Origin of the sequence: Streptomyces cavernicola, assembly GCF_029968035.1 — a bacterium.
GTDB classification, from domain to species: domain Bacteria; phylum Actinomycetota; class Actinomycetes; order Streptomycetales; family Streptomycetaceae; genus Streptomyces; species Streptomyces cavernicola.
Genome location: NZ_JASCIQ010000035.1, coordinates 1 through 57,671 on the forward strand (window position 1 = coordinate 1; position 57,671 = coordinate 57,671).

A 57,671-nucleotide genomic window follows, 5' to 3' on the forward strand; every position below is an offset into this window, starting at 1 on the left:
CTTAAGGAGCCACGGCTAGTCGGTCTCGAGCCATCGTCTCGAACTCCTTCAGTGCCGCCCTACCGTGGGCGTCCGTCTGGGGCGGAGTAGCTGCGTCGCGTGATCACCAGGTTGCGCCATCGCCGACGGGTTTGTTCCTCACCGTCTATCCAGCGTGGCCTGGTGGAGCGGGCGGGCAACGGTAGACCGCCCATGAAGTGGGCAATGTCGACGTAGTAGGCGTAATCGTCCCGGTTGGTCAGGGTGCGGAGGCGGTCGATCGCGCCTTCGAGTTCCTCGCGGTAGTCGAGCACTGAGTAGTGGAAGCACAGGGCAAGTTGGAGTTTGGCCTGGATGTATGAGATGCCGGAGCGCTCGATCTCAGCAAGCAGTACGGATGCCTGGCCCGGAACGTCGGAGTTGCCGGCGGCACGGACCAGGTTGGCAACGCGGGCCGTGAGCTCGTTGGAGCGCAGTCTCAGAGGTTCCAGCAGCCGCTGGGCCAGGTCGAGTTCATCACTTGCCCGGTCCGGGCCGGCGAACGCGGCGGCGAAGGAAAGATGGACCTGGGCCATAGCTCTCTCGCCGACGGCGGCGTGTTGCTCGGCTTCGGTCCGATCGGCCCGGTAGGCGGCAACAGCTCGGTCAATGTCGGCGTGCACCCACCACACGTCGCCCAGGACCCGCTGGTGCCGTCCCGGCCAGCCGAGCCTTCGTGCGACCTCTACTGCTGTCGGGAAGTCGCCGGAGAGGCGGTGGAGGTGCGCGAGCCCACGTGTAGCGGCGAGGGCCAGACGGCCACCCCTGTCCGCCACTTGCTGCATGCCCCGGCGGGACTCTGCAATCCGGCCCAGGTCGCGCTGAGCCTTGGCCAGGTAGTAGGTGGCCATGTCGGCGAGCTCAGTGGTGAGCAGTCCCTCGGCCAGCACGGTCTCGAGGCGTGCTGCGGTGCGTTCGCGGTGCTCGTGCTGGCGACGGGTGACTGCGCTGAGGGTCTCCACCAGCGCATCCGCGGGTGTCAGCCCGCCCTGTGGCGGTGGGTTGGGGGCCGGTGGCAGGGTCAATGGCTCCCAGATCGAATCGGCCGTGTATTGGAAGGCTGCGTCGGTCAGCCAACCGAGGGCGAGACCGAAGTCTCGTGCGAGGGTTAGCCCTTGCTCGAGGCAGGCGACCAGAACCGTGCGGTCACGCTGCGGGTCGCGGCGCCAGTGTGCTTCAAGAGCGCTGAAAGCCCGCTGGGCGGCACGGTGCCAGTCCTGTTCGCTCCAGCGGTCGTCGCTTGTCTCCTCGCTCGTGCGGATGGCAGAGCGGATGAGGGTGTGCAGGTGGAAGGGCCACACGCCCGAGGCGGACTCGCGTATAAAGGGCCGTTCGGCCAAGCGCAGGGCGGGCGCATCATGATCCAGACCGGCCACCTCGGTGGCCAGTGGAACGGAGAAGGCGTTGAGCAGGCTTATCCCGCGCAGGACGTGACGCTCCTCGGCACTCAGGTCGCTGAGTGTGCGGGAGATCAGGGCGGGAAAGTCGTGGTCGAAGTCGGCAGACTGCGGCCGCCGTCCCTTGCGCCGCAGTTCCAGATACCGCATGACCGCCAGGTCCAGGTACAGGGGCAGCCCATGGGAGTGCTCGGCGATGGTGCGGCGCACGGATTCGTCGATGAGCGGCTCTTCGCGTTGCATCAGGCGGCGGGAGAGGTAGTCCTCACAATCTTCGGGGGAGAAGTCTCCGATCAGGATCTGATGTTCGTGAACCTGCGACGCGCGGTGGGTGTGCTCAGTTGCAAGGCCCGGCCAGGCCTGCGGGCCGACCCAGTCGAGCTGGCCTTCCAGGCTCGGCTGTGCCCACTGGAGCCGGTTGCGTCCGGTGACTACGAAGAACGCGTTGGGCATGAGCCACACGACACGCTGCAGAAGCCTTTCGAAGTCCCGATGGCCACGGTCTCCGGTGTCCTCGAAGGTGTCGAGCAAAATCACCGGGAGGATGGTCTTGTCTGCGGGCAGGCGGGACAAGTCCCAGGCCAGCAGATGCGGATAGAAGCTGAGGGCGTCCAGGTCGGGCTCCGCCTCCAGCAAGTCGGCCAGTCGAGAGCAGCCAGCCAGCGAACGCACTGCCTGCCGCCTCTCACGCAGCGCCGTGATCAGCGCCTGGGCGCCATGGCCAAGTAGTCCGCCGACGGTTCCAGGCAGCATCAGGGCTTGGGCGGTGTCGCTGAGTGCGGACTGGATTTGCTGCGGAAGGGCAGCGGCGGCACCGAAGCGGTGCAGCAGCCCGCCGCGGCGTACGTACTCCTCGAGTGGCTCGCCTGGGTGATTACGGTCCCAGTAGCGCCGCAAGGCCAGGTCGAAGGCGGGCATCGGCCGACCGAGCGCGGCTATGGCGAGCCGGATGCTGAGAATTACGCTTTCGAAATCCGACCCCGCACTGCGGGCGAGATCGACCCGCACGGGCAGCAACTGCTGCCGGGGTAGGTAGGCCTGCGCCCACTGGGGCGGGCGGTGCGCACTGTTCGTGAGGGATGCCTCGATCTTGCGGGAGAGCGTGGTCTTGCCAATACCGCCGACACCGTGGAAGACGAGGATGTTCCGGCGCGGGCTTTCCACGTCCTCCACGTCGAAGTTCACGCTGCCCACACGCTGTAAGTGTTCGGTGAGACCGGAAGTCACTGCCCGCCACTGCATCTGCCGGTTTGTGAACGCCTCGTCCGCGGTGACGCTGCGGTCGTTCGAGCTGAACAGCATGCGCAAATCCCGGCCTGGCACTGCCCCTCCAGTGATCAACTACACCTCAGATAGGTGTACTTGATGCTCCTCCGCCTCGCATAGCCATTGACGGAAGCGTGTCGCAAACCCACGCCATCTTGCGTTCCTCCCAGACACGGTTGGCCATCGCCAGGGAAGGTCACTCTCCCTCAAGGCCCGTCTGCACCAGCGGGTTCCCGCGACGCCGCGAGACGAAGATGCCGCGCCCCGGTGGCATCGGCCGCGGGCGGACGTTGCCGAGGATGTCGCCCTCGGCCGGGTCGCCGGAGAGCACTACGCCCTGGGCGCCGAGCTCCTTGATGCGCTGCATGAAGGGTTCGTACGAGGAGCGGCCGGTGCCTGCCGTGTTCCGGGCGATGATGAAGCGGACGCCGACGTCGCGTGCGAAGGGCAGGTATTCGGTGAGGGGTGCGAGAGGGTTGCCGGCCGAGTTCGAGACGAGGTCGTAGTCGTCGACGACCACGTACACCGTCGGTCCCTGCCACCAACTGCGGTCTCGCAGTTCTTGGGCGGTGATGTCCGGTGAGGGCGTGCGGCGTTGCATGAGGCCTGCCAGTGCCTCGACGTGGTGGTCCATGGCGTTGGACATAGGGATGTACTCGGCCAGGTGTGAGGGTGGGGCGGCGTCGAGCAGGGAGCGGCGGTTGTCGATCACGAACATCTTGCAGTTGTCGCCGTCGTAGCGCTGGGTGAGCTGCTTGATGAGCAGGCGCAGCAGGTTGGACTTGCCGGACTCGCTCTCGCCGAAGACGAGGAAGAACGGGTCCTGTTCGAGATTGAGGAAGACCGGTTCCAGGTTGTTCTCGTCGAGTGCGAAGGCGATGCCGCGCTGCGGCTCCGCATGCCCGGCCGGCAGGTGGGCGAGGGGCAGTTGGCGCGGAAGCAGGCGGACGGCGGGCGCTCCGGGTGCGGGCCAGTGCCGGGCGATCTCCTTGCTCATGGAGGCGGTTGCCTCGGACAGGTCTGTGTCGGAGTGGATGCCGTCGATGCGGGGGACGGTGCCCATGAAGTGCAGGCCTTCGGGAATGATGCCGCGGCCCGGTACGCCGGCCGGGACGTTCGCGGCGGCCTTGCGGTCCAGTTCGGAGTCCATGGTGTCGCCGAGCCGGAGCTCCAGGCGGTTCATGAGGAGGTCCTTGAGGTTGGCGCGTACCTCCATGGCGCGTGAGGCGGTGAGTACGAGGTGGATGCCGTAGCCGAGTCCGCGTGCCGCGATGTCGAGGACGGCGGATTCCAGGGCCTCGTATTCCGTACGGAAGTTGCCCCATCCGTCGATCAGCAGGAAGACGTCGCCCCAGGGCTGGTCTGTCATCGAGATCTCGCCGCGTGACCGCATGCGGCGGTAGGTCGCGATGGAGTCGATGCCTGCGCTGCGGAAGTACTCCTCGCGGCGGGTGAGGACGCCGTGGACCTCGGCGACGGTGCGGCGCACCCGCTCGGGGTCGAGGCGTGATGCGACGCCGCCGACGTGTGGCAGGCCGGAGATTGAGGCCATGCCGCCACCACCGAAGTCCAGCCCGTAGAGCTGCACTTCCTGCGGGGTGTGGGTGAGCGCGAAGGCGGAGGCGATGGTGCGCAGGAGGGTGGATTTGCCGGACTGTGGGCCGCCGATGATCTGCATGTGACCCGCGGCGCCGGAGAAGTCGCGGTAGAGGGTTTCGCGGCGCTGTTCGTAGGGCTTGTCGACGACGCCGAGCGGGACCACAAGCCGTCCTGCCCCCTCGTAGCCGGGCTGTGTCAGGCCGCGGTTCTGGACTGAGGCTAGGCCGGGCAGGAGTGCATCGAGAGGCGGCGGGTTGTCGAGCGGGGGCAGCCACACTTGGTGCGCTGCCGGGCCCTGGCCCTCGAGCTGGCGCACGATGACGTCGAGGACGGTGTCGGCCAGTGGGTCCTGCACTGCGGTCGCCCGCGGATCTGTGGCGAGTGTCCGGGGGTCTGGCTGCATGTAGTGCACCGGTACGGGGGCCGCTGTGAACGGCACCGGGCGGCGGTCCACCGGCAGTTGGCCATCGGCGGCGACCGGACGGTCCGGGCCCGTGTGGTGCGGTCCGGAGACGTAGGCGGCTTTGAAGCGGACCATTTCGTCGGTGCCGTACTTGAGGTAGCCGGAGCCGGGGACGTTCGGCAGGTGGTACGCGTCCGGGACTCCCAGGGCCGCTCGCGACTCGGCCTCGGAGAACGTGCGCAGGCCTACGCGGTAGGACAGGTAGGTTTCCAGGCCGCGCAGTCGGCCTTCCTCCAGGCGCTGGGAGGCGAGCAGCAGGTGGACGCCCAGTGAGCGGCCGATGCGGCCGATCTGGACGAACATCTCGATGAAGTCGGGTTTGGCGGTGAGGAGTTCGCTGAACTCGTCGATGACGATGACGAGAGACGGGATGGGGTCCAGGGGGGCGCCGGCGGCGCGGGACTTCTCGTAGTCGTGGACGTTGGCGAAGTTGCCTGCGCGGCGGAGTAGTTCCTGGCGGCGGTTGAGTTCGCCGCGGATGGAGTCGCCCATGCGGTCGACGAGGGTGAGGTCGTCGGCGAGGTTGGTGATGACTGCGGCGACGTGCGGCAGATCGGCCATGCCGGCGAAGGTGGCGCCGCCCTTGAAGTCCGCAAGGACGAAGTTGAGCGTCTCCGAGGAGTGGGTCACGGCGAGGCCGAGGACGAGGGTGCGCAGCAGCTCTGACTTGCCGGAGCCGGTGGCGCCCACGCACAGGCCGTGCGGGCCCATGCCTTCCTGGGCGGCTTCCTTGAGGTCGAGGAGAACTGGCGTGCCGTCTTCGCCTATGCCGATGGGGACGCGCAGGCGGTCGGCTCGGGATCGGGGTCGCCAGGTGTGGCCGACGTCCACGGCAGCGGCGTCGTCCAGGTTGAGTAGGTCGGTGAATTCCAGGTTGGCGAGCAGTGGTTCGTCGGAGTCGCCGCCTGAGGCCATGTAGAGCGGGGCGAGCTGGAGGGCGAGCGCTTCCGCCGCCTCGTAGCTGAGCAAGTCCGGCGTTCCCTCGTACACGAGGCCGTGCCCGGACTCCAGGCGCAGCGTGCCCGGATGCACGTCGACGGAGAGTCCCCCTCGGGCTCCGGTCAGCCGGCCGGGCACGAGTTCGACGACGGTGACGCCCTGCAGTCCCTCGGCCGTGGCGAGAGCGGACATCGGTGACAGACCCTGGCCGTCGAGCACGACGACGATGTGCGGCTGGTCCAGGAGGGGTTGACCGCCTGGCTGGAAGCGGGGCCGTCCTTCGAGCCGGTCGGCTAGGAGGCTTTCGACCTGGGAAGCATCGGAGGTGATCAGTCTGCTGCGGCCCGCGCCATCGGTACCCTCGCCTTGGACGTGAGGCAACCACTTGGCCCACTCCCAGTGCGGGGCGGTGTCAGCTGCGGTGGCGATGCCGACGACGAGGTCGTCGGGCGAATGCAGTGACGCCAGGGAAGCGACCAAGGAGCGGGCCGACGCCCGGACGGAGCTCTCGTCGCCGCTGACGGTCACGTGGTAGAAGGCGCGCAGGGAGACGGCCAGGGGCATGCCGTCCATGTCGCTGTGTGCGGCGAGGAATTGGCGCATGGCCCCGGCAGTGAGGGGTTCGAGCTCGTCGACGGGTGCGGTCTCGGGGGCGATCAGCGCGGTGGCGAGCTGCTGGCTGCCGAGTCCGATCCGGACCTGGGCGAAGTCTCCGTCGCTGATGCGGCGCTCCCAGGTGCGGCTGCCATCGGCGACTAGTGCCCACAGTTGTTCAGGCGCAGGGTGCAGGTAGAACTGGCTGTCCCGCTGCAGGCGCGCCGTCTTGGCTACCGAACGTCTGGTTTTTGCAAGGTACTTCAGGTAGTCGCGCCGCATGTCGGCCAGTTCGCCTTGGGTTCCTCGGCGATAGCGGACGAGCATGGCGATGCCCATGGCGATCGTCGACGCGATCATCACCATGCCCATGATCTTCATGATCGGGTTGTTGCCCATGAAGAAGAAGACGACGGACCCGCCCATGCCCATCATCGGCAGCAGCTGCATGAGCATGCCCTCTTGCTGCCCGCGCGGCAGTTCGGGCGGCGGTTGCAACTGCACTGGCTCTGTGGGCACTTCGGGCGGCAGGGCGCGCGGCGGCCGCTTGACGACGATCTGGCTCACAGCTCACCCATCCCCTCGTTGGCTGGAATTAGCCCCCTGCACCCCCGTGGCGCTGGCTCCAACCGCTGGGAGATCCTACTGGCGTGCACTGTTACCGCGGGCGATAGGGTGACGCACGCGCATACGCAGCCGCGAAGAACCAAGTAGTTTCAGGGTCATTCGCGGTCAATGGGGACAAGGGTGGGACCGTACCCCAGAGAACGGCATGGAGGGGGAACAGCAGGTGAGTTCGACGGTTCAAGCGGCGGGCGGAAGAGTGCCTGGCGCCCGGGGGCCTGCTGGCCGGGGAACCGGTTTCCGTCGCATCATTGTGGCGGCTCCGGACAGCCGCGTTGATGTGGCCTTGCCCGACGACATTCCGCTCGCTCATCTCTATCCGGAGCTACTCCGTCTGTCCGGGCAGAGTCCGGCATCGGGTGGTCCGGTTGGGTATCACCTCGTGCGTCGGGACGGCAGCGTTCTGGACGAGGCGCGGTCACTGGCCGCCCAGCGGATCGTAGACGGCGAATTTCTCTCCCTGCGGCCCTTCTCTGATTCGCTGCCGCCGGCCGTCTTCGACGACGTCAGTCACGCCACGGCCAGTGCCGTCACGCGCGACCGCACCTTGTGGAACGACGACTTGATGCGCGGCGCCGGGCTCTTCGGCACCTCGGTGCTGCTCTGTCTGCTCGCCTTCGTGGCATGGACGTCGGACCTGAAGCACGACATGCACGGCCTGCCGGGCATCCTGACCGCGGTCTCGGGTCTGGTGCTGCTCGCGCTCGCCGTCGTACGCGCCCGCGTGTACGGGGACCGGGGAGCGTCGCTCGCGCTCGGCATCGGCGCCCTGGCGAACCTGGGAGTGGCCGGTACAGGACTGCTGCCCCTCACGGCAGGAGAGGGCATTGGCAAGCTGCAGTTCCTGCTCGCCTGCGCGGCGGTGCTGGTCGCCTCGATGGTCCTCGTGATCGTGACACCGAGCGGTGACGGTCCGTTCGTGGCCTTCGTGTTCGCTTCCGCCGTCGGCCTGGTGGTGACGTTCGTGGCGATCCTCACCGACCTGAAGCCGATCGAGACCGCTGCGATCTGCTCCCCGCTCGCTGTGGGCGCGCTCGCGTTCCTGCCCGGCCTCTCCACCCGCTTCGCCCGCTTGCCGATCGGTTTCGACCCGCCGCGCTCCGCCGCCAATCTCGACTTCGAGGACGAGGACGAGCAGGTGGCCGACATCGACGCCGAGCGCGTTGCCGCTCAGGCGCGGCGCGGCCACGAGTTGCTGGTCGGCCTGGTCGGTGGCTGCGCCCTGGTCGCGGTGGGGGCGGCAGCGGTGCTCGGCTTCTCGGACGACGTCTGGGCCCAGCTCCTCGCGTTCGCCACGGGCGTGGCCATGCTGACGCGGGCTCATCTGTTCCGGCATACAGCGCAGGTCGGCTGTGCCCTCGCGGCCGGGCTCGCCTGCCTGGTGCTGCTCGGGCTCGGTCTGAGCCTCAACCCTCCGGTGGAGATGGTTCTGGAAGCGCTTCGGGGCGACGGCACGGCGCTGGAGGTCCGCCTGGTGTGGCTGTCGGTGGCGGTGGCGGTGGTCACCTTGGTGATCGCGGCGGTGGCGTTGATCGTGCCGCAGAAGGGTGTCACGCCGTTCTGGGGCCGGTTCCTGGAGATCGGCGAGAGCTTCGTTCTCCTGACGCTGCTTCCGCTGTGTCTGGCGGTGTTCGGCGCCTATCACCAGATGCGTTCGCTCTCGTCATGAGGCGCCGTTGAGGGGCCGTGCGACACCGGCGGGAAGTCCAGCACGCCGACGCGTACTGATCACATACAGAACCGTCGGGCACTAACAGGATTGGCAGGGCAAGCGGACAGTCCCGCACAGCGGGAAGACTGCGGCCCTGGTGGGGGAAAGAGGCACCGAACAGATGGCATCACGGCGGGACGAACTGAACGCCTACACCTTCGCGAAACGGCGGCTGATCGGCCAGTTCCTCCAGCCGAGCGCGAGCGGCACGGAGGAGGCATGGCCGCGCCCGCTGCGCGCTGTCGTACCGGGACTGATCATCGCGGTGGTCATCCTCGCTGCGTTCGGCGCCTGGGGCATGTTCAAACCGGCAGCGCCCATGAACTGGGACAAGCCAGGTGAGCACGTCATCATCTCCAGCAAGTCGACCACCCGCTACGTGGTACTGAAGACCGACGGCAAGGTCCAGTTGCACCCCGTGCTCAACATGTCGTCCGCGAAGCTCCTCCTCACCCCGGACAAAGGCAAGATCATCAACGTCGACGAGTCGACGCTCGACAGCGGGAAGATCCCGCACGGCCCGACCCTCGGCATCCCCTACGCCCCCGACCGCCTGCCCGACGCCAAGGAAGCCGGCGCGAAGAAACGCTGGGCGGTCTGCGAGCGTCCCGGAGAGGGCGGCCGCGCGATCGAGAAGGCGGCGTTCATCCTCGCCCAGCGGGACATGCAGCGCACCGAAGGACCTGAACGCCTCACCGGCGGCGAGCTGTTGTACGTCCAAGGCCCGGACCGCACCCGGTATGTGGTCGATGCCAAGGGCACGGCATATCCAGTCGAGGACGACGAGCCGCTGCTGCGCGTCATGGTCGGCGACCGCGTCACACCACAGCGGGTTTCCTCCGCCTGGCTGGACACCCTGCACCGGGGCGACAACATCACCTTCCCCCGGCTGACGGGCACGCCTGAAGCCGACGCCAACGCTCCGGGCCAGCTGGATGCGGAGGCGAACCGGGTCGGCATGGTCCTGGAGGCGACCTCCGGCTCACGCACACAGAAGTACGTCGTCCTGCCGGGCCGGGTCGCCCCGGTCTCCGACTTCACCGCGAAGCTGGTCCTCAACAGCGCGCAAGTGTCCGGCCTCGGCCAGGCGGGCCGCGCCAAGCCCGTCAGCGCCGCCGCCTTCACACCCGGCCAACCGTTCGGCGCGGACAAGACCTGGCCACAGCAGGAGCCGAACCGGGTCAACTCCGCGAGCAACAAGGAGAGCAACCGGAACACCGTGTGCAACGTGCTGCGCGACGTCGACGACAGCGGAGCCGACCAGGGCACCACCACACTGAGCACCTGGGCAGGCACCGCCTTCCCGGCGAACCTGCCCACCGGCTCCAGCAGCGCATACGTCACTCCGGGCTCTGGCCAGCTCTTCCGCCAATTTCAAGGCTCGACGACCACCTCGGGCTTCACCTTCCTCGTCACGGACACCGGCCTGCGGTACGCCATGCAGTCCAACGGCGACAGCGCGACCGACGGCGCGGGAATCGGCGAATCGGGCTCGACCAAGGAGCGCAAGGAGCAGCGGGAGGCGCGGCTGGCGGAAGCCCAGCAGGCGCAGAATCGGCTGGGCTACGAGAACGTGACCCCCGCACCCGTCCCTGCGGCGTGGTCCGCCTTCCTGGCCACCGGCCCGCGCCTGTCGTCCGGTGCGGCTCTGACACCGCAGGGAGCGTGAGGGGTGCGAATCACGCGCAGGGTCCTCGCCGTGGCGGCGGCCTCACTCGTCGCCCTCGCGGTGCCCGCCGCAACCACCCCCGCCGCCGCGGACGAGGCCCCAGATCAGTGCACGTTCCCCGACAAGCCCTACAAGGGGCAGCCTTGGTCCCTGCAACGTGTCCTCCTCGATGAGCTGTGGAAACACGCGACTGGCAAGGGCGTACGCGTAGCGGTCATCGACACCGGCGTCGACGTCAAGAATCGTCAGCTGACGCAGGCCGTGGACACGGAGAGCGGCCGCAATCTCCTCCCGAAGAACCTCAAGGACGAGAACGGCAACAAGATCGAGCGCGGAAAAGAGAACGGAACTACGGATTCAGTCGGCCACGGAACGAAAGTCGCCGGAATCATCGCGGCCCGCCCCATGAAAGGCACGGGCTTCGTCGGCCTCGCCCCCGAGGCGACCATCATTCCGATCCAACAGAACGACGCGGAAGGCCACGGCACAGCCGAAACCCTCGCCGATGCGATCCGCTACGCCACCGGCCCCGCGCGAGCAGACGTCATCAGCATCTCCCAGGACACCGCGAACGCCGTAGAACCCACAGCCGAGTTGAAACAGGCCGTGGACGAAGCCCTCGCGAAGAAGGTCGTCGTCGTGGCCTCGGCCGGAAACGACGGCCTCGGAGGACACGTCAAAAAGACCTACCCGGCGTCGTACGAAGAAGTCCTCGCCGTCGCCTCGTCCGACCGCAACAACGAACGCGCAGCCTTCTCCCAATCAGGAGAGTTCGTCGACGTCGCCGCACCAGGCGTGGACATGATCTCCACCGTTCCCGGCGGCGGCCACTGCTCCGACAACGGCACCAGCTTCTCCGCCCCATACGTCACCGGAGTCGTCGCCCTCCTCAAGGAGAAGCGCCCCACCTGGACCCCGCGGCAGATCAACGCCCAGATCATGCAGACCGCCGAGCGCCCCACCACAGGCCACGACCGCCTGGTCGGATGGGGCGTCGTCGACCCGGTACGCGCCCTCAGCGAGGCCGACAAGCCGATCGAGCAGCCGGTTCCCGGCAACGACACCGCAGGGCAGGCAAATCCTCCATCAGCAATTCCCCTTCCACTTGGAGAAACCGCCCAGGCAAGGGCGACTCGACTCGGCACCTATGTGGTAGTCGGCAGTTCCGTTCTGGTGGCGGTCATCGCGGGCGGCGCGGTAGCCGTACGTGACGCTCGGCGGCGCGCAAGAGGGGAACAGGGGGCGACGAGTTGACCTCAAGCGAGCCGGGAGACAATCCGCCCACACCTGGACGCGCTCGGCTGAACTCGACGGAACGGAACTTCTCAAGTGTCGAGCGGCCGTGAACTATGTTGCTACTGAGGCGAGTTGGCCGAGAAAGAAGACGCGGCTGTCAGACCCTTTGACTAGGGTGGTAAACATGCGAACAGTGCTGTTCGCGCGTAGTGCAACAGGGTTTCGCCAGGTGGAAAACACCGCGGTGGCGAGGCTTACGGGGATCGGGGGAAGGACAATCAGCGTGGCTGAAGCAAGCGGCGGGAGCGGCGGAGGCGGAGACCTCAGGCTCGGAGTCGGTGCACTGGAGAAGTTCCAGAAGCGCGTGGACACCATCCTGTCGGAACTGGAGGGCGGCGCGGCCGGCAGCACAAAAATGGCGGCCCAGCGCATCGCTCGCAGCTCCCTGAGCGGAGCGAACGCCCCATTCGCGGAGGCAGACGGCCTCTACCGCCAGTACAGCCGGGTACACGAAGAGCTCGTCTCGCTGTCCAAGTCTCTCGGCGAGCAGATCACCCTGCTGCGGATCGCTGTGCGGGGCACGGAGGTCGGGTTCGAGAACCTTGAGGAAGAGCATCGGGCTCGGTTTCATGCGATTCAGGCTCGTCTCCTTGAGGAGCGTAAGGCAGCCCTTAAGGAGGCGGCAGACGCGCCCGAGCGCGCGGAGGACCCGTCGAAGTCGGCGTTCGGCCTTGGAGACAGCGAATGAGAGAGCACGGCAACCCACAGCCGGACCCGACGCCTGAGCAGCAGCAGGAGACGACCGCGGACGGACTGCGTCGACAGCTCGACGTGGTCAACGCCATGGAGGGGGCGAGCACGCTCCCGAAGACGCTCGGGTTCAGCGGTAGCTCGGGAAACTTCTTCGGCAGGACCAACTTCGAGAGCCGCGACCTCAACTCGATGCTCGACCTCCTGGACGCGGCCAACCCATCGGACTTGGAGCACGTCAGCGACGCCCTGGCCAAGGCGCGGGACTCACTCAACGAGGCAGCGCGGGCGTTGGACGACGACATCAAGAAGGCCGATTGGGAAGGCGAGTCCGGCAGAGAGTTCCGTCGGTACGGAAGCGAACTGACCAAGCACGCCTGGGAAGTCGCATCGTTTTCGAACGTGGCAGCGACACAAATGTCGGTGGCCGGAACCGGACTCGCTTCGGTCCGCAGCTCCGCCCCGAAGCAGCGCGACGACCGCCTCGTCCCCAAGCGGCCCGAGGACTTCGAGTCCGTGGAACAGACGGAAACCAACGCCGAGTACGTCAAGGCCATGGAGGTCGAACGCAACCGGCAGGAGACCATCAACCAGATGGGCCGACTGGCCTCGTTCTACGCAGTCTCCGAGGAGAGCCTGGCTTCCCAGAAGCCGCCCACGCCTCCCAAGCCCGTGAGGGCAGCAGTACCGAAACCCTCCGGCTCCGCAGGGGCCACTCCGGGATCATCGGGTGCTGCAAGCGCGACCACGGCTGCATCAGCAGGACAGATCACCCCGGGAGACGGACGCCCCGGCGAGGCGTCCACCGGCGCCTCACAGGCCATTGGCCAAGGTGCCTCTCCGTCCAGCCCTACCCCGGGGTCTTCGGTGCAGATCGACAGCGTGACCGCGCCTGCGCCTCCTGCTCCCAGCCCCGGCCCTGTCCCACCTCCTACGGCAACGGGTCCGACAAGCCCGTCACCTGGACCACTTGTACCCCCTCCGAGCCTCGGCGCTCCCCCGCCTCACACCACACAGCGCCCGACGGGCCCCGGCACCGGCCCGTCGAAGACCGGCTCCCCCGGCGGCCAGCCCCTCGGCAAGGCGGGCTCTCCCAGCACCACCGCCACTCGTGCCGGGCGCCCCGGCACAGGCCAGAACACTCCGGCCGCCGGACGCCCCGGGCCTGTCGCACGTTCCACCACGCAGACCGGGCATCCCGCAGTCACAGGGCGGCCGACCACCGTCGGCCAACCCGTCCACGGCCGTGGTCCAGCCGCGACCGGTAGACCGGGCTCCGGCCCGGCCGCCCAGGCACCCATCACCGGGCGGCCCAGCACCGCACAGCCTGCCACCGGACGCGGCGGCGGGACCTCGGGAACTCCGTCCGGCCGTTCGGGCGGGATCGTCGGCGGCACACCGCAACGGACCGGAACGGGTGCAGCCCACGGCTCATCACCGGCTCCACGCAGCAGTGTCATCGGGTCCCAACCCACAGCACCAGGCCGTGGGCCCACCGGTCGTGCGGGCCAGTCAGGGGTATTCGGTTCCCAGCCCTCTGCCGGCGACCGTCGCCCCACCGGCAGGGGCACACCGGCCCCGAACGGAGTCGTGGGCACTCCGTCCAACGCCTCTGCGGGAGGTCAGCCGGGCCGGCGAGGTTTCACGTCCGGCGGCGCCGGCCTTGCCGGGGGCCGGACGAGGCCGCAGCGCCCGGAGCAGGAGCAGGATCACCGTGGTGAGCGTCCGGACTACCTGACCGAGGACGAGGAAACGTGGCAGCCCCAGCGGCGGAACACCACACCGCCGGTGATCGACTAGGTACGGGGAAGGTCCGGAAGCCAGCATGACCGCAACACTCAGCCTCGCCCGCCGGGGTCTGCTCGCAGTGAGCTCCGCAGTCGGAGCATTGGCCCTCACGCTCTCCGGCGCGGCGGCACCCGCAGCCGCCGCCGACGACGTGCAGTCCAAGCAGTGGTACCTGGATGCCCTGTACGCCGAGAAGATCTGGAAGAAGACCACCGGGAAGGGCATCAAGGTCGCCGTCATCGACTCCGGCGTCAATCCCGACACTCCTTCCCTCAAGGGCCAGGTCCTCAAGGGAGTCGACGCCACCGTCGAAAAGGGCGGCAGCACCGACGACACGAACGGCCAGGGCACCACCACGGCCGAGCTGATCGCCGGAACCGGCAAGGGCGGCGGTATCAAGGGCATGGCCCCCGGAGCCAAGATCATCCCGTTCAAGGTCCCGCTGCTCAAGTACGACGAACTTCCACCAGGGACCTGGATCGAACGCGATCCCCTGTACCACGCCATCCGCGCAGCAGCCGACAGCGACGCCCAGATCATCGTTATCAACCTCCGAAACCAACATGCCATCGGCAACAGCCTCTATGGGCAAAGCGCAGCCGAGTACGCGGCCAGCAAAGGCAAGCTCCTGATCGCAGGCACCGGAGACAACGCCAAGGAGGGCAACAAGCCCCTATATCCGGCGGCCAACTTGGAGGTAGCCGGGATTGCTTCCGCCGATCGCGAGGCCAAGACAGCGGACTTCTCTCAGAATGGCGAAGACGTTGACCTGTCCGCCCCAGGCGTCGACATCCCACGATGGTGCGATGCCAGCTTCAAGCGCTATTGCGAGGGTGGGGGCGCCAGCGCAGCTGCCGCTATCGCTTCGGGCTCGGCCGCCCTCATCTGGTCCGCCCACCCCGACTGGACGGCCAACCAAGTTCTCCGCGTCCTCTTTGACACTGCGGGCAGGACTTGGAAGAAGAACACTCCCACCAGGTACGCCGGCTACGGCATGGTCCGGCCAGCGGTCAACATCCTTCGCGGGAAGGGAACACCGGGAGACCCGAAAGTAACGCCGATCCTCAAGCCGGGCCTCTCAGAATCGCCGTCACCTGCCCCTTCATCCTCGCCGACCGGCAAGGCTGAAAAGTCGAACAACGACGCCGCAGTGGAGGCAGGAAGAGAGGCCGACGACAACAGCCCGTTCGGTCTCATCGTGGGCATCGCCGCAGCCGTAGCAGCCCTGGCCGCAGGAGCTTTCGCCCTGGCCCGCAAACGCCGGAACGCCTGAGTCCAGCACAACAACACCAGGCCGCGGCCCTGTACCCGGCGCACCACATACGCCGGCCTCCAACAAAGACACCGAGAAGGGAAGGCACTTCATGGCAGTGCAGAAGGTCAATGACGAAGTACTGCGGGGATTTGAGCAGGAGCTCAACGACCGCTTCGGTTCCGTCAAGACACAGCTGCAGCAGCTGCAGGCCGTGATCGACGGCGTCGAAGGCAAGTGGAAGGGCATGGGCGCCGTTTCCTTCGACCGCAAGCAGCGGGAGATCAACGAACGCATGGCCCACATCGGCAATCTCCTTGTCCGCTTCCAACAGGCCGTCGACGACAACCGCCGCATCGCGGGGAGCACCGAGCAGGAAGTCTTCCAGGCCCTCAAGGGCATCGACGTCGGCTCCGGTTCGAGCTCCGGCTCCAGTGGCTCTTCGAGCTTCAACAACATGTAGTGACCGGCGCACCCACCAGTTGCAACAGCAGCAAGCAGACTCAGAAAACGGGAGGAACCATGGCCGTAGACGACGGCACGATGCTCGTCACGTACGCCGAACTCGAGCGTGCCGCGCAGCAGATCAGCAGCCAGGCGAAGCGCCTCGACGGTGACCTGCAGGCCCTTCAGACCAGAATGAAGGACATCTCCGCCTTCTTCGAGGGCGAGGCCAAGACCGCCGCCGACGGTCTGCACCGCGAGTGGGACACAAAGTCTCGCGAGATCCACCAGGCCCTCAACGCCATCGCCAACGCGGTCCGCGAGGCGAGCGCCGCGTACAGCGCCGCCGACCGCAAGGCAGCAGCTAACTACTGATACGACAAGAGCACTTGCCAGGCTGACGGGGTGGGCACGCACGGGAGGTGCCCACCCCGGGTCGTTTTGAGACACGTCGCTCACATCTGTCCCGCGCCTTTAGGTCGGGCGGCACAGCGAGGCCAAGGAGCGACCGGCAGTCGGCTCACACGGGGAGGAACCTGGATATGGCTTGGGACGAGTGGGAGCAGCTCAAATCTGATGCTGCCGAGAAGCGCTCAACGCAGATGCAGCTCAATCAGGGGCACCCGAGCACCGGCGTCCAGCAGGGCGATCTCAAGGCCAACCAGAAGGAGTTGGCATCAGTTGGAGACAGCGCGTTCAGACTGTTCGAGACTCTAGGACGACAGGGCCGTGACGCCTGGTCCAGTAGCCAGTCGGCTGCCAAAGACCTAACGGCTCAGGGCTTCGCTCTCGGAGGCGGACTCCATCATGTCCAGGATCGGTGGGAGAAGCAGCTCCAGACCCTACTGGATGCCTGTGCGCACATCTCCAATCACATGGACATCACCAATAAGTCTCACCAGGGAGCAGAGTACTTTATCGCTTCCACGTTCAGCAGCATTTCCGTTTTGGACAAGGGGTTCGACGGGAGGAACCAGAGCTAATGGACTTCGAAACCCTGCTCCACGGAAACTTCTCATCCCTAGTTACAGCCATCGATGACTGGTCCTCGATGGTCAAGAATCTCAAGATTATGGAACGGAATGCGCAGGACGATCTGAAAGAGAAGGCCGAAAAGGCTAACTGGGCCGGCGTGAACGCCAACGTCTCTCGTGATTTCATCCGCAAGACGGCTGGGGAGTTCAGGGACGCACGCATCCAAGCAAGCACTATTTACAACATCCTCAAAGACACCCGAGATGAACTCGTCCGGTATCAGGACGAACTTAAAGAAGCAATCGAGCAGGGCCGTCAGCGGAACATTGCCGTGTCAACCAGGTCTGGAGACGGCGGGTTCACCGTAACCTTGCGACCGAATCCCGATAGCCGAGGGCACGGGTCTGAATCCGCGTCGCAGCTCGCCGTGGACAACCTCAGAGACGATATTCAACGTATTCTCAACAAGGCACACAAGAGCGACACCAGTGCCGCACGGGTTTTGAGCAAGATTGCCGATCAGGCCAAGTACGGCTTCTCCGGAGCCGCCTACAGGGATCGCGACACCGCGGCCAACGCACTCAAGAAGGCAAGCGACTTGGCGAAACTCGCCAAGAATCCTGAGGAAATGTCCTTGAAGGAGATTTCCGCCTTTAACCGCGATATGAAAAAATACCGGAGCGATCCGCTCTTCTCCGAGCACTTCGCCACGACGCTCGGAGCCAATAACACCCTGCAGTTCTGGACCGAAATCACGGCAGCACATTCCGGAACTCAAGACCGATCCGACGTCGCGATGCTCAAGGACCTACAAAGGAACATGAGCATGACGCTAGCCGCAGCGACACACTCTGACAGTGCCGCGATGCAGCAATGGGAGCGGGGAATTATCCGTGAAGGTAACACCAGCTTCCGAGCGGACCCAACGACTACACCCGTGGGCGTGTCTGGCTTTCAAGTCATGAGCAGTCTCATGGGTCACGGAAAGTATGACAGTGGTTTCCTCGGAAACTACGGCGAGGAGCTTCTGAAGAAGGACAAGAGCCACTCTCTCGGGGCAACCCAGACCAAGGAGATATGGGGAGACGGCGACGGCGCCGACCTGGTCTTCGGGAAGGGAAACGGGATTGACCCCTTGATCGGCTTCATGGATGGCCTGTCACACAACCCTGAAGCCTCGGAGCAGATCTTCAGCAAAAGATCCGACCTGGACCACATCCTCGAGAGCACCAAGAATACAGGGCGGGGCGACTCTGTCGGGCATGCACTAGAGGCAGCCGTGATGGGCATTCCATACGGAGAAGAAGCCCAAGGCGGGCTAATGCCCCACAGCAAGACTCAAACCGAGATCGTGAAGAACGTCATGCACGCCGTGGCGGACCCAGCGGGTGGCGCCGACCTGGTCGGCAAAGGTATCGGCGACAGTTTCGGACACATTGCGGCCGCCTACATGCCGGAGATCAACCGCGTGATCGCAGGCCCAGGAATGGAATCCGTTTTCCCAGTGAACAGTTCGGTATCGGAAATGCTGGACCGAACCGATACCTACCGGTTTCTCTATGCTCTCGCTCGAGATGATGACGCAGCAGCAGGCGTTATTTACGGGCGGGACATTTACACGAACAGCACGATAGAAGCGCATCTCGCCACTGAGGGAGCCAACGGGCGCCAAACAACAGAGAAGGCCATTGAAGGGGTAGCATATAATGCGGGAGTAATCGACAGCGTTCTCAGCAGGTCTCGAGCGGATGCAGAAATTCAGCCGATAGTCGATGGGCGGAACGACTTCAATGAATCATTGAAGACGCAGGGCGACTTCCTCAAGAGTATAGCGTCAACCGGAATTGCAGTCGGAGCTGCCTCCTTGGAAGGCGCTGGCGACCTCAGCCGCAAGTTCATGCTCGGTGCCGGCGGCGCCTTCCTGGCAGGGGCTGCATCTTTGGGGATTGACCGAATTCTCGAGAGTCGAGAAATGGACGACGCTACGGACCACGTCCTTTACCGTACAGGGAAGGACATTAGCGTCGATGAAGACGATACGAAGCGCAGCATTCTCGAGGCGGCCGAGTACAGCCGAGAGCAGCACGACAGCGAAATCCCGAAGAGGGACTTGGACGTTCTCATTGCCCAACAGGCAACCAAAGGATGGGTGGATGGCGATAGCAGGCTTGACGACAACATGAAGCGCCCAAACTGATCGCAAAATAATCTCAACGAGGATTACCGTGACGCGGAACAAGATAAATAAGAGGCTCCTAGCAGGATGTCTAGTCGGTGCAGCTGTATTTGGCGGAGCCTTCTTCGCGTATCAGGAATTGCTCTTGAGCGGGATCGAAGATCTGCCAGGGAAGCCCTGTAAGGGCGCAGTTGAAAGGTCTACTGCGTCAGACATTTTGCCTAGCGCTCGCGAGGTGGAAGAAAGTTCGCGGCAAAGAATTGAGGATGGGACGTACTACTTCCATTGCAACCTGACGACGAGCAGTGGGTCGATCCTGTCCGCAACAGTCAATACACGTGACGTAACCACAACCTCGTGGGAAAAATACTACAGGAATCAGCAAGACGGGGAGCCATCCAGGATTTCGAAGAACAACATCGCAGCTCTGTCATGGCCTAGAGAAACAATCACTTACATGCCGTGCACGCCGATTGGCGCAAAGAAGAGTGAGGCCAGTCAAGGCTACTCCCTCGTAGTTGAGGTGATGATCGTAGGAGAGGCAAAGGAACCCGGTACTATACTTCGCCATAACCTGAACGAATTCGCTTTCCAAGCAGCTAACTATGCTAAGCGCACGGCCCAGTGCCAACTCTGATCCTCTTTAGTTGAACTTTGAGCATGGATGCTGCCTGAATCACAACACGCCACCGAGCCCAGATAGGGGTCCCGATAGAGGTTGGATCCCGATTCTCAGGAGTGCAGACCAACGCATAGCACTGCTGGCTTGAGTGCACAGGATTTCTAAATCCCCTCCACCTCTGATCGACGTTCGAGAACAAGCACTCTGAGGGCTGCTCTGATGGCAAAATCGGGATATGCGGCCCACAGGGACACAAGTACGGTCGACAAGCGCTGGCGGTGGGCAGCCGCAGCGCTCACATTGGTCACCGGACTGCTGGCAGTCTGGGAATTGTCACTCTTCGACGAGGCGTGGAACGCGTGTCCGTTCACGACCAATTGCAAGGACAACGTCGTCGACGCCATGGACACCGCCCGGAACTGGGCGTACGTGGGCTTTGGTGCAGGACTGGTCGCGATGCTGCTGCAGCCCCACCGTAAGAACCGGCCGTTGCGGTTCATGCTGATGGCCGTGACGGGCGTTGCCCTGCTTGTACGGATCGGCATCGCCGCATCGGTGTGAATACCCAGGTGCGATGTACAGCGTGTGACAGTCCCCGCTGAACATCTCTCGTTCGTCACCAGATGCCCTGTTCGCATGAAGTCGTCCCGGCGTTGGGATTAAGAGCAAGCGGGTCCCTCCGGGAGTTGCGGGCGCCGATGCTCTGCCCCGCACGCGCACGCAGCCATCATGGAGCAGACTGCCAGCTGAGCACCCAACAGGCCGCGCTACACCACCTGCTGTACGGTCTGCCACTCGTGCCGCAAGATCGTGTGCACCACCGAGTCGCGCCATTCGCCGGCCTTCTGAATGTGCTCGCGGATCGTGTAGTCCTCGCTCATGCCGGCCGTGAGCATCGTCTTGGCGGAAGCGGAGTTGTGCGGGGAGCGAGCTCCCCAGATTCGATGCAACCCCAGCTCGCCGAAGCCTACTTCGAGTAGAAGCTGCACCGTTTCAACCCCGTAACCGACGCCCCACGCATCAGGGCGCAGCGCGAAGCCGATCGTGGCTCCCTGCTGCTGGTGAGGGTCAAGGGCAAGGCGGGCGAACCCGATCAGTGCGGTGCTGTCCCGCTCGATGACAGCCAGCGCGTATTCATCGCGCGGCGTCTTGCTGGCTGCGGCAATCGACCGGACGGCGATCTGCCCCACCTGGTCACGCGTACGCGGCTCGAAGGACAAGTGCTCGGTCGCTTCCGCGCTGCCGTAGATCGCGTGAACGGCATCCACGTCGTCGACGGTCAGTTCACGGAGCTTCAACCGCGCACTGGTACGGCTGATCGGGTACATGCCGGAGGACTCTACCGGCGCTCAGCTCGGAAGTGCAGAGCGCAGGGGTCGGTACATTTCGATCTCGGCTCGCAAGTCTTGGGCTACGACGGCGTCGCAGGCGGGGCTGCGGGTCAGCGCGGCCCGGACGCGGTCGGCCGAGACGACGATGCCGTTGTTGCGGTGGGTGGGTGCGAGGTCCAGGACGGGGCGAACCGCTTCGGCTGCGCCATCGAGGTCATCGCCGTACAAGCGCACGAGGGCGAGGTTGCACTGGGCTCCGGCTTGGTCGCCGAAGGCCCAGTTCGGGTCGCTTGGGTCGCTGAACCCGTCGGCGGCTTCCTCAGCGGCGCGGGCGACGCTGGCATCCCCCTGCCCGAGTAGGACGGCGGCCTCGACGGAGTAGTACCGCTGTTTGATCTCGGGGTAGGTGAAGAGGCCGCCGAGCTCGTCCAGTTCGTCTGGCACGACCTGCTCGCGCAGGGTGAGGGCTCGCTCGTTGGCCGCACGAACGGTCTCATGGTCACCGAGCAAGGCGGCTGCGCGAGCTTGCAGCCCGTGCAGCCACGGACTGACGGTGCCTCTCAGAACCTCGGCTACCGCCGTGCCCTGCTGGGCGTAGTGCAGGGCGTCTTGAGGACGACCCGCCCAGTAGGAAATGAGGGACTTCAAACCGTCGGCCATGGCCATGAGGCCGGTGTGCTCGGCCTGTCTTGCGCAGAAGCTCGCAGTGCGCGCCTGGATCATGGCGGCCTTGGGGTCGCCGATGTCGTGCGAGCCCTTGGCCATCATGAAGCTCAGCGCGCTGGCCATGAACAGCAGATCGCGGGACTGGGAGGGCCTGGCTCGGCCACTGTCCAGAAGCCGGAAAGCCTCCTCCTGACTCTGTGCCAGGTCGTCCCAGATTTCTGACAGCGGGGCCTTGGGGTACGCCTCCGCGAGCCGGCCCACTTCGTCACCGAGGAATCCGAGGGTGTCCTCGCCTACCTGCCCGCGTTCCGCCCCCATGGCGAAATCCATTGCACGCCTTGCGGCCATTGCTCCCGTCCTTCTCATCTCGTTCAGCTCCACGCCGGACTCGGCATGGGCGGCGGCCGTGTCGAATTGCGAGAGTGCTTCCTGGGCTCCCCCGTCTTCGGGTGCCGGTGTCCACAACTGCCTGATGGTGTGGCCGAGTAGGTGCACCAGGACTCGGCGCGCGTCAACATTGGGCCGGCGGTCGCCGTAGTACCAGCCCTGGAAGGTTCGCTTGGCCGGCTCCAGCCTCACCAAGGAGTCAGGACCCTCGCGCTCGGCAAGCTCCCGCGCCGCCTGTTGGAAACGAGGCAGGAACACGTCGTAGTCGTGCCACTCGCGCTCGTCGAGCAGGTGACGGAGCAGTGTGCGCATGGTGCTCCCCTTCTCCCTGAGTTCAGCACGTCGCTGTGACCGACCGTAAAGCCCATCCGGGTTCAACTTGCCCAGGATCCAAGGTACTTAGCGAATCTGGCATTGATCCGGCGTTAAGGCGGCGAAGGTGCGGCGAACGGCACCCCGATCCGGCGAAAGTCCGGCATCGAAATGGGGCTAGGTATCACCGGTCCCGCTTGCCAGGCTCATAACGCTCCTCGCTGAGAGTGCGCAAGCGGCCACGGAAGTGCCATCTGCACGGCTCCAGCAGGCATCAGGAGAGCTCCTCCATACACCCGTTGGCCATCTGGGAGGCACACGATGACCCCCGCCGCCGTCACCACGGTCGCCGCAGAACTGATGCAACAGACCGCCCGCGGCTTCAGAGTGGCTTTCACACCGGACAAGACCCGCGTCGGTCGCATGCGCCGGATCACCACCGCCCACCTGCGGCTGTGGCAGGTGTACGGGCAGACCGCGGACGACATCGTGCTCACCGTCTCCGAACTCGTCACAAACTCCATCCAGCACGGCGACGGGGACGTCGGCCTGAAAGTCCTCTACACCGACAACGAATTACGCGTCGAGGTCACCGACTGCAACCCGGAACCAGCCCAGCACAAGCCCGCGGACGACGAAGCCGTCTCCGGCCGTGGTCTGTTCCTTGTCGCCGCCCTCGCGCACGACTGGGGCGTGAGTGACGACGGCACGACGACTTGGGCCACGTTTCGCGTACCCGCGGGGAGACTGCCAGCCATACCACCCCCGCCGTCCGCGGACCGCGTGGGTGACGTTCCAGTTCTGACCAGTGATCAGTACCTGGAATCCGGCTCCCCACCCCGCTCCTAGCCTCCCCCGCCCGTCGACCGTGGCGGGCGGTCACACCACCTGGCGACCGGACCTGGATGAAGGACCGGCACCGGAAGGCCCGTGCCGGGAGGAGCGCTGCCGAACCGCCCTCCCCGCATGCGCATCGCTCAAGTCCAACTCCGATCTCCACATCGAAGGGCGAGACGTATGACCGACGAACGCCCCATCACCCTCCAGGCCCTGCGCCTGGCCGAAGCCTTACGACTCGTGAGTCCGTCCCTCTACGCGACCAGCGCCGCGATATCGGCCCTGGAGCCCCTGCTGATCGCCCCCAACGCGGTCAAGGAGTGGCTGGCGGAGCACTGCGCGCCGTACGCCGTACGCATCCGTGTCACCGGGACCCTGGACCGGCGGCTCGTGTTCGTCGAGCGCCCCGACGGACGGTGGGTCGTCGCTGACCTTTCCGGCCAACCGCACAACAGTCGCGCATGGCCTGGCTGGGCCGCGGTGAACATCGTCTTCAAGTCGCCGGATCAGTGGCTGTCCCTGGCCGATCTCGCCCCGGAAGCCGTCTATCGGCTCTCGCGGCCGCGAGTCCTGCTGGCCGCGCTGTACCACCGCGAGCACTTCCCCCTCCCGCGGTTCCCGCTCGGGATCAGCGACGTCGCCCGCGCAGCACGTCTGTCCCTCATGGGGGAGGTGACACTCACCGACATGCAACTCGGCACCACGCTGCCCGACTTGGCCAAGCAGGTCACCGACAACACCCCCGACATCCTCGGCATCTCCGCCACGTTCGGACAGCACGACCTCATGACCGAACTCCTTGACAGCGCATACGCGTTGGCTGAGCCTCCTCTCGTCATTGCCGGGGGCAGCCTCACGGCCCGCAACGAAGCGCTGCTCCTGGAGCAGTACCCCGACCTGCTGATCGCCCGTGGTGCCGGCGAGCCGACCATCCAGGATCTCCTGGGGTACTGGCACGGGGACATCGCCCGCGACCAGGTCCACAGCATCGGATACAACGGAGCGGCCCGCGGGGACGGCGCACTCGCGATCGGGCGACGTCGCACCGCCAAGCCCGTCAGCCGGGCACAGAGCGACTTCCTGCCCGAACTCGACCTGCTTCCCGCGACGTTCGAGCACCACGGCGTTGCCCAACTGGAGGCGAGTCGCGGCTGCACCAACTTCTGTTCCTTCTGCCCGCGAAGCCACAAGGGGCAGTGGTCGGGCGGCACACCCGGCGAGTTCGGCTGGATGCTCGATCACATCGGCGCGGTGTTCGACCGCTACCCCGGCATTTCCCGCACCCTGTATCTCGTCGACGAGGAGTTCATCGGCCGGGGCCCGGATGCCGTCGCCCGAGCCGTGAGGGTGGCAGACGTGCTGCACGGCGCCGGGTTCAAGTGGGAGACGAGCTGCCGGATCGACCAGGTCACCCACCCGGACCGTGACTTCGCCTGGCACACCGAACGTGCTGCGATGTGGCGTTCCCTGGTGAACAAGGGGTTGCGCCGCTGTCTGTTCGGCGTCGAGTCCGGCGTGGATACGGTCCTCGACCGGTTCAACAAGGAGACCGGAGGCGAACAGAACGCCCTTGCCATCCGTACCCTGTCCGCGCTCGGCGTGCCGACCCGCTTCACGTACATCACGTTCGACCACCTGATGACGTTCGAGGAGCTGAGGGCGACTTACGCCTACCAGGGCCGCACCGACCTCCTGATTCAGCCGCTCCCCGACGTGCCGGTCGAGGAGATCGTGAACGGCGTCCGTGACCCGGAGTGGGTGGCGGCGCACGGCACCGGCCGTGCATTCCACACCGGCATCTCCTACATGCTCGTCAGCATGGAGTGCCTGATCGGCGCCGCGTACACCAAGCGGGTGCAGCGCGCCGGCCTGGCCGGAGAGGTCCGTCCTTCGATGGGGCGGCAGGACGCCGAGTTCGCCGACTGGCGCATCGGTGTGTGCAGCCAGTGGGCGCAGCTCTGGGTCGACCGGAACTTCGCCTTCGATTACACCCTTAAGAGCTTGGAGAAGATCCTCGACGGCGAGCCCCGCCACCAGGTCCGCCGCGCCCGCGTCGTACTCAAGGACGCGGCGTACACCGTTCTCGGCGGCCTGCTCGCTGCCGCTGAACAGGAACCCCCCACGCCTCTGCCCGGTCGGGGCCACGTCCTCGAGGAGCGCATTCGTACTCTGTTGGACAGGGAGATGGAGGGCTTGCGCGAGCGTATGGCCAAGACCGTCTTCGATGTGGCTCGTGTTCTGCCTGCGGAGCACGCGGCCACCCTGGGGCCCGAGCACGGCCGGTGGGCCCGCGCCGATCAGTGGCGTCTGATCAACGCGGCGGACCCGTGCGGTACTTGACCACAGCACCAGGGACTGCCCCGGCGCCGTACGCCGGGGCAGCCCCTCGCGGCAAGCTCTACGAACTGGACTTCTCGGGGATCGGCACCCAGTTGAACTCCGGGCAGTACCGGGCGTACGTCACGAGCTTCCACTTGGCGTACTCGTCCAGGCGGCCGCTGTCACGCAGCAGGTGCTTGACCCACGTGTGCGCGATGCGCTCAGGCTTGGTCATCTCGGCGTCGATCTGGTCGAGCATGCGACACGCGACCGTGAAGTCCTCGACGGTGAGCGCGCTCAGGTCGATCTCGATACCCGCGACGTCGAAGGTGAACACGAGCCGAGTGGTGGAGAACGACGTGCGGCGTTCGCCCAGGAACGTTGCCCGCCCCTCCCCCACCAGCGCCCGCATCAAGTCGTCGCGCTGCTCCACGGGGAAACCGATGCCCAGGTCCAGGTCGCTGGTCTCCAGGTTCAGGCGCGTGCCGAAGGAGCCGACATCGCGGGGGGTGTGTCCGGTCCACTGCTCGATCAGGCCGGAGGCTTCAGCCCGCACCTTCAGCAGGTGTTCGTCATGGGTGCGCATCGAGTCGTAGAACGCGGTTGCGCGCTCGAACTCCTCGGTGGGGAAGTCGGCCGGATCGGCCCACTTCTTGGCGGTGATGGCGCTGAGATCCAGTGGGGTTTGTGGGTTCGTCACGCGCGCCACGGTAGTCACAAGTGCCCACGGTTCGCGTGGGTTTGACAGGAAATGAAGGGAAGAGAGGCAGCAGGATGAGCGACACCGCGAGTGAACTGCCGTACCGGACACTGACGGGCGGACTGAACGTCCATCCGATCGGCATCGGATGCTGGGCCATCGGCGGACCGGACAACAACCTGGGTCTACCCATGGGGTGGTCCACCGCCGACGACGACGCGTCCATGCGCGGCCTGGAGGCCGCCTACAGTCTCGGCGCGAACCTCTACGACACTGCCGACGTCTACGGACACGGCCACTCCGAACGCCTCATCGGCCGGCTCGTCGACAGCGTCCCGCGCGCCAGCGTCGTGCTGTCCTCCAAGGTCGGCTACTTCACCGGAACCGCTGCGCACGCCTACGAGCCCAACCACATGCGCCGCCAGCTCGAAACGACGCTGGAGAACCTGCGCACCGATCACCTGGACGTGTACTTCCTGCACAACGCCGAGTTCGGCGAGGACGACCGATTCCTGGACGGCGCGATCGACATGATGCGCACCTTCCAGAGCGAGGGGCTGGTCAAGACGGTCGGTATGCGCGGCCCGCACCGCTTCGCCACGGAACGCGTCAACGTCCCCAAGGAGCAACGCAAGGACAAGCACGCCCGCTTCCGCTACCTCTTCGACCGCGTCCAACCCGACTACCTGGCCTGCCGCTTCAACGCCCTCACCCCGCCGCCGCCCGCCGGACAGAAGGACATCTTCGCCTTCGCCGCCGAGCACGGCGCCAGCATCCTGATCAACAAGCCGCTGTCGCAGGGCCTGCTCACCGGCAAGTACGACCCGGCCCGCCCGCCGACCTTCGCAGCAGGGGACCACCGCCTCCGCAAAGCCTGGTTCACCCCGGACGCACTGGACATCATCGATGACGGTCTTCGCCCGCTGCGTGAGCGGTTCGGCGCCTCCACCGCGGACCTGACCCGCGTCGCGCTCCACTACTGTCTCCAGCACGCGGACAACGCCGCCCTTCTCGTCGGCTTCACCGGACCGGAGCAGGTAACCCAGAACCTCAACGCCATCGGCGATCCGCTGACCGACGAGGACATCGACTTCGTCCGCCTGACTGCCGGACGTCTCCAACAGCAACTCGACGCCGCTGGAGAGGTCTTCCTGGACGAGAAGGACGCCGCGCAATGACCGACGATGCCGCACAGCTCTCCCTCCTCGCCCCGCCCCAGCAACATGCCGCCTCAACCACCCACGCGCGACTGCTCGTCTTCAACACCCAGCACGCTTCACCGGCCCGCGCCTACCGCCAGGCCGAATGGATCAGCCAGCAGGAGACGGCGGACCTGGTCGTACTCACGGAAGCCAGCTCCGGACCCGGCGGAACCGCCCTGGTCGAAGCGATGCACCACTTCGGCTACGCGCACGTCATCGCTCCGCCGGCCGACCCTCGCGACTACCGCACCCTGCTGGCCTCACGCACCGCCCCTCTGTACCCAGTCGACGCCGGGGTGACCTTTCTGCCTCACCGCGCACCCGCCGCCATCGCGACCATCGGCGGCCAGAAGCTGGGCATCGTAGGCCTGTATGTCCCTTCGCGTGGCCCGAAAGAGCGGCGCAATGTGGACAAGAGGCAGTTCCAGGAGGCCGTGACCACAGCTCTGACCGGCCTGAGCAACGTCTGCGCACACATGCCCGTCGTCGCCGCCGGCGACCTGAACGTTCTGGAACCCGGCCACGAGCCACCTCACAAGGTGTTCGGCCGCTGGGAATACGCCTTCTACGAGTCGTTCGCCACAGCCGGATTCACCGACGCCTATCGCCACCTGCACCCAGCCGCCGTGGAGCACTCGTGGTTCGGACGCAGCGGACGGGGCTTCCGCTTCGATCACGCCTTCATCACCAACACCCACACGGCGCAGGTCGAGGTGTGCGCCTACGATCAGCGGCCACGCGCCGCGTCACTCTCCGACCACGCAGCCATGGTGCTCACGTTGGGTCTGACGGCGGGAGACGCCTCAGGTAGACCCGTTCGTGATCGTGCTACGAGGCTTGTAGGAGAGCTGTAACAGATCGTCCGCCATCGACGTTCCGTGCTGTGAAAAGGCTTGGCCTTGTGTCAAGCCGACCAGCGACACAACGCGGAGGAATGGGTGACGACTGCTACTGCTCCCCTCTCATCGGCAGCAGGCCAGGAGTTCTGGCAGGAACCTCTGCTCCAGTCGAGGCCGAAGCCTGTTCCGAAGCCGGTGGTGAAGGCGGCGGGCGAGGCAACACCCCCTGAGTCCTCGGCCGAGGCCGTGGACGCGCCTCCGGATATTTCACACACCTGGGTCGTCGCCGCCGAGATCCAGGTGGAGCCCCGTATTGCGTCCATCGCAGACTTTCGTGGCTCGTTCAAGACGACCGCCGGGCAGCGCGTAGATGCGCTGGAGGTGTACTGCCGGGGCTGCCGCCGCCCGTACGACGAGGTGAAGGGCCAGGACTGCGCAGAGAAGGTCGACAACAGGCATCTGATCGGCGGGGACCAGTCGACGCGGAGGAAGCGCAAGCTGCCACCGCCCCCGAAGGGCGCCAAGATCATCCCCGGCCAGAAAGTCCAGCGGCGCGGCATCGGCGCCTACATGGCCGGGGTCAGCCGCCCGCGCTGACGCCCGGCGAGCGAGCACGCGACACTAACGCGGCGGCGCCACCATCGTGCGCGCCGTGAGTACACCGCCTGAGACACCCTCCCCGCGAAGCCTCGCCAGGGAAGCCGCCGGACTTCTCCTCGTCGTCGCCGGCGTGCTCGTCACGCTCGTCGCCCTGAGGGCCGTGCACCCGGTGCTGAGCACCAGCGTGGCCGCAGCGAGCACTTTCGCGGTCTTCCGTTTCTGGGCGCCGCCGAGGAGTCGGGTCTCCCGCCTCTCCGCCTATGCCATCAGCGTCATCGTGGCCGCGGCCGCCGTCGGCTGCGCCTTCGCGTACTTCCCGCCTATGGGCTGGGTCGAAGTCGGCGCGGGCATCAGCGCGATGGGCGTATGGCTGGCCAGTGAGGGGGCCTGATGCCCCGCCAGTTCCTGCCCGGCCTCCGCCGCCTCCTCGTCGCACGTGTTCCAGTGCCACCGCTGGAGGAGAAGTCCGGGCCGACCGGCAACGCGTACGTCTCCATGACCTACGCGGGCACCACGAACGTGTGGGGCACCGAGAACCGGGCCGCAGGCTGGGACCTCGACCGCGTCATCCAGGAGGGGTACGAGCGCAGCATCTGGACGTTCAAGTCCGTCGAAGCGATCTCCAAGCACCCCGGTGCGCTTGCCGTCGAGATCGGGCGCGGCGGTGACGAGCGGCAGTTCGCGGAAACCCTCACCGATCACCCGCTCCTGCACGTCCTGAACGTTCAGGCCAACCCTCTCGAGCGGGCCACCGTCTTCAAGAAGCGGCTTTCCGCGCAGCTCCTCTTGTCGAAGAAGGGGGCCTTCGTTGAGATCACCCGCTCCCGCGGAGGCACGATCACCCGCCTTGACCTGCTGCCACCGAACCGTGTTGAGCCGATACCCGACCCCCACGGTGACTACCTCTCCCACTTCGAGTTCACGACGTACGACGGCCGCATCCGGGAGCTGGACCCCAGCCGTGTCGTGTGGCTGAGAGACCCGCACCCAACTGACCCGTTCTGCGGGGTCACGCCTTTGGAGGCCGCGGGCCTGTCCGTCGACCTGGATGTGAAGGCCCGCACCTACAACATCAGCTTCATCGACAACGACGCTCGCCCCTCGGGGATCGTCGGCATCGACGTCGACGGCTTGGACCAGCGAGAGATCGACCGGATCCAGCAGCGGCTTGCCCCCGGCGCGCAGCATGCCGGCGAAACCGTCGTCGTCGGCAGCGGGCCCGGCGGCCTGCAATACGTCGACACCAGCACGCGGCCGCGCGACATGAACTACGAGACTCTGGCGAACACGGCCAAGGACGAGATCCTGAGCGCGTTCGGCGTCCCGGAGAGCGTCGTCGGCAACGCGAGCGAGCGGACGTACGCGAACGCCGACCGGGAAGAGTGGAACTTCTGGCAGCACACGGAGCTGCCCCATCTCTCGCTGCTCGCCTCGGCTTTCGACTTGGACCTGGATGACGGCTGGTCGCTGCGCTTCAACACGTCCACGGTGGAAGCCCTCGAATTCCCCCGACGCCAGCGCCGCGAAGAGGCGCGAGCAGAGTGGAATGCAGGGCTGATCACGGTGGATGAGTACCGGGAGATCGCCGGTCGCCGACCGTTCAACGTCGCCCACACCCGAGCCTTGTGGATTAGCCCGCAGAAGGCGCCCGTACCGGCGAACGAGCAGGATGCGGCCGCGCTCGGCGTAGCTCAGGACCCGGCTGCGGGCACAGCGGCTGGACTTCCGGGAGCCGACGGAACTCCGCCCGCCATCGCGCCCTCCGGCCCTGCGGGAGGCGACTCAGCAGCCGACGCGGTCGCCGAGGCCCGTGCCCAGGACCAGCAGGGCACCGCTTCCTCCGATGTTGCCGCAGCAGGTGACATGTCCGGCGCTGCGGATGTGGAATCGGCCGCGACTGCCGTCGACCAGGCCCGCGTGAACGTCCCGCTCGCCTTGCCCGGTGACGCTGCCGATGACGTTTCTGCCGCACGCTCGACCATCGAGCGACGGAGCAGCGGGGACGCTGCTGCCGATGTCGACGCCGCCCGCTCCGGTATCGAGCACAAGGAGCTGCCCCACGAGGAGGGCTTCGAAGTCACGGATAGCGACTTCGACACGGCGTCGGCCGCCGTCACGGCTGCGCTCAGCGCTCTCCTCGCTCGGCAGGAGGGCGTGATCACAGCGCGCCTGCACGCGCCCAAGACCCGCAAGCACACCCGCTACTGGCAGCCGGAGAGCACCACCGACCTGCGCCACGGTGAGGGCCCGATCGACGGCGCCCGCGTGGTCGGCGCGGCGCGTTGGGAGGAAGAGACGACCAGCACGCTGAACCCGATCCTCCAGCAGGTTGCATCCGCCACCGCCGGAGCCCTCAGCAAGAGCGTCACCGGCACCGCCACCGTGCCGCTGGGCGCAGCGGCCGCCGCGCTCGCAGCCACAACCCTGGCGGGACAGGCCGTCCTTACGCTGCTCTCCGACCTGGCCGACGCACTCCACACGGCGCAACTCGAGCCCGGCACCCTCGACGAACTCACCGACACCGTCGCCTCGTTCTACCGATCCCGCACCGCGAAGTTCGTCACGCTCCTCGCTGAGTCCTGCGCAGTCGCGACCGTCAACGGAGCTGCCGACGCCGCAGCCGAGAGCACAGGCCCCTCCGTGCTGCGCACCTGGATCACCCGCGGCGACACCCGTGTACGGCCCGAGCACCAGAAGCTGAACGGCACCACTCTGCCCGCCGGCACTCCATACGCGGTCGACGGCTCCCGTCTGCGCTACCCCGGAGACCCCTTCGCCCCCGCTGACCTCACCGTCCGCTGCCGCTGCCGACTGCGCTACCGCGCCGGCCCCACCACCGAGGAGACCCACTGATGTGGCCCGCCATCTGGATCGTCTGGTCCTGCCTGTTCGCAGTGTTCGAGACGGTCGCTCTCGTCAACAGACGTGAGGGCGACACCCTTTCCGAGAACTTCCGACGCTTGTTCCGCACCCGCACGTCCAAGGCGGGACGCGCTGTGTTCGCAGTCGGATGGTGCGGGTTCTCCGCGTGGTTCACCCTCCACATCCTCACCGAGACGATGTAGACACCGCGCCGCGCTTCAGATTGAGAATCGTGTCAGGCAGCCCCAAGTCGCTCATGGCCTTCTGGATTGTCCGCTTCATCGGGTGACCCTTGATGTAAGGGCTGACCGCAGATGCCGCTTGGAGCAGGGCTACAGGGATCCAGATCTGCTCGACAACGGTCTCGCCCTCAGGCGTCGTGGTGAAGTACAGCCGGTCCTCCTCCTCGACGACGAACGCACTCGCGGTCGCAGCCGTGGTGTGACAGAACGCTGAATGGTGGCGGTAGACCGGATAGATCTCCGGCGTGCCATACGCCTTGACTAGCGTGTCGAAATTCGTGAGTTCGCCCATGAGCTTGCGGTGTAGTTTCTCGTCCGCCCCGTCGGTGAATTCCAAGGGCGTAGCGGGGATCTCCGGAGTCGGCTCCGTAAGGTTCCACGTCGCGTCGATGTTCGCCGCCAGCTTCCGCCGGTGCTCTTCGGAGTACGCACGAATCGCCCGCAGAGCGGGCCAACCGTTGTCCACGAGCCAGTTCATGGCGTACGCGTGGCCGATCAGGTTCCGCATCAGCGGTGCCGCCTCAACACTGAACCCGTCGTCGTAGAGCCGGGTCAGCGCCGCAGCCGTCCGGTTCGTGAACTGCCACCAGCCCATCAGCATGGGCATCATCGGCATGTCGGCCACAGCGACCTCCACCCCGTTCTCCACCGTCTCCTCGGCGGCAGCAAGAATCATCGGGACGATCCTGCGGGTGCGCCGGAGGCACTGCTCGTTGGGTCCGAACTTGTACGCCACCCCCTGACTCTAAGCGCGTAATCGAACGCGTAGTTAAGGGGTATCCGCGCTGGCCGTGAGGCCGCGACGCTAACTGCCCGCGGTCTGCAGGGTCCGCGCATGCTGATTCGCACCTCCTCGGCCGCCGACCTGAGTCGCACCTTTGAGGCCACGTCCGTACGACGGCCGTGGAACCCTGCCCTGCACCCTCGGGACTCGAAGGGCAGGTTCATCGAGACCGGCGGTGTTGCCCGGTTGTGGTCGGGAAAGCTCGCACGCGTCGTCCGGGCTCTGCCCCGTGACCGCGTACTCGTCCAGGACCGGGCCGCCGACGGCTCCTACACCGGGCGACGGCACAGCACCAGCGCCCGCTGGATCACGATGGTCGCCCGACCCGACGGCACCGCGCCCACCGCGAACCAGACGAAGGTCGAGGCCGAGGACGCCCGCCGCGAGCAGGATGACCGGCGCGGCCTGGGCCTGTCCCGCGACGACCACGGCAACCCGGACACCCCCGACGAGCCGCACGGCGCCGACGACGCGGGCAACGACATCGGCGACGACGACGGTGACCGCCCCGAGGACGACGACCAGGACGAGCCCGAGGACGGGCACCACGACGTCGACACCAACGCCCTGCCCAACCGCAAGGCCCGGAACGGGGCCCGGTTCGAGGACACCGCGGCGGTGCGACGCCACTTCCTCGACCTGGCCCAGCAGCCCGGCGCCAACACGCCGGCACTGCGACGCCTGGCCGGTGACGAGGACCTGCAAATCACTCCGTCCGGCGGACTCGTCACCACCCGCGACGACGACAACGGCCGCTGGTACCTCACCTCGACCGGCACCGGCGGCTACCTCGACGTCGGTGACTTCACCACCCGCCAGGAAGCCGAAGGCGCGGCCGAGTACATCAACGAGCACGTCCGCAACGGGCACATCATGCCGGGCGAGTTCAACGAACCGATCGACTTCTCCGACCCCAAGATCGGCGACTGGTTCCTGACGTGGCGCTCAACCAAGGGCGAGGACGCCGAGCAGGCCATCCGCCGCGCAGTACGGGACTTCCACGCCCCCCGTGCGGACGGCGACGCCCCACAGGCGCCATCGGCGAACCGGCAGCGCCCCCAGGAAAGTGAGCGGTTCACCACCCTTCAGCAAGTCCGCGACAACTGGACCCGGCAGACGGAGGCTCTGCGCGCCTCCGGAAGCGAGCAGGACCGCAGTTCCGCTCGCGACATCGACAGCCTCGTCAAGGAGCCGCGCCTCAAGCTGGTCGGCGACGGGCAGTTCGTCGCACGCCGCGTCGAGGGCGACTGGTACCTGTACGCCACCGCCACAGGCCAGCAGATGCCGTGGTGGTTCGACCGGCAGGCCGACGCCAAGGGCTTCGCCGAGCACATCGTCGGCAGGCTCAAGGACAAGGACGGCAACGCCCTCGACTTCTCCGACCCCAAGTTCGCTGACGGGCGCCGGACTTGGCGCTCCGCCAAGGGGCGGGACTACATCCAGGAGTGGACGGCCGCCCGCGCCCTGTGGGACCAGGAGCACCCGCCCAAGCACAGCATTGCCACCGACCGGCTCGGCGAGACCCTGCGCCGCCGCCCCTTCGGCGACGAAGAAGCCCCGAAGGCGGACACGCCAACAGAGCCGACCCCAGTGCCCGAGGCCACCGACGAGCCCGACATCCCGGAGGATGCGCGGGCTGGCTACATGGCAGGCGAGCAGGAGCGGAGCACGCCGGACGAGCAGCCGGAACCGGCCCCCGAGCCCGCCGCGGAGCCGCAGCCGGAGGAGGCACCGGAGGCCACAACTGACGGGCGGCCGACGGGCGTTCCGGAGGACGCCGAGCCGGTTGAAGGCGTGCCCGGATACTGGGCGACCTCCTGGAACCCCGGCCCGGTCACCGTGTACGGCCCGTACGGCGCCCGCATCGCCTCCGTCATCGGCGGCTATAGCGACCGGCACGCCACGGTCGACGGCGTCTACGTGCCCATCGGCAGCAACGCGAACATCGCCGACCAGATCATCGCCCGCCACCACCTGGCCACAACCAATCCGGACCAGGCCGACCATGTGCACCTGGCGTGGACCACCCACAAGGGCAAGCGGGTCCTGGCCGTGCGCGGCACCATCAAGAACGACGCACGCGATGACCGGGCCGTCGGCGCCGCCGGAAAGCTCGCCTGGTCCCCGGTCCAGAAAGCCCGCATCACGGGCACCCAGTGGAAGCCGGAGACCCGCGACCGCAAGGCCGCCGACATCCTCGCCGCGTTCGTCCGGCAGGGCCGCAACGTCCGCGTCACCGACGAGGACACCAGCACCAACGCCCCTGAGCAGGCCCAGCAGTTCGACGAGGACACCAAGAAGCTCCGCGCCCTGTCCGACGCAGACCTTCGCGGGCACCGCGACAACCTCAAGATTCACGCCCAGGTCGCCACCACCCCGGCCCGCAAGCAGAAGGCTCGCGCCGCACTGCAGAAGGTCGAGGCCGAACTCGACCGGCGCCGCATCGCCCAGAACGACGAGAACAACCGCGACGAGCCCGAGAACCACCTGAGCGTGCAGGACCGTGCGGCCTCGATGAGCGACACCGACCTCGCCGAGGCCATCAGCCGCTCCGAAGGCGCCCGCAGCACCTACGGATCCCGGCGCGGCGACCGGCTCAACGACGACGAGCGGGCCCTGTACGCCGACCGTCGTCGCCGCACCACCGAGCGGGTCGCCCAAGCCGGGAGCCCTCAGGGCCTGAGCGACGGAGAACTCGCTGCGCACATCAAGGACTTGGAGGCGCGCGAGCGCACGCACAAGCCGTCCGGCACGATCCACGGAGAGGACGACCTCGCCCCGGAGCGGGACCTGTGGAACGACCTGACCGGCCATCTGGCAGACGCGGAAACCGAGCAGCAGGCCCGCCAGCTCCGTGACATCGAGCAGCGCCCAGCCGTCCAGGACCTCGACGACGACGCGCTGGAGAAGGAGTTCATCGGGCTCCCGATCCGCCTCCGGCGCCTGGGCCCGGAGCAGAACGAAATCCTGTCCGCCCGTCGGCACGCGGTGTACGAGGAACGGCAGAACCGCAAGGCCGACGTCTACCGCAACGGCCCCGACCCGGCCGGGCTGAGCGACGCGGACCTGGGCACGGCGTTCAAGGACCTCCACAAGAAGCGGAACCTCACCAGCGGCCGGGAGCGGGAGGCCCTGGAGGCGCGGCTGAAGGCCATCTTCGACGAGCAGAACCGCCGCGGCGCCGAAGGTCACGAGCAGAAGGTCAATCGCGCGGACACCCGCGAAGACCCGCTCCGCAGCTCCCTTGGCGCCTCGATCCAGGTCGATGGCAACGGCTACGGCAAGGTCAGTTACCACGAGTACGACTCCCCGTACGCGGGCGGCCACAAGGCGGGGTGGAACGCACAGCGCCAGAGTCACGGTGGCCACTTGGGCGCGTTCCCGAGCATGACCGAGGCCCTGGCCGCGCTCGTCGACAGCTACGACAGCGACCCGGACACGGAGCCGGTGCGCCTGTACGGGTCGGTGCGCCGCGTGTGGGTGCCGAAGATGTTCTTCGAGCTGTACCAGTCCTCCCGTCGCGCCGACTCCTTCTCGTCGGCGAGCAAGGAGCGCCAGACCCTCTACGGCCTGTTCAAGGGCCACGGCTACGGCTGGTCGGACAACACCAACCCGATCACAGGGAAGATCGGAAAGGGCGCCAACCTCGACATACCCGAGGGGCTGCTCGCCGAGTTCCACCGCGTCACCGAGGAACTGTCCCGCGAGATGATGCTTCGGGCCAGCGACCGCGAACTGGACTCCTCGGACCGGTCGAAGGCCCGCACCCGGCTGGCCTCCATCAACGCTGCGCTGCACGGCATCGACGCGCAGCGCACCGCAGTAGGTAAGGATGGCGGGGACGACGACCGCAAGGTCATCTCCCGCGAGGAGATCGAGGCGCAGCAGGCAGCCCTGCGCGCTGCTCTCGGAACGGACGAAGGACCTGACAGTGAGCATCTACAGCCAGACGGCCAGGGACCACTGGACGAAGTACCGTCCGCGGGAGCTGGCGCAGATGGACGACCCGGAGACGTTCTTCCTGAACAAGGGCAGGGAGATCGAGACGGCGATTCTGGTGGCCGAGGAGGCGCTGGAGAAGACCGTGCCGGCCGCGACGGAGTACGAGGCTCGGGCGGGTCAGCACAAGCAGATCAGGGCGGACGCGACCGCGATGGTGCTCCGCGACCTGCTGCCGGAGCCGGAGCCGGAGACCGACGAACCACAGACGCTCAGTCCGGAGATGCGGGATCTGCAGGCGATGAAGGACGCGGTGTACGACATGTAGCACCGCGTTTTAGACCGAAACCGGCCGACGCCGCGACCAAGGGCCCGATCCAGCGTGCCGCCGCGAACGTCGAGGCGATCCGGGTTCTGAAGCGGTTGGAGCGGGAGGACCGCCCGGCCACCGAGAAGGAGAAGGTCACCCTCGCCCGCTGGACCGGGTGGGGCTCGGTTCCGATCATGTTCGCGGCGGAGCCGAACGAGCAGGAGCCGCGCTACCAGCAGGGCGGCACCCGGTACGGCAAGTTCGAGCAGGACTACGCCCGTTGGGCGGAGTACCGCGAGCTGCGCACCATGCTCTCAGGCGAGCTGACGCCGCTGGAATGGCGGCAGGCGTCCCGCGGCACGCTGTCGATGCACTACACGCCGCAGCCGATCGCCGAGGCGATGTGGGACGGCCTCAAAGCGCTCGGGTTCGAGCGCGGTGACGTCCTGGAGGCCGGTTCCGGCGCGGGCACATTCTTCGGTGTCTCTCCCGACGGGGCACGGCTCACCGGCATCGAGCTGGACCCGACCACCGCGAAGATCGCGAAAGCGCTCTACCCGGACACCAACGTCCTCAACGAGAACTTCGCGGAGACCGACGCCCACCCCGGCACGTTCGACGTGAGCATCGGGAACGTTCCGTTCGCGTCCGTGCCCTTCGGCGACAAGCGATACCCCGCTGAGAGCCTGCACAACGGGTTCATCACCAAGGAGTTGGCGCTGACCCGGCCGGGCGGCATCACCCTCCTGATCACCTCCCGGCACACCCTGGACTCCAAGGGCGACAAGGCCCGCAAGCAGATCGCCAAGTACGGCGACCTCATCGGCGCCGTCCGCCTGCCGAGCGGTGTCTTCAACGACGCCGGCACCAGCGTCGTCACCGACGTCCTCGTTCTGCGGCGCCGCGCCGATGGCGACGAGCCGGGCAACACGACGTGGCTCAACGCCCCCGAGCGGAAGATCGAAGGCGTTCGGGAGCACGTCAACGAGTACTTCACCGAGAACCCCGACCACGTTCTCGGCGACCTGACCACCGAATCGTCCCCCTACGGACCGCGCCTGACCGTCAAGGGCGACCCGGCCAAGGCCCCCGACCAGCTCCGTGACGCCCTGGAGCAGATCGCCGCCAAGGCGAAGGCCCACGGCAACGGCTACGAGCCGCACCCCGACGGCGACAACCGGCCGCCCGTGTTCTTGCAGACCGCGCGGGAGAAGCACGCCAACGACTGGACCGGCCGCCTCTACGAGGGCGACGACGGCAAGCTCTACCAGCACGTCAACGGCGGCAACCCCGTCGCGGTCGAGCCGTCCGACGACCGTGACGACCAGCTCCGCGCCCTGGTGCAGCTCCGCGACGTCGCCGCCGAACTGCGCGCCCTGGACCGCAAGAACGACGAGGACGAGCGCGCCGAGAAGCTGCGCGCCCAACTCCGCGACCTGCACACCACATACGTCGAGCAGTACGGACCCCTGTCCAAGCCCGGCCAGTTCCGCAGCATGAAGACCGGTACCCGGCCGGACGGCTCGGAGGAGCGCACCCCGACCGCCTATGGGTACTTCCGCTCCGACCCGGACGCCGGGTCGGTCCTCGCTCTCGAGCGGTGGGACGCGGACAAGCAGGAGCCGATCCTCTCCCGCGTCTTCGAGGAACGCGCCGCTGCCCGCCGTCAGCCGCTCGACCGGACCGACGACCCGAAGACGGCCCTGTCCGCGGTCGTCGCCGCGACCGGCGAAGTCGACCTCGGCGAGATCGCCCGCCTGCTGAACATGGACCCGCAGGACGCCGTCCGCGCCCTCGGCAATGAGGTCTTCACCGACCCGTCTACCGGCCGCCTGGAACTGGCCGGGGCCTACCTGTCCGGTCCCGTCCGCGACAAGCTCGACGCCGCACGCCGTGCAGCGGAGAAGGAGCCGGCGTTCGCCGTCAACGTCTCGGCGCTCGAATCTGTGCAGCCCGTTGACCGCACCATCGGCGAATTCACCCCGGAGATGGGCGCGCACTGGACGCCGCCCGAGCTGCTGCAAAGGTTCCTGCGCGAGTACCTGGGCGACAAAACGCTGCGCGTCGCGCACGACGACCGCTACGGCTGGATGCTCTACACGGGCAAGGTCCCGCAGGCAAACAACGTCATGTACGGCGTCGCGGCCGACGAGAAGAAGGGCACGCGCGGCAAGAACGCGGTCGAGATCGCCCGCGCGATCCTCGGCCACGGCTCCCTCACGATCTACCGCGACGACAAGCGTCGAGACGTCGACGAAGAAACGTCCCGCCTGGTCCGGCAGAAGGCCGACCAGATGCGGTCGGAGTTCGCGAAGTACGCGACGGCCAACGCCGAACGCCTCACGCGGCTGACCGACTCCTACAACAAGATCATGAACGGGCACGTCGTCCGTTCGTACGACGGCATGAGCCCGTCCCTGGACAACTTCACTCCGGAACGCACCCCGCACGCCTGGCAGTTGAGCGGTGCCGCCCGAATGCAGTTCGAGCGGTCGGTGATCCTCGCCCACGAAGTGGGTCTGGGTAAGACCGGCACGCTCGTCATGGGCACCCAGGCTCTCAAGGCGTCCGGGCAGATCGAGAAGCCGTACGCCGTCGTCCCCGACCACCTCGCACAGCAGTGGTACGACGAAGCCCGCTACCTGTACCCCAACACCGAGATCCACCTGATCACGTCGGGGGACCTCGCCGACGGGCGCCGTGACAGCACGCTGGAGTGGCTGCGCGCCAACAAGCCGGACTTGGTCATCTTCACCGAGCCCGCGTTCGGGTCGATCAAGATGTCGCCCGAGGCGCAGGAGGAGTACGAGTTCCGGGAGCTGGAGGCTCTGCGGGAACAGCTCGACCGGCAGTACGAGGACGCGGACAACCCCAACCACCCGTTCATCGTCGCCAAGATCGAGCAGCGCATTGCGACGGTCCAGAACAGGATCAGCCGGAACGCGGCGCCGATGCGTACGCCCGGCCAGACCTATTGGGACGATCTCGGGTTCGACTACGCCGTCGTCGATGAGGCGCACCGCTATAAGGGCGTGGGCTTCCGCTCCCGTGAGGGCGGCGGCGACCCGGCGTCCATCCGCGGTATCGACCTTCACCAGAAGCTGACCGACCTGCACCGTCGACGTGCCGACCGCGCCACGGTCACCCTGGCCACCGGTACGCCCCTTTCCAACAGCATCACCGAACAGTTCACGATGCTCGCCCTGGCCGCCCCGTGGGTCCTGGACTCCTACAGGGCCGGCGCGCCGGACCTGTGGGCCGCGACGTTCGGCCGCAAGACCCTCCGCGTCGAGAACGCTCCCGACGGCAGTGGCCTGCGCATCGTGGAGCGGTTCGCCGAGTTCCACAACCGGCGTGCCATGAAGACGATGTGGGGCCTGGTCGCCGACACCAAGCGTGCCGACGACGTCGGCATTCCCCGCCCGAAGGTCAAGGGCGGCGGCCCCAACCTGGTCATGGTCGACCCGACCAAGGACCAGACGGCCCGGCTGAAGAAGCTCGTCGCCCGCGGCCGCGCGATCCACAACGGCGAAGTCGACCGGTCCCAGGACAACATGCTCGCCGTCTCCAACGAGGGCACGTCCGTCGCGCTGGACCCACGGCTCGTCGACGCCAACGCCCCGGCGGGCAACAAACTCCGCACCGTCGCCACGAAGCACGTCGAGCGCTACCACCAGCACAAGGACCGCGTCTACAAGACGTACTACGGCAGCGCCGAGGACCACCCGACCCCCGGCGCCCTCCAGATGGTGTTCCTCAACGAGGGCGTGCCGGGCGGCAACAACCGTGGCGACTTCGACGCGTACGCCGAACTGAAGCGGCTCATGGTCGAGGGCGGCATACCCGCGGAGAAGATCGCGTTCGTCCAGGACCACAAGAAGACCGGCAAGCCCGAGGAACTGGCCGAACTCTTCCGCAGGGCCCGTGACGGCGAGATAGCCGTGCTCATCGGCTCCAGCAGCGTCGCCGGCACCGGCATGAACGCCCAGAACCGCATGGTGTCGCTGACCCACGTCGACCTCGACTGGGGCGCAGCGCAGATGGAACAGCGCAACGGCCGAGTCCTGCGCTACGGCAACCAGAACCCCGAAGTCGAGATCGACATTTTCGCTACCAAGGGCAGCCTCGACGGCTGGAAGGCCGGGTTCGTCGCCTCCAAGGCGGAAGGCCTGGTCGACATCCAGCGCCCGGAGATGGCCGACAGCGACACCCGCGACACCATCACCGAACTCGACGTCGACTACCCCGACTACGAGACGATGGAAGCCGAAATCGGCGGCAACCCGTACATGAGCCAACTCATGAAAGCCCGCCGCGTCCTGCGTGACCTGGAGATCGACCAGCACAACGAGGCCGCCGAACGCGTCCGCCGCCAGGAGACCCTGGCCGACCTGCAGCAGGAACTCACGGAGACCCGCGACGGCATCACCCGCCGCGAGGAGGCCCTGCCCCGCATCCGCGACGTGCGCGACTCCTTCGCCATGAACCTCGGCGGCCTGTCGTACACGGAGCGCGTCGACGCCGGGTCCGCGCTGCACCGGCAGGTCACCACCCAGCTCCTCGAGCACGACCGCGACGGCATGGGCCCGTGGAAGGTCCTCGGCCAGTTCGGGGGCCTCGACGTCGGTGTACGTACTGAGCGCCGCGCGGACGGCAAGCTCGTCGCACACGTCGGTTTCCCCGACCTCGCACGCTCGGACTTCGAGCGCGGCCCGGAAGACCTGAAGAAGAGAGGCGCCGGGTCAGGCATGATCACCCGGCTCGCCAACGCCCTGGAAAAGGCTCCCGCGCTCCAGCAGGCAGACCAGGCCCGAATGCCCGAACTCGACGAGCAGATAGCCCTCTTGCAGTCGGCGCAGGCCGCGGCGGACTTCACCCCTCAGATCGAGCACGCGCGGGCCCGCGCGAACCTCCTGGACGACATCGTCGGCCGGATCGCCGACCTCGACAAGCTGCCCGAGATCGACGAAGACGAACTCGACAAGAAGCTGACCAAGGCGCAGCGCCGGGCGATCGTCGAGGAGCGGGAGCAGGCGCGCGTCCCGCTCCAGGGCGCTGTCGGCGCCGCGGTGCTCACCCTCGAAGAGTTCGACCGCAAGCACCCCGCGCCCGAGCGCACGGAGGAGCCGGAAGAACCGGAAGAGCCTGAGCAGGACCGGGTGCGGCTCTCCGCCGAGGAGGTCTCCGAGACCTTCGACGATCTACGTCTGGGCGGGGACGCCGGCAGCGACACCGCCGACGAGCCGGAGACCGCGGCAGGCGCAGATGACGGTGACGACGGTGGCCGTGACGTGACCGCTGCCCCCGGCGACAACACCCCCGAGGGGGAAAGCACCCAGCGGCCGGCTCCGGCACAGGGAGGCGACCTCATCGCGGGCCGCTTCCAGTTCGACGAGCCCGTCACCGACCCCGACGGGCAGGGCTGGTACGTCAGCAGCGAGAACCCCGACGGCTCGGTCAACGTCGGTGACGGCCCCAGCCGCGCCACGTTCCAGCCGGACGAACTGACCAGCGCCCGCAGGGACACCGCCACCACCGCTGAGGAGCCCGAGGCGGACCCTGCAGGCTCGGACGACACGGTCCCCCTCGACCGCGACGAGGTTGCCCAGCAGCTCGACGCCATCCGCCCCGAGGGCACCAAGGCGCCGTCGGCCATGTCCGATCAGGAGATCGCCGACGAGATCGTGGCCCTGATGGAGCGGGAGATGGCCGACGGCGAGTTGACCGGCGCCGCCCGCACGCGCATGGCCGTGCTGGAGGCAGAGAAGGACCGTCGCGCCGGGCGCACGCCGAAGGCCGAGCCGAAGAAGCCCGCCCCCGCCGAGCCGGAGGGCGGCCTGTTTGACGTCGACGAGCCGGAGGCACAGGCCCCCGCGGCTGCCGACCCGGACAGCCCCCTCGACCTGCCCGACGACGAGTTCGGGACGCCGGACATGTTCGCGGACCACGAGGGCCGCGACACCAGCCGCCTTCACCCCGTCCAGATGTGCAACCCTGCTGACCTGGGCCAGGGCGACCGGTACACCGACGCCGACGGCCGCACGCACACGGTCGCCGAGCCGCCGCGCCTGACGGGCCGGGGCCGCGTGCGGATCGTCACCGGTGACGGCGAGGAGCGGTTCTACGACCGTGCCGCCGAACTGCGCCTGCGCTACCCGGACGAGGAGATCACGGACGACCGTGCCGAGCAGCAGGCCCTCGACTCTTCCGACAGCGACGGGACTGACGGCACCGACGCGGCCAACACCCCAGAGCAGAACGACGACGAGGCCCAGGAGGACGCCCAGTCGAACGACGACGAACAGCGGAAGGACCAGGACGACCGTGACAACCAGAGCAACGGGCGCACCGGGGACGCCGAGGCGGCCGCCTCCGACGAGGCTCCGCAGGGCGCCGATGGTGGCCCGCAGTTCCCCATCGCCCCTGGCGTTGACGGCGACGAGGACCATCCGGACGCTGACGAGCCCGACGCCGACAGCGACCAGGAGGGCGACAACGACCGCGACCAGCGCCGTCGCCGTCGGCGCCGCGGCGGCCGAGGCTCGGGCGGGCAAGGTCCCGGCGGTGCGGGCGGTCCCGGCCTGCCCCACCTTGAGCTTCCGCATCTGCCCGACACCGCAGCCGGCACTGGCAGTGGCGTCGGCTCGGGCCACGACGGCTCGGGCCGCGACGGGGAGCCCGACAGCCGCGAGCGGCCCCGCACTGTGGCCGACCTGCGCGACACGTGGCGTCGTGGCCACGGCCTGACCAGCGCGGAGGACACCCCCGAGCGGAGGGCCTTCCTCGCCCAGCTCGCCGACAACCCGACGCTCACCCTGTCCACGGGCGGCGGACTGGTCACCTGGACCGACGACCCCGACGCCAACGGTGCTGCACGCACCTGGCAATTCGCGCAGGCCCGCAGCGGCGGCCGCTTCGGCAAGATCACACTCACCACGAGCAACGCAACCGAAGCCCGCGACCTCGCCGACCTGTTCGAGATGGCTCCCGGCGCGGACGGGCGGGCCCTCGACTGGCACCAGCCCCTCACCCCGGCCGCCATCGCCCAGTGGCGAGACCGCGAGGGCCGCTCCCTGCCCGAGTCCCTGCGCGCACTGCGCGACCTGTTCCAGAGCGACGACGCGGACCCCGACGCCGAGCAGACAGCGCCGCACGTCACGCTCCCCGAGGACCTGGCCGACCTGACTGACGACCGCCTCGCGGCTGTGTGGGCGCACCTGTCTGATAGCGACCAGATGCGCGTCGCCGAAGAGATGGACCGTCGCGACGCGGCCGAGCAGCGACTCCGCGACGCGATTCCGGCCGTACCGGCGGCCGACGCCGAAGAGGTCCGGCGTCGAGGCGAGGCGATGGACGCCGCGCTCGGCTTCGGAGCCGCGGACATCACTCGGCGCCCGCTCACCCGCGAGGAGCGGCTTCAGCGCGAATTCCAGGACTTCGACGAGGCCCGCTACTCCGCCGCGATCGACGCCACCAACGGCTACTTCTTCAGCAAGAACAGCAGGCGTCTGCCTCCCGTCGGCGAGCGCGATCTGTTCTCCGGCGGCAACCTGTCCCGCTTCGGCCGTTGGCGGGAGTACGCCAGCGAAGAACTCATCGAGTGGTTCGGCAACAACGGAGGGCGCATCACGTACAACCAGTTCAAGCAGAAGCGCCGCGCCGACGAGAAGATCGAGCGCGACCAGTACGAGGAGGAGCAGAGCCAGGCTGCCGGTACCCCGGCCGAGCCTGAATCGAACGTCGCCGCAGCGCCCGAAGCGTCCGGGCCGGAGCCATCCGTCCCCGCGTACGACCCGGCAAGGCCGCGGTTCGCTGACCTCGAAGCCGTACGCGAGCACATCCGCAACGGTCAGCTTGACGCACCCGCGCCCGGCGCTGGGAGGCACACCACCCCTCCCAGCCCCGAGGAGCGGCGCGAAATCGCGGATGACAAGAACGCCCGCCTGTCCCGCGGCGGCCGTGTCCTGGTGTACGGCAACCGCGCCGTCCGTGAGCGCGATGAGTACAACCGGCGCTACATCGTGGCTGCCCCTGGCAGCCTGCTCCCTGTTCTCCGGGACAACTCCGACGGCTTCGGCACCCTCAAGGAAGCGCTCCATGCGGCGAACACCCTTGAGGAGCACGTGCGCGACGCAGACGGTCAGCCGTTCCCGTGGGACGCGCCTGACGCGGTCGAGCGTGCCCGCACCTTCCGCGGCCCCAACGGCGAAAGCCTTGCCGAGACCATGGCCCGCGTCTTGGCGGAGCGGCCGAGCAGGGAAGGCCAGTGGCAGTTCGACCGCGCTCGCGCCGAGGAGCGCCAAGCATGGCGGCAGGCCGCCGACGACTGGCACCGCCAGCAGGAAGCCGACGGCTATATGATCCTTGCCGATCCTGCAGACCTTCAGGCTGGCGACGAGGTCAGTTTCCCTCTGGCCGCCGATCCTGAACGCTCCCTGCGCGGAGGTGCGAAGCCCCTCGGCACAGCACGGGGCACCGTCACCAGCGACCAGTCCCACATCTGGAACCCCACCGGGATTCAGGCGCTCGGCTCGCGTGATTACCACCGCTACCCCGCGGACCTCACCTGGACCGGTCCGGACGGCCGTACCGACCAACCGCATGACGCACGCCTGGAGTTGGGCGTGGTCCGGCGCAAGCCCCGCCCCGGCGAGAAGAATCCCTCCGTCAACGACCAGCACACACGTCCAGGTGCCCAGCCCGAAGGCTCAACGCCTGACGAGTCCAGCCGCCCCGACCAGACCGGCCTCCCAAGACCGGTCGCTGAAGAACCCTCCAGCAATGGCGAGGTGAACCAGCCGGAACCACTGGCCGAGCCGGAGCCCATCGGCGGGCAGCCCGCGCATTGGGCCAGCATCGACCAGCTCCAGCCCGGCGACATGGCGCGCATCGACGGCACGACCCGCCGCGGCCGTACAGTGACCCGCGCCGGATACGTCCTCGACACCCCGGAGCGCGTCACCGTGACCCGTCGGGGCCGCACCGAGGACATGTGGCGCACGACGATCGGCGAGAGCCCCGACGGCCAGACCGGCAACCGCGGCACCGTCTACACCCCGCTCAACACCAGTGCCGCCCGTGCCGAAGCTCCGGACATCACAGCCCCCGGCGCCCCGGTGAGCGGCGCCCAGGGTGACGTCATCAGCGGCGACCTGTCCGACACCATCGCTACTGACACCAGCGGCCGCGGCCTCTTCCCCGGCAGTCGCGTCACCGGCAACGGCGGCCGCGGAGGCATAGTCATCGGCGTCACCGACACCACCGCCTCGGTGCGTTGGGCCGACGGCGACATCGACAGCAGCGTCACGCCCACGTCCCTCACCGTGGACGACACCGACGGCCGACGCCCGGCGGGCTGGACCGTCACCGGCCAGCGGGTCCGCCCCGGCCACGTCGTCGTGGAGACCATCCCGAACGGTGCGCTCTTCGGCCCGGTCGACGAGGTCAACGGGGACCGCATCACGATCACCACCGCTGAAGGCGCAGTCACCCGCGATGCGGCAGACCTCCGCGTCGTCGGCGAAGTGCGCGCCGATACCCCGGAATCCGCGCCCATCACCGGTATCTCCGAGTCGACAGCCGACGAGATCAGCAAGGGCGATGTCATCGTGCTCGACCTCGATGGCGCCCCGACCACCGTGGAGGTCCTGGACACCAACCGTGATGGCGACCGCGTCACCATCGACTACGTCGACACGACGACGGGCGAGCTGGGAACCATGGACATGGACGCCACGGCCGTTGTCCAACGGGCGGAAGGGCAGGGCGGCGCAGCCCCGGACCTTGGCCCGGACGATGCGCCCGCCGCCGACGACGAGATGTCCGTGCACGAGCCGTGGCCCGCCATCGACCCCGTCACCGGCCCCACGGTCGACCCTGATCTCACCCAGGCCGACCGCGACGCCATCGCCGACAACGGCACCAGCCCCGAGGACGATCCCGACGCCCAGCAGGCAGCCGCTCGCCTTGGCGCTGACCTGCCCGTCACGCCGGAGCAGGCCACCGCCCTCGCAGCCCAACTCCGCGCCACTGCCGACCCGTTCACCAGCGAGGGGCGCACCGTGCGGCGCGCTGCCGACCACCTCGACCGCGCCGCCGACCGCCCCACTCCGGAAGGTCTCGACAGGCCGCGGCCCTCCAACGCGGCACAGATCAACGTGGGCGACGTCATCGCCATGCCCGACGAGCGCCGTGGCGACGAGGTCCACGTCTTCCGCGTCCTTGACGTGGAGGAAGGCCCCGGCGGCGTGCGCAAGCTGCTGTTGGAGGACGAGAACCGACAGTGGAAGCGCCGGATCGTCCACGCCGCCATGCCCGTGTGGCAGCTCCCTGAACCGGGACCGGACACCGACGACAGCACGGACGCCCCGAACGCAACTCCCGCCCAGGCGCCGCGTGACCCCAACCTGCCGCTCGCCGCGGTGCGGCGCCAGATCATCGCCGATCACAGCCGCACCGTGGCCCTGCGCATCATCGACGAGGCCGTGGCCGGAACCGAGCCGCCCGGCGACATCCATGCGCTGCGCGAGCAGATCGCGCAGCGCCTGACCCCGGACGCTCTGCAGGCCGCCCGCAACGCTGCCCGCCAGGACGCAAACGCTGCCCTGGACGCTTCGGGCATCACCGGCCGCGACCGCGCCGCCGTACAGCAGGCCCTCCGCCGTGCCCGCGAGAAGGCACACGAGCGGACCGTCCGAGCTGCGCTCCGCACCATCAACGACCTCGAACCCCTCCCCGGCGAGCCCAGCGAGGACCTGGCCCAGCGCGCGGCCGGTCTCCTACGGCTTATCCCGGATCAGGTCAACGCCCCGTCCCCCGCCCGGCGCCGCAACACCCCGTCCGCGCCGGGCACCCGCCCCGCGCCGGACGGCGACGGCTCCACCGACGCCACCAGGCACGTCGACAACGCGCTGACCGCGCTGCTGCGGCAGCTCGAAGAGACCGGTGTCGACCCGGCGGACCTCGACGCGATCGCCCGGCTCCTGACGGCACAGCTCGACGGCACCCGACAGGCCACCGCCCAGCGCATCGTCCGCAGAGCCGGCGGATCGACTTCGGACACTGGACAGCAGTCCGGTCTCCTCACTCGCGTGATCGCTCTGCTCGGGCGCATGGGGCGCCGCCTGATCGAGTTGGTGAAGGCTGCCGCCCGGAAGATCGCCGAGCTGTGGCGCAGCAACCGGGACCGGCTGTCCCGGCTCAGGACGTTCCTGCGACGCCTGGTGCGGCGGGTGCGCGACTGGCCGGAGCCCCGCCGCCTGGCGCGCCTGAACGCCGCGCTCGAACTCCCCGACGTCCAGGGCGATTCGCTGGCCGCACGAGTGTCCCAGTGGGCGGGCCTGCTTCCCGAGCGCGGCCGCTTCGGTCAGACATCCCGTCGCGTCTCCCGGTGGGCGCCAACCACGTGGGCACAGCTCGCAGCAGGCAGACTCCCCGACCGCTCCAGCGACACCCTGTGGGTTCCGGACCGCGCCTCCGACGGCGGACCCGGTCTCACCGCGCTGCGGCACATGGCCGCCCTGCGGGCCGCCGGCACCGACGTCGACCAGGACGTGACCCGCCGCCTGGCCGATGCGCTCGGCGAGGACTTCGACGGCGACCCGCACGGCACCCTCCAGCACGCCGACGACTACGTGGCCGCCACAGAGCGGCGCCTGCTCAACCTCCAGGCCGCGCGCACCACCATCACTATCCAGGACCCGGACGTCGACGTGGAGATAGCGGCCGCCCGGATGGAGGTCGCTGCCGCCCGCCGTGACTGGGAGGACCTGCGGAGCCGGTACACCGCGGCGGTGCCCGACGCCGTCGCGGCAGCGCTGGCCGACGTCCGCGACCTCGGTGCCCAGGGCAACGCAGGCATCGTGTTCGGACCGGACAGCACCCCGGACGCCGAGCGCGCCGTCCGCAACGTGCAGCGCCTCATCCCCAGGGCCTGGCTCGCCACCCCGGATGGGCGCCGACTCACCGCAGTTGACGGCGACGCCGGACGCTACGAGCTCGACGCGCGCCGTGCCACCGTCGCCGACCTCGGCGACGCGGGAGTCGGCACTGCCGCGCACGCCCTGGCGCAGCACCTCGCCGGGCGCCTGCCGGACCTGGATGCCGCACAGCGCGTGTTCTGGTTCACGCGGACGCACACCGGCCGCCCCGGCGCCCGCACGCTCGACCGCACTGCTCTAGGACGGCTCTTGGCTCAGCAGCAGACACAGACGGACACAGGTGACAGCCTCGCCCGGTCCTTGCAGGCCATGTTCACCGGCGACTGGTACGAGGACGATGACCTTCGCGCTTTCCTCCTCGGCCTGCTCGCCACCCGCTGAAGGAGAAGACTGTGCCACACACCGTCACCGGCCGGTTCGACGACGGCTCTGCGTACCAGGTGCAGATCACCGGGGACGCGGTCCGGCCGGTGGTTGGCTCCACCCGCGCGGCAGCGCTCTTCGAGCTCCACTTGGGCGAGTCGATCCCCCTGTCACCGACGGGGCCTCTGCGCACCGTGGCCGGAAACGATGAGGAGGCAGTCCTTGCGGTCCTCCACCGGTACAGCAATGTTCTCGAGAGCCGCCGCTCTGGGCACGGCCGTACGGCGCAGGTCACAGCCTGATCGTCATCCATGGGTGCCTCCCCTCGGCTACCTGGGCGTACTCGGACAGCATCACCAGTCCAGAATGGCTGGGCTGTACCCATGAGGCTGGAAAGAAGTCGGAAGGCGCTCACACTGGCGGAGAAGTACCTCCAGCTCCTAGAGGAGCTCATCGACGACCGGGAGGCGTTCGAGGATGCCTTCGTCGGGGCCATCGCCGTGATCCGCAGGGTCGGCAACGCGGTCGATTTCGAGTCGACGAAGCTGGCGACGCTCAAGTTCAAAGAGCTGTGGAGCGAAAGCGGGAAGGACCGTCGGTTCCTGTGTGTTAAAGACGTGAGGAATCTGGTTCTTCACGAGGCGTCCGAAGAGGCGCGGGTCCGGCACGAGGTCTTGGCGATCGATACGGCAATGGCGAGAGCTACGGCGTACAACCCGACAGTGATCACCGGCACGGCACACATCGACGTCGTCAGGGATGGAGAGGAGCCGGAACGGTACACCTTCAGCACCACGCCACCGCCACCCGAAACTGAACGGGTCGAGCCGACATACCGACGAACCTGGATGGTCGCGAACGGGAAATGTGCCGGTGAGGAGCTGATTCCTACCCTCCGCAAGTACCTGGAGTGGATGAGGGATGAGGTCATCCCCGAAGCCGAGCGCCTTCTGGAGACCAGCGATTGAGGAGGCGTGCGACATCCCAAAGACGCCCATTTAGGGCTGGTGACGCGGTTCTTTGCCGGCACCTTGGTGTCGGCGCGGCAGGACACAAACAGTTCACCTCATCCACCCTTCGCAGCGTGACCAGATACGGATTCGCCATCAAGGCACTCCCCAAGGGCGGCAAGCCGTTCGGGGACGACGAAGACCAAGAGCAAGACACCGCGGCCGCGGACGACACCGACATCGATGTCTCGCCGGACTCGACCGTCCCGGACTCGGCCCCGGCGGACAGACCCGCCGGCGAGGTACCGGAAGCCGAGACCGACCCCGCCGAATCGCCCAAAGAGGCCCGGGAGGGTCCGGCAGAGGAACCCCCGGCGGTCGAGGACGAGTCTTCCGAGGAAGCGCCGCCTGCCCCCGAGGACGATGCGCGGCCCTGGTCCGGCGACATGTACGACGCGGGCGACGAGACCGAACCGTCCGCCGCGTTCGCCGCCTATAAGGGCGCCAATGGCGAAGACGCGTGGCTCGACCAGGCTCCGGACGGCACACTGACCGGGTGGGTCCGTGACGCCACCGGCCAGGTCTGGCGCTACACCAACCCGGACGTGTGGGCCATCGACGTCGACGACGCACAGATGCCCCGGACCCACAGCCAGGCCAACGGCGAGAGCGGCGGGGCCGACACCGCCGGCCACGGCGGGCAAGACGCGTTGTTCCCGCCGAAGAGTCAGGAGCCGTACCAGTGGAGCTGAACCGCCAGGCGTATCTGGCGCTGCTCAAGGAGGGCAAGGCCGCCTTCGTGGCGGGAGACCCCTCCGATGCCTGCCCGTACGACCAGTACAGCGCCAGCCAAGACCAGCAGTTCGGCGCTCGCTATTGGACTCAGGGGTGGCTCGCGGCGCGCACGGCCGTGGAGGCGAAGAACCCCGAGGCAGAAGTCAGCGCAGGACAGTAGACGGACGGACGCGGCACGGTCCCCGGCGGCCAACTGTCCACCCGCCGGAGGTTCCTCGCCGTGCCGACCGCCCCCACGTCCCGAGCCCCTGCACCCCGCAAGGGCATCTGCAGGGCGATCTTCGCCGTCACAGGCGTCGTTGACGAAGTCGCGGACCTGATCGTCCCCGGCGCCTTCGCCCACACCCTGGCGACCAGGCCCGTCAAAACCGTCTGGCACCACGAGTGGAAAGAGCCCATCGGCGTCGTCCTGGAGATCGCCGAATGGCAGCCCGGCGACCCCAAGTTCGCCGACATCCCGAACTGGCCGACCGAAGCCGGGGCACTCGTCGCGACGATCCAGTTCAACCTACGCACGTCGAAGGGCCGCGACGTGTACGAGCAGGTACGGCAGTGGCACACCCACGGCGAAGCCCAGTTCTCCATCGGCTACCGCGTCCCGCCGAGCGGCGCGACGCGCTCCGACGGTGTCAGGGTGATCCACAAGCTCGACCTGTACGAGGTCTCCCCCGTCCTGCACGGCGCGCACCCCATGACCCGCTCGCTGGAGGTGAAGGCCGACCCCGGCTCCACCGAACTGGAGCACAAGGCCACCGCCGACACCACCCTGGGCAAGAACGAACTCGGGATCCGGGCCAACGTTGAAGCAAAAAACGCCCGCGCAGCCGTACTTGAGGCCAAGGCCGCGGCCGGCCCCGACAAGAACCACGGCGACGCTGAGCACCTTCGCCACTGGTACAAGCGCGGCGAGGGCGCCACACAGATCGCCTGGGGCACAGCCGGGGACTTCGACCGCTGCGTGGCCATCGCTGGGCGCCACATGGGCTCCGACAACGCCAAGGGCTACTGCAATCTCCGGCACCGCGATGCGACCGGCATCTACCCCGCCACCCAGGCCGCCGAGAGCAAGAGCGCCCACGCCGCCGTCCTTGAAGCCAAGTCCCGCATCATCCCTGGAGCCACCGTGTCACCAATTCAGCCGCTGCCCGCGTCGTATGAGGAGATCCGAGACCGCGTCGCCGCTGCCGTCCGACACCTCCTCGCCACCGAGGAAGGAACCTGGACGTGCGTCGAGGCGACCTACCCGGACCGCGTCATCGTGTCCGTCCACCAGGACGGTGCCGGGGCCGTCAACTACGCGGTGCCGTACGACGGGACAGGCCCGGAGATAACCCTTGGAACTCCGCTGCCCGTCGAGCTGACCACCGTGGTCATCCCCGACCAGGGGCCGGCACGCGAAGCCGACCCCAGCGAGGCCGCCGACAACCGCGTCGTCCGCCCGACCATGCGAGCCCTCACCGACGCCACCACCCGCATTCAGGCAGCCGGCGGCGCCGAACAACTCGAGCCCGTCCGCGCCACTGTCGGGGAACTCCTCGCCGCGCTCTCCGCCAAGGGCCTCGACATCGGCGACGACGACGCCGAGGAGCCCCCAGCCCCGCCGTCCCCGATGGCAGGGAACGGCGCCATCGACCTGTGGGACGACGATCCGTACGACGAGCCCCACGACAGCCGCGCCCCCGAGACCCCGGACACCGACGAGGGCGAGGACGAGCGGGACGGCGAGGACACCGTCCTCCTCGACCCGGCCGAGGTGAAGGCCCAACTCGCCGCGATCCAGGGGTAGCACGCGCCACTCAGCCCACCACCAGGTCGAACCTCAGCCGCGCCCCTTCCCGACGCTCCATCCCGAACATCACCACAAAACAGCAGGTCAGAGGCCATGCGCCGCCGTCCCCCGAGTCGTAGGGAACAGCAGCACGCGACGTTAACCACCCCCGCTCTCTCAAATGCCCCGCGTTGTCGGGTCGTCCCGGTGCTGGCCGGGCGAGCGACGCACGTCAACCGCACCCAGCATCAGGGAGAGAACACCCCGCAATGGCTGAGAACAAGAGCCTGATCAACAGCCTCAAGACCCAGCTCGCCGAGAAGTCCGCCGAAGCCGAGCGGATCAGCCAGACGTTCAAGGTCGAGGACAACGGCGGCTTCGTCGTCTCCACCGAGCAGGCCGCGGCCTTCAAGAAGGTGTCCGCCGACGCGATGGAGCTCAAGCAACTCATCGCCGACACCGAGGGCATGGGCCAGGTCAAGCAGTACCTCGCCGAGCCCGACTCCGTGCCTGCCGCGGGCCAGCACTACGGCCAGAAGCAGCAGGGGCCCATGGAGGGCAAGAGCCTCGGTGACCTGTTCGTCGAGTCCGACGCGTACAAGCACGCCGCGCAGGCCGGATTCCGCGACCGCCCGTACGTCCGCGCGGAGATGGAAGGCAAGTCCATCTTCAGCCTGTCCGCCGGCACGGTGACCCACCAGGCGCTCGGATCAGCACAGAACCTCGGCATCGCCGAGCGGGCCTACCGCAAGTGGCACATCCGCGACCTATTCCCCAAGAGCAGCACCAAGAACTCCGTGCTGTACGGCGTCCGCGAGACCGGCTGGACGAACAGCGCGGCCCAGGTCAAGGAACGGTACGCCGCTGACGGCGTCTCGCCCGCCACAGGCGCAGAAAGCGACACGTGGGGCCGTGCGCCGCGCTCCAAGCTGTCCCTGACCCCGGTCATGTATCCGATTGCCGAGGTCGCTCACCTCATCGACGCCCACAAAAACATCCTCAGCGACGAGCCTCGCCTGAAGAACTTCATCAACTCGCGTATGACGGAAGGACTCCGCTATGCCGAGGATTGGGATCTGCTGCACTCGGTCGGTGACGGCCAGTCCCTGACGGGAATCTTCAACACACCAGGTGTCCAGCAGTACACGGGCCTGGCTACGGACAAGCATTCCGTGCAGATCCGTCGCGCCATCACCAAGGCGCTCCTGGCAGAGTACGAACCGACCGGCATCGTCCTCTCGCCGTCGATGTGGGAGCAGCTTGAGGTCGAGACCGACGACACCGGGGCGTTCCGCATCGCGCTGCAGGTCGCAGTCGGCGCGGAGAAGCGGATCTGGCGTCTCAACGTGGTGGAGACGACGGCCATGGCGGACGCGAATTACCTGATCGGCGCCTTCGGCATGGGAGCCCAACTGCACGACCGGGAGAACATCTCTGTGACCGTTTCCTCCGAGAATGGCGAGAACTTCGAGAAGGGCATTGTGACGTTCCGGGCGGATGAACGGGTTGCGCTCGAAGTGCCCCGTCCCGAGTCCCTGGTGATCGGTTCCTGGGTTGACCCGGCGTAATCCGGCTCGGTGGAATGTCAGTGGCTCCGCATAGAGTCCCAGTGACACAAGTGGCCCCGGAAGCTGCGGACACAGCTCCGGGGCCCGCGCCCACCTGAGTTGGAGGTGTTCGCGTGAGCGAGCCTACCTGCCTGCGGGACGAATGCCCGCGGCCGATCTACTACCGCGGCTTGTGCCATCGGCACTACCGGGAAACCCTATCGGCCCGGACAACGGGGCCCAAAAACCGGGGACTTCGACAGGCCCGCCAGCCGCTTACCTGCCCCGAATGCGGCGGCAGCTTCAAGGGGAGCACCCGCCAGTACGACGCAGTCGAATCCGGCCGACTCGCCTACTGCTCGCGCGCCTGCCAGAAGGCGTCCACACGGACGGTCGACGTGACCTGCGCGCAGTGCGGGACCGTCTTCCAGCGGAAACCCACCTTGGTCCCCAACTCCGGCAATGCCTACTGCGGCGTCGACTGCCGCAACCGGGCCGGCCGCCCCCGGCAAGGCTCCCTGGTGCCGTGCGAACACTGCGGGAAAGAGCGCTACCTGAGCCCATCCCTAGTGGGCGTGAGGCGCTTCTGCTCCATGGAATGCCGGAGCGCGAGCCGCAGAGTCGAGTGCGTCTGTATGCGCTGCGGCAAGGCGGCGGAGCGGACAAGCTCGCGTGCCACCATCTACTGCTCGCGCGAGTGCGCCCTGGCCGCCTGGCAGGAAGAGGCCACCGGCTTCCTTCGCGCCGACGGCTACCGGATGATCTCGCAGGGCTTCGGTAAGCCGTCCAAGGGAGAGCACCGCATCAAGATCGAGGCGCTTCTCGGACGTCCCCTGCTTTCCACCGAGCAAGTCCATCACGTCAATGGGATCAGGCACGACAACCGCACCGCTGGCCCCTTGGCCATGGACGAGCGGGGCCGGATGCTCTCCGGCAACCTCGAACTGTGGTCCCACGCTCAACCCGCCGGGCAGGAGATCGGCCCGAAACTCAACTACGCGAGGGGCTTGCTGGCGCTGTACGGATCACCGGAGGAGCGCGAGTTGTACGCGGCGTTCCTGGAACACGTGGTATATGTCGAAGGCATCGCGCTGGCCGAGGACGGCTGATCGGTCGGTCGACGACGTTAAACGGGGCGGCCCATATGGTCCGCCCTGTTGTCGTTGACGAGAGCGAGGTAGCCGATGCCCAAGAGGCAATCTGCCAGGTTGGCCGCTGAGTTGAACGCGCTGGCCGAAGCACCAATCGCCCGCAAGGCCCGCCGTGCGGCGTCGGGTACGCCCTGACGTCGGTCGACGAGGAGACCGCGAAGGTACTGCGCCGCATCCTCGACACCCGCCATGTCTCCTCCACTGCCATCGCTGAAGTGCTCAGCCTGCACGGCCAGGTGATCACCTCCTACACCGTGGCGCGCCATCGTCGCCGTGGTGCGGGCAATGGGTGTCGGTGCCCGCGGCGCCCCTGACGAACGACCTGAACACGCTGCTCCAGCCCAGTTCTCACGTGCAGTCGCAGCCGAGTGACGTCCTGCGCGCGCCTCCCCGGCGCCGCGATGCTGGGAGTCCGGCGTCCGCCACGAGCCCGGCGGCACCATCGTCGTCACCACTCCGGCCGCCGAACAACCGCCAAACAGCGAGGCCGACTTGTGCGCGGCGTACTGGTTGGATGTCGGGGACTGCGTCGAGTACTACGAGAACACCGCACCAGACGTACACCAACGACTTGAGCATGCGAGATGATCCGCGTGCACCGCGTCCGGAGGAGCCGGCGAGGTCTCGTCAGCCGGACTGCTCGTCCTCAGCGTGGGGCCTAACGGCTGGGACCACCTGCGGTTGCTCTGATTAGAGTCGGAAAGCTTCCATCAGCACAATGCCCACCGCTCCGTCGAGGGCGTCATGCCATAGGGCGGTGCGCTCATCATCGTCGGCGACGTTGATGACCAGGTCGGCCAATTCATGGGTTCCGGGCTGGGCGGCCGGCTCGCCGCCGGGTGCTTCGACGGGCTCTAGCACGAGTCTCCGCAGCAGGCGGCGGGTCCTCGGGTCCAGAGCCTTCAAGAAGACTGACGGGAACAGCTCATCAGCGCACATCGCAGGCGGCAGACCTTGTGATGCGCGGACCTGGGCGTAGGAGCAGAGCCAGATAGCCGCCATAAGCACGACAAGGGTTCCGTCGCCGCCTGCGACGCGAAGCTCCAAGTCGGCCATACAACGCTCACAGCCCTCGTAGGCAGCGGCAAGCGCTTCGGCTATATCGCCCTCGTCGCCAGTGATCATGCTTCGGGCGCTGTCGGGGAGAGCATGGCGACCGCTTTTGGGGCAGAGAGGATCCGAGACTCTGGCTGTCGTCAGGCGGTCGCTCTTGCCCTGGGGCGTCGGCGCTCTGACCGGTGTCGGGGCGACACCTTCGACTTCGTATCGCAGTGGATTGAATGGCGTGAGGACCGTGACAATTACGGCTTCTCCGGCCTTCTGGAACATCTCGGTGATGCTGCACCGCTGTTGGTCTGTCTGCTCCCAGGTGTCGTAGCCCCACTCGTTCTCCCGACCATCTGGCACGCGACAGCGGACGATGTACGGATAAGGCGTACCATCCGGCCTTCTGCTGCTCCCCGACACGTTGTCGTCCCCCCGGTGCTGTCTCTTGACCGACGCCGCATGTACGAGGGTAGATCATGAGGCTTCGGCCAACAGGGGCAGAATCGCCCCTCCCCCACCACCTGTCTGCGGCCTGAGCCAGAGCGCGACCCAAGCCTCGCCTGCTGCGGATCCTTCCCCGACATCGCATCCGGAGGAAGGACACCATGGGCCTGTATCGCCAGGACGGCACCCGCATCACGAAAGCCGCATTCCCCGCGGCCGCGCTCGACGATCCGCCTGTTCGGGTCACCGACGACGTCTACATTTCCGAACCGTACGGACGCGGCGACGGGCAGCCCGAGGGTTCCAAGCGCTTCATGCTCTACCCGGCCGGCACGATCGTTCTGCGCTCTGCCGTCGACCGCCTGTTCACAGCGGCGGCCCTCACCAGCATCAGCCCCGCGACAGGCCTGGCCGCGGGCGGCATCACCGTCACGATCAAGGGTTCCAACCTCGACGGCGTCTCCGCGGTCACCTTCGGTGGCGCCGCTGGCACTGAGCTGAACGTCCGCTCGACCGGCGAGCTCACTGTGAAGACTCCGCCCGGCGAAGGGGCTGTGGCCGTCGAACTCGCCGACGACAGCGGCACCGTCTCGAAGGCCAACGGCTTCACCTATGAGGCCCCGGCCGAAGGCTGACGAGTAACGCGGCGGGGGCTCACGGAGATCGAGCCCCGCCGTGCGCCCCCTCCGTACGGCGCGACACAAGCCGAGCCCGTTGTGCAGGGTGCGCGCGATCGGACCGACACCGCATGAGGAGCCACCCCATGGCCACCACCGCCCGCACCCGCAAGACCGCCGCCAAGACGGCGGATCAG

Annotated in this window: 36 protein-coding genes (1 of these 36 running past the window's edge); 29 read left to right on the forward strand and 7 right to left on the reverse strand. The window is 67.5% G+C overall.

Going from position 1 to position 57,671, the window contains the following annotated elements; translation table 11 throughout:
• Positions 1 to 59: 59 nt before the first annotated feature.
• Together QIS96_RS27995 and eccCa are read right to left on the reverse strand one after the other, a co-directional pair.
• A complete protein-coding gene (locus QIS96_RS27995) occupies positions 60 to 2,717 on the reverse strand; it encodes an ATP/GTP-binding protein (protein WP_282545556.1) in 2,658 nt (885 codons plus the stop codon).
• A 160-nt stretch (positions 2,718 to 2,877) separates the two neighbouring features.
• On the reverse strand, positions 2,878 to 6,843 hold the full coding sequence (eccCa, locus tag QIS96_RS28000; protein ID WP_282545557.1) for a type VII secretion protein EccCa: 3,966 nt from the start codon (positions 6,841 to 6,843) through the stop codon (positions 2,878 to 2,880).
• A 205-nt stretch (positions 6,844 to 7,048) separates the two neighbouring features.
• On the opposite strand from eccCa, the gene eccD reads away from it, so the two are divergent.
• The 11 genes from eccD (at position 7,049) to QIS96_RS28055 (ending at position 20,084) form a co-directional block, all read left to right on the forward strand.
• Complete coding sequence (eccD, locus tag QIS96_RS28005) at positions 7,049 to 8,569, forward strand: type VII secretion integral membrane protein EccD (RefSeq protein WP_282545558.1); 1,521 nt, start codon at positions 7,049 to 7,051, stop codon at positions 8,567 to 8,569.
• 163 nt (positions 8,570 to 8,732) lie between these two features.
• Positions 8,733 to 10,280 carry a type VII secretion protein EccB gene (gene eccB, locus QIS96_RS28010; protein ID WP_282545559.1) on the forward strand — a complete coding sequence of 516 codons (1,548 nt, stop codon included), beginning with the start codon at positions 8,733 to 8,735 and terminating at the stop codon, positions 10,278 to 10,280.
• Between the two features lie 3 nt (positions 10,281 to 10,283).
• Positions 10,284 to 11,534 carry a type VII secretion-associated serine protease mycosin gene (gene mycP, locus QIS96_RS28015; RefSeq protein ID WP_282545560.1) on the forward strand — a complete coding sequence of 417 codons (1,251 nt, stop codon included), beginning with the start codon at positions 10,284 to 10,286 and terminating at the stop codon, positions 11,532 to 11,534.
• Positions 11,535 to 11,799: 265 nt separating this feature from the next.
• Complete coding sequence (locus tag QIS96_RS28020) at positions 11,800 to 12,264, forward strand: hypothetical protein (RefSeq protein WP_282545561.1); 465 nt, start codon at positions 11,800 to 11,802, stop codon at positions 12,262 to 12,264.
• A gap of 1,827 nt (positions 12,265 to 14,091) precedes the next feature.
• Positions 14,092 to 15,327: a S8 family serine peptidase gene (locus QIS96_RS28025; protein ID WP_282545562.1), complete on the forward strand. Its 1,236-nt coding sequence runs from the start codon at positions 14,092 to 14,094 to the stop codon at positions 15,325 to 15,327.
• 91 nt (positions 15,328 to 15,418) lie between these two features.
• On the forward strand, positions 15,419 to 15,769 hold the full coding sequence (locus tag QIS96_RS28030) for a WXG100 family type VII secretion target (protein ID WP_282545563.1): 351 nt from the start codon (positions 15,419 to 15,421) through the stop codon (positions 15,767 to 15,769).
• A gap of 59 nt (positions 15,770 to 15,828) precedes the next feature.
• Positions 15,829 to 16,125 carry a WXG100 family type VII secretion target gene (locus QIS96_RS28035; RefSeq protein ID WP_282545564.1) on the forward strand — a complete coding sequence of 99 codons (297 nt, stop codon included), beginning with the start codon at positions 15,829 to 15,831 and terminating at the stop codon, positions 16,123 to 16,125.
• Between the two features lie 167 nt (positions 16,126 to 16,292).
• On the forward strand, positions 16,293 to 16,733 hold the full coding sequence (locus QIS96_RS28040; protein ID WP_282545565.1) for a hypothetical protein: 441 nt from the start codon (positions 16,293 to 16,295) through the stop codon (positions 16,731 to 16,733).
• A complete protein-coding gene (locus QIS96_RS28045; RefSeq protein ID WP_282545566.1) occupies positions 16,733 to 18,922 on the forward strand; it encodes a hypothetical protein in 2,190 nt (729 codons plus the stop codon). Before QIS96_RS28040 ends, QIS96_RS28045 begins: the two co-directional genes overlap by 1 nt.
• A 28-nt stretch (positions 18,923 to 18,950) precedes the next feature.
• A complete protein-coding gene (locus QIS96_RS28050) occupies positions 18,951 to 19,538 on the forward strand; it encodes a hypothetical protein (protein ID WP_282545567.1) in 588 nt (195 codons plus the stop codon).
• Positions 19,539 to 19,742: 204 nt separating this feature from the next.
• A complete protein-coding gene (locus tag QIS96_RS28055) occupies positions 19,743 to 20,084 on the forward strand; it encodes a hypothetical protein (RefSeq protein WP_282545568.1) in 342 nt (113 codons plus the stop codon).
• A 206-nt stretch (positions 20,085 to 20,290) separates the two neighbouring features.
• On the opposite strand, the gene QIS96_RS28060 is transcribed toward QIS96_RS28055, so the two are convergent.
• Together QIS96_RS28060 and QIS96_RS28065 are read right to left on the reverse strand one after the other, a co-directional pair.
• The gene (locus QIS96_RS28060; RefSeq protein WP_282545569.1) at positions 20,291 to 20,851 is read right to left on the reverse strand and encodes a GNAT family N-acetyltransferase; all 561 of its coding nucleotides are present in this window, start codon (positions 20,849 to 20,851) and stop codon (positions 20,291 to 20,293) included.
• Positions 20,852 to 20,872: 21 nt separating this feature from the next.
• Positions 20,873 to 22,219, reverse strand: a complete 1,347-nt coding sequence (locus tag QIS96_RS28065; RefSeq protein ID WP_282545570.1) for a hypothetical protein — start codon at positions 22,217 to 22,219, stop codon at positions 20,873 to 20,875.
• Between the two features lie 321 nt (positions 22,220 to 22,540).
• On the opposite strand from QIS96_RS28065, the gene QIS96_RS28070 reads away from it, so the two are divergent.
• Complete coding sequence (locus QIS96_RS28070; RefSeq protein ID WP_282545571.1) at positions 22,541 to 23,068, forward strand: ATP-binding protein; 528 nt, start codon at positions 22,541 to 22,543, stop codon at positions 23,066 to 23,068.
• A 168-nt stretch (positions 23,069 to 23,236) separates the two neighbouring features.
• Positions 23,237 to 25,396, forward strand: a complete 2,160-nt coding sequence (locus QIS96_RS28075; protein ID WP_282545572.1) for a B12-binding domain-containing radical SAM protein — start codon at positions 23,237 to 23,239, stop codon at positions 25,394 to 25,396.
• Positions 25,397 to 25,454: 58 nt separating this feature from the next.
• Here the strand turns inward: QIS96_RS28075 and QIS96_RS28080 are convergent, their stop codons facing one another.
• Entirely contained in the window at positions 25,455 to 26,075 is a 621-nt protein-coding gene (locus QIS96_RS28080) for a nucleotidyltransferase family protein (RefSeq protein WP_282545573.1), read from the reverse strand.
• 74 nt (positions 26,076 to 26,149) lie between these two features.
• Between QIS96_RS28080 and QIS96_RS28085 the strand changes: the two genes are divergently transcribed.
• From QIS96_RS28085 to QIS96_RS28110, 6 genes are all read left to right on the forward strand, one after another.
• The gene (locus QIS96_RS28085) at positions 26,150 to 27,253 is read left to right on the forward strand and encodes an aldo/keto reductase (RefSeq protein WP_282545574.1); all 1,104 of its coding nucleotides are present in this window, start codon (positions 26,150 to 26,152) and stop codon (positions 27,251 to 27,253) included.
• A complete protein-coding gene (locus QIS96_RS28090) occupies positions 27,250 to 28,131 on the forward strand; it encodes an endonuclease/exonuclease/phosphatase family protein (protein ID WP_282545575.1) in 882 nt (293 codons plus the stop codon). The genes QIS96_RS28085 and QIS96_RS28090 overlap by 4 nt, the downstream gene beginning before the upstream one ends.
• Before the next feature lie 84 nt (positions 28,132 to 28,215).
• Positions 28,216 to 28,713 (forward strand): hypothetical protein, encoded by a 498-nt coding sequence (locus QIS96_RS28095; RefSeq protein WP_282545576.1) that lies wholly within the window; start codon positions 28,216 to 28,218, stop codon positions 28,711 to 28,713.
• Between the two features lie 55 nt (positions 28,714 to 28,768).
• Positions 28,769 to 29,107: a hypothetical protein gene (locus QIS96_RS28100; protein WP_282545577.1), complete on the forward strand. Its 339-nt coding sequence runs from the start codon at positions 28,769 to 28,771 to the stop codon at positions 29,105 to 29,107.
• A complete protein-coding gene (locus QIS96_RS28105; RefSeq protein WP_282545578.1) occupies positions 29,107 to 31,569 on the forward strand; it encodes a phage portal protein in 2,463 nt (820 codons plus the stop codon). The genes QIS96_RS28100 and QIS96_RS28105 overlap by 1 nt, the downstream gene beginning before the upstream one ends.
• Positions 31,569 to 31,781, forward strand: coding sequence for a hypothetical protein (locus QIS96_RS28110; RefSeq protein WP_282545579.1), 213 nt, complete (start codon positions 31,569 to 31,571; stop codon positions 31,779 to 31,781). Before QIS96_RS28105 ends, QIS96_RS28110 begins: the two co-directional genes overlap by 1 nt.
• Here QIS96_RS28110 and QIS96_RS28115 read toward each other — a convergent pair.
• Complete coding sequence (locus QIS96_RS28115) at positions 31,765 to 32,556, reverse strand: DUF5677 domain-containing protein (RefSeq protein WP_282545580.1); 792 nt, start codon at positions 32,554 to 32,556, stop codon at positions 31,765 to 31,767. The genes QIS96_RS28110 and QIS96_RS28115 overlap by 17 nt on opposite strands.
• Before the next feature lie 99 nt (positions 32,557 to 32,655).
• On the opposite strand from QIS96_RS28115, the gene QIS96_RS28120 reads away from it, so the two are divergent.
• The 8 genes from QIS96_RS28120 (at position 32,656) to QIS96_RS28155 (ending at position 55,324) form a co-directional block, all read left to right on the forward strand.
• On the forward strand, positions 32,656 to 49,173 hold the full coding sequence (locus QIS96_RS28120; RefSeq protein WP_282545581.1) for a hypothetical protein: 16,518 nt from the start codon (positions 32,656 to 32,658) through the stop codon (positions 49,171 to 49,173).
• 11 nt (positions 49,174 to 49,184) lie between these two features.
• The gene (locus QIS96_RS28125; protein ID WP_282545582.1) at positions 49,185 to 49,457 is read left to right on the forward strand and encodes a hypothetical protein; all 273 of its coding nucleotides are present in this window, start codon (positions 49,185 to 49,187) and stop codon (positions 49,455 to 49,457) included.
• Between the two features lie 81 nt (positions 49,458 to 49,538).
• Positions 49,539 to 50,123 (forward strand): hypothetical protein, encoded by a 585-nt coding sequence (locus tag QIS96_RS28130; RefSeq protein WP_282545583.1) that lies wholly within the window; start codon positions 49,539 to 49,541, stop codon positions 50,121 to 50,123.
• 116 nt (positions 50,124 to 50,239) lie between these two features.
• Positions 50,240 to 50,857 (forward strand): hypothetical protein, encoded by a 618-nt coding sequence (locus tag QIS96_RS28135; protein WP_282545584.1) that lies wholly within the window; start codon positions 50,240 to 50,242, stop codon positions 50,855 to 50,857.
• On the forward strand, positions 50,848 to 51,060 hold the full coding sequence (locus QIS96_RS28140) for a hypothetical protein (RefSeq protein ID WP_282545585.1): 213 nt from the start codon (positions 50,848 to 50,850) through the stop codon (positions 51,058 to 51,060). The genes QIS96_RS28135 and QIS96_RS28140 overlap by 10 nt, the downstream gene beginning before the upstream one ends.
• A gap of 60 nt (positions 51,061 to 51,120) precedes the next feature.
• A complete protein-coding gene (locus tag QIS96_RS28145; protein ID WP_282545586.1) occupies positions 51,121 to 52,686 on the forward strand; it encodes an HK97 family phage prohead protease in 1,566 nt (521 codons plus the stop codon).
• A gap of 251 nt (positions 52,687 to 52,937) precedes the next feature.
• On the forward strand, positions 52,938 to 54,236 hold the full coding sequence (locus QIS96_RS28150; protein WP_282545587.1) for a phage major capsid protein: 1,299 nt from the start codon (positions 52,938 to 52,940) through the stop codon (positions 54,234 to 54,236).
• A gap of 113 nt (positions 54,237 to 54,349) precedes the next feature.
• On the forward strand, positions 54,350 to 55,324 hold the full coding sequence (locus tag QIS96_RS28155; RefSeq protein WP_282545588.1) for a hypothetical protein: 975 nt from the start codon (positions 54,350 to 54,352) through the stop codon (positions 55,322 to 55,324).
• 732 nt (positions 55,325 to 56,056) lie between these two features.
• Here QIS96_RS28155 and QIS96_RS28160 read toward each other — a convergent pair.
• Entirely contained in the window at positions 56,057 to 56,833 is a 777-nt protein-coding gene (locus QIS96_RS28160) for a hypothetical protein (RefSeq protein ID WP_282545589.1), read from the reverse strand.
• A 185-nt stretch (positions 56,834 to 57,018) separates the two neighbouring features.
• On the opposite strand from QIS96_RS28160, the gene QIS96_RS28165 reads away from it, so the two are divergent.
• Entirely contained in the window at positions 57,019 to 57,492 is a 474-nt protein-coding gene (locus tag QIS96_RS28165; protein WP_282545590.1) for an IPT/TIG domain-containing protein, read from the forward strand.
• Positions 57,493 to 57,620: 128 nt separating this feature from the next.
• On the forward strand, positions 57,621 to 57,671 hold the 5' end (the start) of the coding sequence (locus QIS96_RS28170; protein ID WP_282545591.1) for a hypothetical protein. The gene runs 417 nt beyond the window's last position; only the first 51 of its 468 coding nucleotides appear in the window; the start codon lies at positions 57,621 to 57,623; its stop codon lies beyond the right edge, outside the window.

Coding starts and splice junctions, on each gene's coding strand:
- QIS96_RS28130 (WP_282545583.1), top strand. CDS start 49,539: ATGAGGCTGGAAAGAAGTCGGAAGGCGCTCACACTGGCGGAGAAGTAC.
- QIS96_RS28085 (WP_282545574.1), top strand. CDS start 26,150: ATGAGCGACACCGCGAGTGAACTGCCGTACCGGACACTGACGGGCGGA.
- QIS96_RS28070 (WP_282545571.1), top strand. CDS start 22,541: ATGACCCCCGCCGCCGTCACCACGGTCGCCGCAGAACTGATGCAACAG.
- QIS96_RS28120 (WP_282545581.1), top strand. CDS start 32,656: ATGCTGATTCGCACCTCCTCGGCCGCCGACCTGAGTCGCACCTTTGAG.
- QIS96_RS28045 (WP_282545566.1), top strand. CDS start 16,733: ATGGACTTCGAAACCCTGCTCCACGGAAACTTCTCATCCCTAGTTACA.
- QIS96_RS28040 (WP_282545565.1), top strand. CDS start 16,293: ATGGCTTGGGACGAGTGGGAGCAGCTCAAATCTGATGCTGCCGAGAAG.
- QIS96_RS28060 (WP_282545569.1), bottom strand. CDS start 20,851: ATGTACCCGATCAGCCGTACCAGTGCGCGGTTGAAGCTCCGTGAACTG.
- QIS96_RS28030 (WP_282545563.1), top strand. CDS start 15,419: ATGGCAGTGCAGAAGGTCAATGACGAAGTACTGCGGGGATTTGAGCAG.
- QIS96_RS28065 (WP_282545570.1), bottom strand. CDS start 22,219: ATGCGCACACTGCTCCGTCACCTGCTCGACGAGCGCGAGTGGCACGAC.
- QIS96_RS28090 (WP_282545575.1), top strand. CDS start 27,250: ATGACCGACGATGCCGCACAGCTCTCCCTCCTCGCCCCGCCCCAGCAA.
- eccD (WP_282545558.1), top strand. CDS start 7,049: ATGGAGGGGGAACAGCAGGTGAGTTCGACGGTTCAAGCGGCGGGCGGA.
- QIS96_RS28110 (WP_282545579.1), top strand. CDS start 31,569: ATGTGGCCCGCCATCTGGATCGTCTGGTCCTGCCTGTTCGCAGTGTTC.
- QIS96_RS28105 (WP_282545578.1), top strand. CDS start 29,107: ATGCCCCGCCAGTTCCTGCCCGGCCTCCGCCGCCTCCTCGTCGCACGT.
- eccB (WP_282545559.1), top strand. CDS start 8,733: ATGGCATCACGGCGGGACGAACTGAACGCCTACACCTTCGCGAAACGG.
- QIS96_RS28075 (WP_282545572.1), top strand. CDS start 23,237: ATGACCGACGAACGCCCCATCACCCTCCAGGCCCTGCGCCTGGCCGAA.
- QIS96_RS27995 (WP_282545556.1), bottom strand. CDS start 2,717: ATGCTGTTCAGCTCGAACGACCGCAGCGTCACCGCGGACGAGGCGTTC.
- QIS96_RS28150 (WP_282545587.1), top strand. CDS start 52,938: ATGGCTGAGAACAAGAGCCTGATCAACAGCCTCAAGACCCAGCTCGCC.
- QIS96_RS28165 (WP_282545590.1), top strand. CDS start 57,019: ATGGGCCTGTATCGCCAGGACGGCACCCGCATCACGAAAGCCGCATTC.
- QIS96_RS28035 (WP_282545564.1), top strand. CDS start 15,829: ATGGCCGTAGACGACGGCACGATGCTCGTCACGTACGCCGAACTCGAG.
- QIS96_RS28025 (WP_282545562.1), top strand. CDS start 14,092: ATGACCGCAACACTCAGCCTCGCCCGCCGGGGTCTGCTCGCAGTGAGC.
- QIS96_RS28055 (WP_282545568.1), top strand. CDS start 19,743: ATGGCAAAATCGGGATATGCGGCCCACAGGGACACAAGTACGGTCGAC.